This is a genomic window from Cellulomonas sp. P2_B4, assembly GCF_056404795.1.
Genome location: NZ_JBFUDI010000010.1, coordinates 113,706 through 161,073, shown reverse-complemented (window position 1 = coordinate 161,073; position 47,368 = coordinate 113,706). Strand labels below are relative to the sequence as shown.

The 47,368-nt window shown below is 73.4% G+C and carries 41 protein-coding genes (1 of these 41 running past the window's edge); 31 read left to right on the top strand and 10 right to left on the bottom strand.

What is annotated here, in order from left to right:
• The 4 genes from AC1DZC_RS16565 to AC1DZC_RS16550 all read left to right on the top strand — a co-directional run.
• Positions 1–480 (top strand): M15 family metallopeptidase (locus tag AC1DZC_RS16565; RefSeq protein ID WP_477039655.1); only part of this gene is annotated, 480 nt, incomplete at its 5' end.
• Positions 481–499: 19 nt separating this feature from the next.
• Positions 500–1,642: an AAA family ATPase gene (locus tag AC1DZC_RS16560; RefSeq protein ID WP_477039656.1), complete on the top strand. Its 1,143-nt coding sequence runs from the start codon at positions 500–502 to the stop codon at positions 1,640–1,642.
• 53 nt (positions 1,643–1,695) lie between these two features.
• Positions 1,696–2,133: an OsmC family peroxiredoxin gene (locus AC1DZC_RS16555; protein WP_477039657.1), complete on the top strand. Its 438-nt coding sequence runs from the start codon at positions 1,696–1,698 to the stop codon at positions 2,131–2,133.
• Between the two features lie 266 nt (positions 2,134–2,399).
• Positions 2,400–5,303, top strand: a complete 2,904-nt coding sequence (locus AC1DZC_RS16550; protein WP_477044026.1) for an FAD-binding and (Fe-S)-binding domain-containing protein — start codon at positions 2,400–2,402, stop codon at positions 5,301–5,303.
• On the opposite strand, the gene AC1DZC_RS16545 is transcribed toward AC1DZC_RS16550, so the two are convergent.
• Positions 5,304–5,756: a pyridoxamine 5'-phosphate oxidase family protein gene (locus AC1DZC_RS16545; protein ID WP_477044024.1), complete on the bottom strand. Its 453-nt coding sequence runs from the start codon at positions 5,754–5,756 to the stop codon at positions 5,304–5,306. It lies immediately after the preceding gene.
• 33 nt (positions 5,757–5,789) lie between these two features.
• Positions 5,790–6,224, bottom strand: a complete 435-nt coding sequence (locus AC1DZC_RS16540) for a DUF6174 domain-containing protein (protein WP_477044023.1) — start codon at positions 6,222–6,224, stop codon at positions 5,790–5,792.
• An 86-nt stretch (positions 6,225–6,310) separates the two neighbouring features.
• Between AC1DZC_RS16540 and AC1DZC_RS16535 the strand changes: the two genes are divergently transcribed.
• Together AC1DZC_RS16535 and AC1DZC_RS16530 are read left to right on the top strand one after the other, a co-directional pair.
• Complete coding sequence (locus AC1DZC_RS16535; RefSeq protein ID WP_477039660.1) at positions 6,311–6,607, top strand: MTH1187 family thiamine-binding protein; 297 nt, start codon at positions 6,311–6,313, stop codon at positions 6,605–6,607.
• A gap of 309 nt (positions 6,608–6,916) precedes the next feature.
• Positions 6,917–8,464 carry a restriction system modified-DNA reader domain-containing protein gene (locus AC1DZC_RS16530; RefSeq protein ID WP_477044022.1) on the top strand — a complete coding sequence of 516 codons (1,548 nt, stop codon included), beginning with the start codon at positions 6,917–6,919 and terminating at the stop codon, positions 8,462–8,464.
• Positions 8,465–8,521: 57 nt separating this feature from the next.
• On the opposite strand, the gene AC1DZC_RS16525 is transcribed toward AC1DZC_RS16530, so the two are convergent.
• Both AC1DZC_RS16525 and AC1DZC_RS16520 read right to left on the bottom strand, forming a co-directional pair.
• Positions 8,522–9,487: an alpha/beta hydrolase gene (locus AC1DZC_RS16525; RefSeq protein WP_477044021.1), complete on the bottom strand. Its 966-nt coding sequence runs from the start codon at positions 9,485–9,487 to the stop codon at positions 8,522–8,524.
• The gene (locus AC1DZC_RS16520; RefSeq protein ID WP_477044020.1) at positions 9,484–10,434 is read right to left on the bottom strand and encodes a zinc-binding dehydrogenase; all 951 of its coding nucleotides are present in this window, start codon (positions 10,432–10,434) and stop codon (positions 9,484–9,486) included. The genes AC1DZC_RS16525 and AC1DZC_RS16520 overlap by 4 nt, the downstream gene beginning before the upstream one ends.
• Positions 10,435–10,485: 51 nt before the next feature.
• Here AC1DZC_RS16520 and AC1DZC_RS16515 point away from each other — a divergent pair, with 51 nt between their 5' ends.
• Positions 10,486–11,175, top strand: coding sequence for a DUF5995 family protein (locus tag AC1DZC_RS16515; protein WP_477044019.1), 690 nt, complete (start codon positions 10,486–10,488; stop codon positions 11,173–11,175).
• Between the two features lie 14 nt (positions 11,176–11,189).
• On the opposite strand, the gene AC1DZC_RS16510 is transcribed toward AC1DZC_RS16515, so the two are convergent.
• From AC1DZC_RS16510 to AC1DZC_RS16500, 3 genes are all read right to left on the bottom strand, one after another.
• A complete protein-coding gene (locus tag AC1DZC_RS16510) occupies positions 11,190–11,900 on the bottom strand; it encodes a maleylpyruvate isomerase N-terminal domain-containing protein (RefSeq protein ID WP_477044018.1) in 711 nt (236 codons plus the stop codon).
• Between the two features lie 419 nt (positions 11,901–12,319).
• Entirely contained in the window at positions 12,320–13,579 is a 1,260-nt protein-coding gene (metX, locus tag AC1DZC_RS16505; protein ID WP_477044017.1) for a homoserine O-acetyltransferase MetX, read from the bottom strand.
• Between the two features lie 7 nt (positions 13,580–13,586).
• A complete protein-coding gene (locus AC1DZC_RS16500; protein WP_477039667.1) occupies positions 13,587–14,906 on the bottom strand; it encodes a bifunctional o-acetylhomoserine/o-acetylserine sulfhydrylase in 1,320 nt (439 codons plus the stop codon).
• A 393-nt stretch (positions 14,907–15,299) separates the two neighbouring features.
• Between AC1DZC_RS16500 and AC1DZC_RS16495 the strand changes: the two genes are divergently transcribed.
• From AC1DZC_RS16495 to AC1DZC_RS16460, 8 genes are all read left to right on the top strand, one after another.
• The gene (locus tag AC1DZC_RS16495; protein ID WP_477044016.1) at positions 15,300–15,719 is read left to right on the top strand and encodes a YegP family protein; all 420 of its coding nucleotides are present in this window, start codon (positions 15,300–15,302) and stop codon (positions 15,717–15,719) included.
• Positions 15,720–15,730: 11 nt separating this feature from the next.
• Positions 15,731–16,492, top strand: coding sequence for a lytic murein transglycosylase (locus AC1DZC_RS16490; protein WP_477044015.1), 762 nt, complete (start codon positions 15,731–15,733; stop codon positions 16,490–16,492).
• Complete coding sequence (locus tag AC1DZC_RS16485; RefSeq protein ID WP_477044014.1) at positions 16,489–18,048, top strand: protein kinase domain-containing protein; 1,560 nt, start codon at positions 16,489–16,491, stop codon at positions 18,046–18,048. The genes AC1DZC_RS16490 and AC1DZC_RS16485 overlap by 4 nt, the downstream gene beginning before the upstream one ends.
• Before the next feature lie 133 nt (positions 18,049–18,181).
• Positions 18,182–19,195 carry a phosphate ABC transporter permease subunit PstC gene (gene pstC / locus AC1DZC_RS16480; protein ID WP_477044013.1) on the top strand — a complete coding sequence of 338 codons (1,014 nt, stop codon included), beginning with the start codon at positions 18,182–18,184 and terminating at the stop codon, positions 19,193–19,195.
• Positions 19,195–20,301 (top strand): phosphate ABC transporter permease PstA, encoded by a 1,107-nt coding sequence (gene pstA / locus AC1DZC_RS16475; protein ID WP_477044012.1) that lies wholly within the window; start codon positions 19,195–19,197, stop codon positions 20,299–20,301. Before pstC ends, pstA begins: the two co-directional genes overlap by 1 nt.
• A gap of 16 nt (positions 20,302–20,317) precedes the next feature.
• Positions 20,318–22,018 carry a phosphate ABC transporter substrate-binding protein PstS gene (locus AC1DZC_RS16470; protein ID WP_477044011.1) on the top strand — a complete coding sequence of 567 codons (1,701 nt, stop codon included), beginning with the start codon at positions 20,318–20,320 and terminating at the stop codon, positions 22,016–22,018.
• Positions 22,015–24,672, top strand: coding sequence for a hypothetical protein (locus AC1DZC_RS16465; protein ID WP_477044010.1), 2,658 nt, complete (start codon positions 22,015–22,017; stop codon positions 24,670–24,672). Before AC1DZC_RS16470 ends, AC1DZC_RS16465 begins: the two co-directional genes overlap by 4 nt.
• Positions 24,669–25,643 (top strand): sortase, encoded by a 975-nt coding sequence (locus AC1DZC_RS16460; protein WP_477044009.1) that lies wholly within the window; start codon positions 24,669–24,671, stop codon positions 25,641–25,643. Before AC1DZC_RS16465 ends, AC1DZC_RS16460 begins: the two co-directional genes overlap by 4 nt.
• Before the next feature lie 44 nt (positions 25,644–25,687).
• Here AC1DZC_RS16460 and AC1DZC_RS16455 read toward each other — a convergent pair whose 3' ends face one another.
• Entirely contained in the window at positions 25,688–25,813 is a 126-nt protein-coding gene (locus tag AC1DZC_RS16455) for a hypothetical protein (protein WP_477044008.1), read from the bottom strand.
• On the opposite strand from AC1DZC_RS16455, the gene AC1DZC_RS16450 reads away from it, so the two are divergent.
• The 7 genes from AC1DZC_RS16450 (at position 25,812) to AC1DZC_RS16420 (ending at position 35,608) form a co-directional block, all read left to right on the top strand.
• The gene (locus tag AC1DZC_RS16450) at positions 25,812–26,816 is read left to right on the top strand and encodes a substrate-binding domain-containing protein (protein WP_477044007.1); all 1,005 of its coding nucleotides are present in this window, start codon (positions 25,812–25,814) and stop codon (positions 26,814–26,816) included. The genes AC1DZC_RS16455 and AC1DZC_RS16450 overlap by 2 nt on opposite strands.
• 109 nt (positions 26,817–26,925) lie before the next feature.
• The gene (locus AC1DZC_RS16445; RefSeq protein ID WP_477044006.1) at positions 26,926–28,656 is read left to right on the top strand and encodes an Ig-like domain-containing protein; all 1,731 of its coding nucleotides are present in this window, start codon (positions 26,926–26,928) and stop codon (positions 28,654–28,656) included.
• Between the two features lie 179 nt (positions 28,657–28,835).
• Positions 28,836–29,930 carry a COG1361 family protein gene (locus AC1DZC_RS16440; protein ID WP_477044005.1) on the top strand — a complete coding sequence of 365 codons (1,095 nt, stop codon included), beginning with the start codon at positions 28,836–28,838 and terminating at the stop codon, positions 29,928–29,930.
• A gap of 110 nt (positions 29,931–30,040) precedes the next feature.
• Complete coding sequence (locus AC1DZC_RS16435; protein ID WP_477044004.1) at positions 30,041–31,456, top strand: Ig-like domain-containing protein; 1,416 nt, start codon at positions 30,041–30,043, stop codon at positions 31,454–31,456.
• Positions 31,457–31,537: 81 nt separating this feature from the next.
• The gene (locus AC1DZC_RS16430; protein ID WP_477044003.1) at positions 31,538–33,049 is read left to right on the top strand and encodes a hypothetical protein; all 1,512 of its coding nucleotides are present in this window, start codon (positions 31,538–31,540) and stop codon (positions 33,047–33,049) included.
• Positions 33,046–33,996: a phosphate ABC transporter ATP-binding protein gene (locus AC1DZC_RS16425; protein ID WP_477044002.1), complete on the top strand. Its 951-nt coding sequence runs from the start codon at positions 33,046–33,048 to the stop codon at positions 33,994–33,996. Before AC1DZC_RS16430 ends, AC1DZC_RS16425 begins: the two co-directional genes overlap by 4 nt.
• Before the next feature lie 229 nt (positions 33,997–34,225).
• Entirely contained in the window at positions 34,226–35,608 is a 1,383-nt protein-coding gene (locus AC1DZC_RS16420; protein WP_477044001.1) for a C40 family peptidase, read from the top strand.
• A gap of 130 nt (positions 35,609–35,738) precedes the next feature.
• Here AC1DZC_RS16420 and AC1DZC_RS16415 read toward each other — a convergent pair whose 3' ends face one another.
• Both AC1DZC_RS16415 and AC1DZC_RS16410 read right to left on the bottom strand, forming a co-directional pair.
• Positions 35,739–36,698, bottom strand: a complete 960-nt coding sequence (locus tag AC1DZC_RS16415; protein ID WP_477044000.1) for a hypothetical protein — start codon at positions 36,696–36,698, stop codon at positions 35,739–35,741.
• Between the two features lie 225 nt (positions 36,699–36,923).
• Positions 36,924–37,421: an inorganic diphosphatase gene (locus AC1DZC_RS16410; RefSeq protein ID WP_477039684.1), complete on the bottom strand. Its 498-nt coding sequence runs from the start codon at positions 37,419–37,421 to the stop codon at positions 36,924–36,926.
• Between the two features lie 165 nt (positions 37,422–37,586).
• Between AC1DZC_RS16410 and AC1DZC_RS16405 the strand changes: the two genes are divergently transcribed.
• The 9 genes from AC1DZC_RS16405 to AC1DZC_RS16365 form a co-directional block, all read left to right on the top strand.
• Positions 37,587–38,999, top strand: coding sequence for a D-alanyl-D-alanine carboxypeptidase/D-alanyl-D-alanine-endopeptidase (locus tag AC1DZC_RS16405; protein WP_477043999.1), 1,413 nt, complete (start codon positions 37,587–37,589; stop codon positions 38,997–38,999).
• A 63-nt stretch (positions 39,000–39,062) separates the two neighbouring features.
• Positions 39,063–40,097, top strand: coding sequence for a zinc-dependent metalloprotease (locus AC1DZC_RS16400; RefSeq protein ID WP_477043998.1), 1,035 nt, complete (start codon positions 39,063–39,065; stop codon positions 40,095–40,097).
• The gene (gene tilS / locus AC1DZC_RS16395) at positions 40,094–41,083 is read left to right on the top strand and encodes a tRNA lysidine(34) synthetase TilS (RefSeq protein ID WP_477043997.1); all 990 of its coding nucleotides are present in this window, start codon (positions 40,094–40,096) and stop codon (positions 41,081–41,083) included. The genes AC1DZC_RS16400 and tilS overlap by 4 nt, the downstream gene beginning before the upstream one ends.
• A 23-nt stretch (positions 41,084–41,106) precedes the next feature.
• Positions 41,107–41,661 carry a hypoxanthine phosphoribosyltransferase gene (hpt, locus tag AC1DZC_RS16390; protein WP_477039688.1) on the top strand — a complete coding sequence of 185 codons (555 nt, stop codon included), beginning with the start codon at positions 41,107–41,109 and terminating at the stop codon, positions 41,659–41,661.
• A gap of 129 nt (positions 41,662–41,790) precedes the next feature.
• Positions 41,791–43,818: an ATP-dependent zinc metalloprotease FtsH gene (gene ftsH, locus AC1DZC_RS16385; protein WP_477039689.1), complete on the top strand. Its 2,028-nt coding sequence runs from the start codon at positions 41,791–41,793 to the stop codon at positions 43,816–43,818.
• Positions 43,815–44,432 carry a GTP cyclohydrolase I FolE gene (gene folE / locus AC1DZC_RS16380; protein WP_477039690.1) on the top strand — a complete coding sequence of 206 codons (618 nt, stop codon included), beginning with the start codon at positions 43,815–43,817 and terminating at the stop codon, positions 44,430–44,432. The genes ftsH and folE overlap by 4 nt, the downstream gene beginning before the upstream one ends.
• Positions 44,433–44,477: 45 nt before the next feature.
• The gene (gene folP, locus AC1DZC_RS16375) at positions 44,478–45,383 is read left to right on the top strand and encodes a dihydropteroate synthase (protein WP_477039791.1); all 906 of its coding nucleotides are present in this window, start codon (positions 44,478–44,480) and stop codon (positions 45,381–45,383) included.
• The gene (gene folK / locus AC1DZC_RS16370; RefSeq protein WP_477043996.1) at positions 45,380–46,966 is read left to right on the top strand and encodes a 2-amino-4-hydroxy-6-hydroxymethyldihydropteridine diphosphokinase; all 1,587 of its coding nucleotides are present in this window, start codon (positions 45,380–45,382) and stop codon (positions 46,964–46,966) included. Before folP ends, folK begins: the two co-directional genes overlap by 4 nt.
• Positions 46,966–47,368, top strand: the 5' portion of a protein-coding gene (locus tag AC1DZC_RS16365; RefSeq protein ID WP_477039792.1) for a DUF3180 domain-containing protein. 89 nt of this gene lie beyond the right edge of the window; 403 of the gene's 492 nt are visible here — the first part of the coding sequence; the start codon lies at positions 46,966–46,968; its stop codon lies off the right edge, out of view. The genes folK and AC1DZC_RS16365 overlap by 1 nt, the downstream gene beginning before the upstream one ends.

Genomic DNA, 47,368 nt, shown 5'->3' with positions numbered 1-47,368 from the left:
GCCCAGGCCGCCGCCGACGCCGCCGCGCAGGCTGCCGCCGACGCCGCCGCCGCCCAGCGCGCCGCGTGGAAGCAGTCCCTGCAGGGCTACGCGAACGGCAAGATCCCCGACTCGGCGCTCTGCGGCGTGAGCTTCGACGCGTCCGTGCGCCTGCGCTGCGACGCCGCCGAGCAGCTCGACGTGCTGAACACCGCGTACAAGGCGGTCTTCGGCGTCGACATGGTCGTCTCGGACTCGTACCGCTCCTACGCCGGCCAGGTCGCCTGCGTGCGCACCAAGGGCTACCTCTGCGCCACTCCCGGCACCTCGAACCACGGCAACGGCATCGCGGTCGACTTCGGCGGCGGGATCGAGACGTTCGGCACCAAGCAGCACGCCTGGATGGACGCCAACGCGGGGGACCTGCAGTGGGTCCACCCGAGCTGGGCCGACATCCGTGGCACCAAGCCTGAGGCGTGGCACTGGGAGTACTCGGGCTGACCGGTCCTACGATCGGGCCATGAGCTCCTCGCAGGGACGCACCTGGCCCCTGGTCGGGCGCGCCGCGGAGCTCGACGACCTCGACGACCTCCTGGCCACCACGGCCGGCGGTCAGGGAGTGACCGTCCTGCTCGAGGGTGAGGCCGGCGTCGGGAAGTCCAGCCTCGTCGACGCCCTGCGCGGGTCCGCCCGGCTGCTCGACGTCCAGCTCAGCACGGCGCGCGCGTCGAGCATGCGCCCCTGGCCGTACGCGCTGCTGTCCGACGCCCTGCTGCAGAGCTCGTCGCGCACCCCGCTCGAGGTCGAGCTCGCGGGCCTGCTGGACACGCTGTACGCGGCGCCGACCGTGCCCGCCGACGAGATCGTGCGCGCCGGCGCGATGTTCGCCGACCTCATGCGCACGCGAGGGGCGTCGCGTCCCTGGGCCCTGGTCCTCGAGGACGTGCACGAGTCCGACGCGGCGTCGCTCGAGGTCCTGCACGAGCTCGCGCACGAGGGGGCGCTGAACCACGCGCTCGTCATCCTGACCATGCGGCCGGTGCCGTACCGGGCCGAGCTCGCCGCCGTCGTCGCCGCCTGGACCCGGGCCGGTGCGCGGCACCTCGAGCTGCGGCCCCTGAGCGGCCGCGCCACCGTCGAGCTGGCCGAGCACCTCGTCGGCGGGTCCGTCGGACCGTCCCTGCGCGGCACGCTGGCCACCACCGGAGGCAACCCGAGGTTCGTCGCGGACGTCGTCCGGACCGCCCGCTCGGCGGGCGCGCTGGTCACGGTGGACGGCACGCACGACACCTCCGGCGTGGACTGGCTGGTCCCGCTGGACGAGGTGGTCCGACGACGCCTGGAGTACCTGGGCAACGACGTCCTGCTCCTGCTCGGCCAGGCGTCCGTGCTGGGGACGTCGTTCGTCATGACCGACCTCGCCCTGCTCGCCCAGGAGCCCGTCGCGGACTGCTGGCGGACCCTGCGGCACGGCCTCGCGGCCGGTGTCGTGCGCGCCCGCGGCGACCGGCTCGTCTTCGGCCACGACCTGGTGCGCGCCGCCTTGTACAACGGGCTGGACCCCGACGACCGGCGCGCCCTGCACGCCCGGGCGGCGGTCGCGCTGCAGGAGGCGGGCGCGCCCGCGCAGATCGTCTCAGCACATCTCGAGCGCGCGCGCTGACCCGGAGATCCTCTTAGCGTGTGAGTGTTCGGCCCACCCACCGAAGGAGAACCATGGCTACCCGTACGTCTCGCACCGCCTGGAACGGCACGCTGCAGGAGGGCGCCGGGCAGGTGGAGCTGACCAGCTCCGGCGCCGGCACGTTCGACGTCTCGTTCCCGCGCCGCACGGCCGACACCGCCGACGGCACGACGAGCCCTGAGGAGCTGATCGCCGCCGCGCACTCGGCCTGCTACTCGATGGCGCTCGCCGGCGAGATCGCCGGCGCCGGCGGCACCCCCGTCGCGCACCAGGTCACCGCCGACGTGACCCTCTCGCCCGACCCCGCGGGCGGCCTGCGCATCAGCGCGATCCACCTGACCGTCCGCGCCGAGGTCACCGGCCTGGACGCCGACGGCTTCCAGGCCGCCGCGGAGGCCGCCAAGAAGGGCTGCCCCGTCAGCAAGGCCCTCACCGGCACCACGATCACCCTGGACGCCGCGCTCGACTGAGCGCCCTCGTCTTCTCCGCTGCGTCCGAGCAGATGTCGGCCCTGACCTGCTTCTGCTCGGACGTTGACACTTCTTTGGCGTTGCGTCCGAGCAGATGTCGGCCCTGACCCGCTTCTGCTCGGACGTTGCGTGCCGTCGGGTTGGTCACGTCGCGTGGATACCTGTGCCGGGGATCACGCCTCCGGTGCGAGACTGCGCGGGTGGTGGCCGTGACCGAGACCGTGACCGTCGACAGCGCGCAGGTCGTGGCGGAGCTGCGCGCTGCGATGCGTGGGGTCGTCGACGACTCCACCCGCCGCCGCGCCGAGTACTCGACGGACGCGTCCAACTACCGCGTCGTGCCGCAGGTGGTGGCGTTCCCGCAGGACACCGACGACGTCGAGGCGGCGCTGCAGGTGTCACGGGACCTCGGTGTCCCGCTGACGGCACGCGGCGGAGGCACGAGCGTGGCGGGCAACGCGGTCGGCACGGGGATCGTGCTCGACTTCTCGCGGCACGTGAACCGGATCCTGTCGATCGACCCGGACGCGCAGACCGCCCGCGTCGAGCCCGGCGTGGTCATGGCCACGCTGCAGAAGGCCGCCGCCCCGCACGGGCTGCGGTTCGGGCCGGACCCGAGCACGCAGGCCCGCGCGACCCTCGGCGGGATGATCGGCAACAACGCCTGCGGCCCGCGCGCCGTGGCCTACGGCCGCACGGCCGACAACGTCCTCGCGCTCGACCTGGTCGACGGGACCGGCCGGCGCCTCGAGGCACGCGCGGGCGCGGGTGCCCTCGACGTGGTCCCGGGTCTCGACGAGCTGGTCCGCTCGCACCTCGAGGTCATCCGGACCGAGCTGGGCCGCTTCGGCCGGCAGGTCTCCGGGTACTCGCTCGAGCACCTGCTGCCCGAGAAGGGCACCGACCTGGCCAAGGCCCTGGTCGGCACCGAGGGGACGGTCGGCACGCTGCTCGGCGCCACCGTCCGGCTGGTCCCGATCGCCGCCGCCCCGGTGCTCGTCGTGCTCGGCTACCCCGACATGCCCGCGGCCGCCGACGCCGTGCCCGCGCTGCTCGCGCACGCGCCGCTCGCCATCGAGGGCATGGACTCGCGCCTGGTGGACGTGGTCCGACGGGTGCGCGGCGCCGCCGCGGTCCCGACCCTGCCGCCGGGCGGCGGGTGGCTGATGGTCGAGGTCGGCGGAGCGAACCTGGACGAGGCTATGGAGCGGGCGCACGCCCTCGCGGCCGACGCCGGCACCACCGCGGTCGGCCTGTTCCCGCCCGGCCCCGACGCGGCGCGCATGTGGCGCATCCGCGAGGACGGCGCCGGCCTCGGAGGCCGGACGCCCTCGGGCGAGCAGGCGTGGCCCGGGTTCGAGGACTCGGCCGTGCCGCCCGCGCAGCTCGGCGCCTACCTGCGCGAGCTCGAGGCGCTCATGGCGTCGCACCGCGTCGACGGCCTGGCGTACGGGCACTTCGGGGACGGCTGCGTGCACCTGCGGCTGGACATCCCGCTCGAGCGGTCGGGCAACCCGCTGCGCGCGTTCATGGAGAACGCCGCGGCCCTCGTGGCCTCGCACGGAGGCTCGCTGTCCGGGGAGCACGGCGACGGGCGCGCCCGCTCCGAGCTGCTCTCGGTCATGTACACGCCGAAGGCCATCGGGCTCTTCGGTGCGTTCAAGGACCTCTTCGACCCGCGCGACCTGCTCAACCCCGGCGTGCTGGTCCGGCCCCGGCCGCTGGATGCCGACCTGCGCCGGCCCTGGGCCCGTCCGCTGCTCGCCGACGGCCACGGGTTCTCGTTCGCGCACGACGCCGGCGACCTGACCACGGCCCTGCACCGCTGCGTCGGCGTGGGCAAGTGCCGCGCCGACAGCACCGCGACCGGCGGCTTCATGTGCCCCTCGTACCTCGCGACGAAGGACGAGAAGGACTCGACCCGCGGACGCGCGCGCGTCCTGCAGGAGATGGCCAACGGCACCCTCGTCTCCGGCGGCTGGTCGTCTCCCGAGGTGCACGAGTCCCTCGACCTCTGCCTGAGCTGCAAGGCGTGCTCGTCCGACTGCCCCGCCGGCGTCGACATGGCTCAGTACAAGTCGGAGATCCTGCACCGTACATATCGCCGCAAGCTGCGTCCGGCGTCGCACTACGCCCTCGGCTGGCTGCCGAGGTGGGCGCGGTTGGTCACCGGGATCCCCGGCGTCGCGGCGCTGACTAACACCGTTCTCCGCATCCGCCCGCTCGCCAAGGTGGTGCTCGCCGGCGGCGGGATGGACACGCGCCGCCAGATGATCACCTTCGCGCGCACCCCGTTCCGCGCCTGGGCCCGCAGCGAGGGTCGCGACGAGGTCACGCTGGCGACCGGCCGCGACAACAACACCGCGGACGTCCGAGCCGGCGGCCGCGCCAGCGACCTCTCGCTCGAACCCAGCGGCGCGGGTCGGCGGCCGAAGGTCGTGCTCTGGACCGACACGTTCTCCGACAACCTCTCGCCGAGCGTCGCCCACGCCGCGGTCGCGGTGCTGCGGGACGCCGGGTACGAGGTGGTCGTGCCGGAGGAGAACGCGTGCTGCGGGCTCACGTGGATCAGCACCGGCCAGCTCGACGGTGCGCGCCGGCAGCTGAACCACCTGCTCGGCGTGCTCGGGCCGTTCGCGGTCAACGGCATCCCGATCGTCGGCCTGGAGCCGTCATGCACCGCCGTGCTGCGCTCGGACCTGCGCGACCTGTTCCCCGACGACCCCCGCGCGGTCGCGGTCGCCCGCGAGACCCGCACGCTCGCCGAGCTGCTGACCGCTCCCGCGCCGATCGGCCCCGGCGACCGCTGGCAGGTGCCGGACCTGTCCGACGTCACCGCGGTGGTCCAGCCGCACTGCCACCACCACTCGGTGATGACGTGGAACCCCGACCGCGCGCTGCTCACCGAGGCGGGCGCCCAGTTCTCGGCGCTCGCCGGCTGCTGCGGGCTCGCCGGGAACTTCGGCATGGAGAAGGGCCACTACGACGTCTCGGTGGCGGTCGCGGAGAACTCCCTGCTGCCCGCGCTGCGCGATGCGGCGCCCGGCGACGTCTTCCTCGCTGACGGCTTCTCGTGCCGCACGCAGGCCGACCAGCTCGCGGGCGTCGAGGGCCTCCACCTGGCCGAGCTGCTCGCCGCGCACCTGCCGTCGCGCGAACCGACCGCCTGACTACGTCCGCTTCAGCTCCGTGAGTCCTCGGCCCGGGTGCCAGGAGCGGACGACCAGGTAGGTCGCGGTCTCGTCGACCCGGGTGTGCACCACCTCCGTGACGTCGAGCGCGAAGGACGACGACCCCGGCGGCTCCTTCTCCGACGGCGGGATGGGCACCAGCCGACCCGCGAGCTTGGCCTCACCGACCCATGCCGACGGGTCCTTGGGCGGCTCCAGCGTGGGGGAGTGGATGGCGACGCGGGGGTCGCGCAGGACGTCGTGGAGCTTGCGGCTGTCCGGCATCATCCCGAGCGTGACCTCGTCGTCGATCTCGAGCTCGGTGCCGGAGATCCGCGGGGACCCGTCGGCCCGCAGCGTGGCCATGGTCTTGTTGGTGCCGGAACGGAACAGCGCCTCGACCTCGTCGGCGAACGCGGGCTCCTGCGCCCGGATGTCGGCCCATCGCGTCATGCCACCAGTTCTACCCGCAGCGACCGACACGGGTCACGGGGCCGGCGTGTAGTCGCTGATCACGTAGCACTCCTCGTCGTCGACGCCCTGAGGGACGGGGTCGAACACGACCTTGGTGAGCATCCCGGTGTCGGGGTCGTACGACGCCTCGGCGGGGTCGTCCGAGGCGGCCCGGGCGGTCAGGGTCTCGATCGTGGGAAAGGTCTCCAGCGGAAGGCCGGCCGCCTCGCGGATGCCGACGGTGTCGAGCCCCTCCACGGCCGCCACCGCGCCCTCGTCGACCGTCAGGGAGAAGGTGCCGTACATCGCGCGCTCGCCGCACGACGACGCGAGCGTGTAGCTGTAGCTCGGAGCCAGCGTGGGCGCTGCCGGGGCTGTGACGGTCGGGGACGGGTCCGCGCTGCAGGCGGTCAGCGTCGACGCGCCGACGAGTGTGGCGACGGCGAGCAGGCGGGCGGATCGGCTCACGGGACTCCCGGGTCGGTGACGGGGCCTCGACGGTAGCGGCGCGGGACGGGTTGGACACCCGCCGCCCGGGGGACCAGGGTGGACGCATGCTCGTTGCCTTCTCCGTCGCCCCGCTCGGTGCGGGCGAGTCCGTGACCGCCGCCGTCGCCGATGCCGTGCGCATCGTGCGCGAGTCGGGTCTGCCCAACCAGACCGACTCGATGTTCACCACCCTCGAGGGTGAGTGGGACGAGGTGATGGACGTGGTCAAGCGGGCCACCGAAGCCGTCGGACGGCACGGCCACCGGGTCAGCCTCGTGCTCAAGGCGGACATCCGCCCGGGCCACACGGGCGAGCTCACGGGCAAGGTCGCACGCGTCGAGGCGGCGCTCGCACAGGACTGAGGGCACCCCCCGACGAACCTCGTCGGCACCCGTCCACGGACCGTCGTGGACCGCCCTCCGAACGCTGTGCCGGGCCTTCGTCGGCGGATCGTCGGGGACGTCGCCGGTGTGCGATGCGCCACGATCGGGGGGCCGAGATCCACGCAACCGGGTGATCGCGCCCAACTGTTACCGACCGGTTCGCCCGAGCGGCTGACGAGCCCAGTTCGCTGTGGGACAGTGTGGTCGCACGCGTGGGCCGAAGGGCTCCGCGGGTGGCAAAGACGACGGTGCCGCGGGCCGCGGCGTGCCCCAGGAAGGCCGGGACGGATGCCCATCTTCGAGCTCGACGAGGGCCGACCGCGCCTAGTCCAGCCGATGCAGCCCCTGGCCGGTTCTTTCGCGCAGGAGGCCGCCGCACTCCTCACGCACCACCTCGCCGCGATCGCCGGCGAACCGCTGTTCGCGGTCCGCTCGAAGACCGCCTCGCCGGACCACGCGGACCTGCCGACGCTGCTGGCGCTCGACGCCACGGGACGCTCGGTCGTGATCGACGTGGGGCAGGTTCTCGACGACGACGCGATCATCTCGGCCCTGCGGCACGCGGGTGCGGCGTCGCGGATGACGACCACGGACCTGGCCCGGGCCTACCACCCGGACCCGTCGCGGTTCGCGATCGACTTCGCCGCGTTCCGCGAGCAGGCCGCGTTCGGCGCGCAGACCACGCGTCGCGAGGGCGTCCGGCTGATCCTGCTCTGCTCCGAGGTCGCCGCTGAGGCGGGCCACACCCTGTCGTTCCTGCGCGGCCCGGGTCGACACGTGGACGTGCTGCAGGTCGGCGTCGTGCGCGGCGAGGACGAGCGCCGGCTGCTCGACGTCTCGCCGCTGGCCACACACGAGGGCGCGCGCCGGTCCGTCGAGCCGACCGCGCTGCGTCTCGTGCGGGCCAGCGAGGGCTTCGCCGGCCCCACGACGACGTTCGAGCCGCCGCGCAAGCCGTCGTCGGGCGAGCTGCGCGCGGTCACCCCGCCCGCGCCCGCACCGTCCGGGATCACGGAGCCGACGCCCATCGTGCGGCGCCCGGCCCCGGCGGAGGAGGCGGCGACCGGTGACGAGGCGGCCCCCGCGCGGACGCCTGCGCCCGTCGGCAAGTACGAGCCGGAGCGGTTCGAACCGGCCGCCCCGACCCCCGTCTCGCACGCGACGCACGAGGCCCCCACCACCCTGACGCCCGTCGTCGGCCTGCGCGCTGCGCAGGACCAGACGCCGCCCCGCGACCACGCGCCGGCGCACCACCTGGCGACCCCCGACGACTCGTCGAACGACATCGACGGCCCGCGCCCGTTCGTCCCGGCGCCCAGCAACACGCACGCCGAGGCGCCCAGCAACGACCAGGTGTCGGCCCCCGAGGAGAGCGACGACGAGGCCGCGGAACCCGCCGAGCCGACGGAGGACTCGAGCCCCGAGGTCGAGACCGTCTGGGCCGAGCTCGCGCGGGCGGCGCACCCGACCCAGCCGCTACGTCCGTCGCGCCCGGTCACGCGCCAGGCGCCCCTGCCGGTCGAGCACTACGGCGGCCCCGAGCGGACTCTCGGCGACGGCATCCCGCTCGCCCTGCCCGAGCTGGCGACGCTGGCCAAGAGCCGTCGCGCCGTCACCACGCTGGTCTGGGTGCGCGCGCGGCGCGGGCAGCGGATCGTCGCGATGCTGCGCTCCGACGGCCTGATCGAGCTGCCGACCGGCGAGGTGTACGCCGACCCGGACACCGCCGCCTCGGTGTCGGTCGCGTCGGAGAACCCGGTCGACGGCTGGCGCGCCTGGCGCCTGGGCGAGGGCGGCCCGACGCTGGCCGAGGCGACGGGCGTCATCCGTCCCTGACGTAGCGCTCGTCGTCGACGACCCGGCGGTCGGTGACGTCGGCCGAGCCCCGGGGGCCTACCCCCAGCCGTAGGCGACGACCCAGCGGTCGATCTCGGCGTAGAAGCGGTCGCGTACCGGCCGCGGCGACAGGGACAGGTCGTGCAGGCCGTCCTTCACGCGGATCACCGTCACGTTCGAGCCGAGCTGCACGGCCCGGCGGGCCAGCAGCTCCACGTCGAGCACGACGTCGGCGGCGCGCATGTCCTCGGTCCACCGCGGGCTGATGATCGTGCGGCTCGAGCAGAGCATGACGATCGGGACGTCGATCGACAGGCCGCGGGCGATGCGCGCGTGCCCGATCGTGATGGCCCGCAGCCAGCCGGCCCGCACGGGGTAGGACGGGGTCGGGCGCCAGGTGGCGTTGTACGTCCACTCGCCGCCGGACGCGACGTCGAGGGTGCGCGCGTAGTAGCCCGGGTCGATGTTCGGCAGGGGGGCCTTGGGCTGGAACCGGGCGAGGCGCGCGACGGCCGGGCCGGACAGGTGCCGCAGCACCGACGACCCCTGCAGCTCGAGCCAGGGGCTGTTCAGCACGAGCCCGCTGACCGCTCCCGGGTGCCGCTGCGCCCACAGGGACGCGATCAGGCCCCCGGTCGAGTGGCCCATGATCATGAGCCGCGCGTGCACCCCGAGCTCGGCGCGGATGACGTCGAGCGACGCCTCCAGCTCCTCGTCGTACGCGTCGAGGTCGTCGATGTAGCCGGGCGTCTGGTGCGGGCGCAGGCTCCGGCCGTACTTGCGCAGGTCGAGGGCGTAGAACGCGGCCCCGCGCGCGTGCCAGTACTCCGCGAGGCCCGTCTGGAAGAAGTAGTCCGACCAGCCGTGCACGTAGAGGATCACGCGCGACCGCCGCAGCGGCTCGGTGGTCGGCGGCGCGTACCTGACCAGCGTCGCCACCACCTCGCCCTCGTCGTCGGGGCGCAGCGGGAGCGTGCGGGCCACGTAGTCGTCGCCGAGGATGTCCGGTTCCCAGCCGGTCACGCGGCGATCTCCAGCACGACCTTGCCGGTCTGGGCGCCCTGCCAGAGGCGTGCGAGCGCGTCCCGGGCGTCGGTCAGCGCGAACGTCGAGTCGACGAGCGGCCGCACCCCCGTCCGGTCCAGGAACGCGATCAGGTCGGCCAGGTCCTCGCGCGACCCCATCGTCGTGCCGGCCACGGTGATCTCCTGGAAGAAGATCCGCGTCAGCTCGGCCGGGCTCGCGTCACCGCTCGTCGCGCCCGCGACCACGATGATCCCGCCGGGCTTCACCGACCGCACCGAGTGCGACCAGGTCGCCCTGCCGACGGACTCCAGCACCACGTCCACCCGCGGCACGCGCGTCCCGGGCTCCACCGCCGCGGCGGCTCCGAGGGACAGGGCGTGGGCCCGTCGTCCCTCGTCGCGACCCGTCACGATGATCTCGATGCCCGCCGCCGCCCCGAGCAGGATCGCCGCGGTGGCCAGCCCGCCGCCGGCCCCCTGCACGAGCACGCGCTGCCCGTGGGTGGCGCCGCCCTTCACGAAGAGCATGCGGTAGGCGGTCAGCCAGGCGGTCGGCAGGCACGCGGCCTCGACGAACGACAGGGACGCGGGCTTGTCGACGAGGTTCTGCGTGGGCACCGCGACCTGCTCGGCCAGCGTGCCGTCGTACTTCTCGGACAGCAGCGAGCGTGGTTCGTCGCCGGGCAGCCCGCCGATGACGCCGTGGACCACGACCTCCCGCCCGTCCGCGGTGATCCCGGCCGCGTCGGTGCCGAGGATCATGGGCAGCTGCTCCGCTCGGAGGCCGACGCCCCGCAACGACCAGAGATCGTGGTGGTTGAGGGACGCCGCTCGCACGTCGACGACGGTCCACCCCTCCCGAGGCTCCGGGGCGGGTCGTTCGCCCACCGCCAGCCCGTTCAGCGGCTCGTCCGGGTCGAAGCTGGCGGCGTAGGCGGCGATCACGGCCCCAACGTAATCCTTCCCGCGGCGCGCGCGACCTGTGATCCTGTGCCCATGACCAGCGGCTCTGTGAAGATCGGGCGCGTCGTCGCCGAGATGGACAAGGTGCGGTCCGGGCTCCCGCACGCCGACGGGCTCGGGGTGTTCCTCGACGTCTACCGACGCGTCACGGCGCTCGTCGCGCTGCGCGTCGTGGACGGCACGTTCCACGACCCGGCGTTCACCGAGGACCTCGACGTGCGGTTCGCCGACATCTTCCTGGACGTCCCCCAGGACCTGGCCGCCAAGCGGGCGGTGTCGAAGGCGTGGAAGCCGTTGATCGAGCGGCGCGCGGTGCCGGGCATCCTGCCGATCCAGTACGCGCTCGCCGGCATGAACGCCCACATCAACCACGACCTGGCGCTCGCGGTCGTCGCGACGTGCGAGGCCCGCGGCGTCGAGCCCGACGACGGGTCCATCCGCGACGACTTCGAGAAGGTCAATGCGGTCCTCGCCGAGGTGGTCCGCCCGATCCGGGACTCGTTCCTCGACGAGGCGATCGTCAAGCACGGCGCCGGCGTCGCGCCGCTGGCCGACCTGATGAGCAACTTCTCGATCGACAAGGCCCGCGACGCCGCGTGGATCTCCGCCCTGACGCTCTGGCACCTGCGCGACATCGCGTTCCTCGAGCGTGCCTTCCGCGACACCCTCGCCCGCAGCGTGGGCATGGTCGGCCGCCAGCTGCTCGTCGTCGTCGACCTCTAGACGCTCTGGACGCTCTAGAGCAGGGGCAGCATCCGGCCCAGGTCCGGGACCGCGTCGCTGGTGTAGCGCGGGTGCAGGGCGATCGCGAGCTCGTCGACGTCGTACGGCTGACGGCCCGCGGCGAGGCGGACCCAGCGGCGGGCGTCGCTGACCTCGAGGTCCCAGCCGCCGCGAGCGACGACGATCCGCAGCAGCGCGTCGGCGACGAGCCGCAGAGCCCCGGGCTCGACGGGGTCGACGCCGCGGGGGACGGAGCGGGCCAGGTCGTCGGCGTGCACGACGAGCTCCAGCACCCGCGAGACCGTCATCGTGCTCAGCAGCACCGGGCCGCGCCGGGCCTGCACGACACGGTCCTCCGGGCCCAGCTCGTCGAGCCGGTCGAACGCCGCCTGCGCGCGCTGGTCCACACCGCCCAGCGGGTCGCCGGCGATCTCGACCGCGAGCTCTCGCGTGACCTGCGCGATCCCCTCCTTGCGCTCGGCGTACGTCCTCACGTACTCGCCGAGCGTCAGCGGGACCGTGCCGTCGGGCAGCGGGACGCAGACGGCGAGGGCCTCCATCGCGCGGCCGAGGTGCGCGACGAGCTCGGCGACCGTCCAGCCGTCCAGCACCGACGGATCGTCGGCGACCTGGTCGTCCACGACGTCGCCCACCCACCGCCGCAGGCGGATCCACTGGTCGTGCAGGGCGGCGGTTGCGTCGGCGAGCTCACCGGAGGGGGACATGGCGCCATCCTTGCGGTCGCGCGCCCGACCCGTCGACCTCGATACGCGTGACGGATCCAGCCGCACCTGGGACTGGTGGGGCTGGTGAGGCGCCGGAGACGTCCAGGGAGTGCACTCGTGTCCCAGGTGCGGCTAGGTCCGCACAGGTGCGGGTCGACCGAGCGCCACGTGGGACGCGTGGGACGGGTGGGGCCGGCGAGGTGCCCCAGGCGTCCCGGGCGATCACCTGCGTCCCAGGTGGCGCCAGGTTCGCGCGGGACGAGCGGCTGGGGCCAGAGGAGAACGGCACCAGCCCCTCGATCTTCAGGCGACGACCGGGCTCGCTCCGGCGCCTCGTCCGGCCGGGGGCCAGAGCGTGAGGCCACCCGGGCTCGCCACCCCCAGACGAGGACGGAGCCCGCCGGCATCGTCGCGCCGCCTCAGCGCCTGGCCGACTCCAGGAACTCGTTGACCAGCGAGCCGACAAGCTGCTCCTCGATGAGGAAGCCGTCGTGGCCGTAGTCGGAGTGCACGGTGCGCAGGACCGCCCCGGGGATGCCGTCGGCGATCCGCTGCGATTGCGCGGGCGGGAAGAGCCGGTCGCTGTCGACGGCGATCACCAGGGAGCGGGCGGTGATCGCGGAGAGCGCCGCCGCGACGCCGCCGCGGTCGCGGCCCAGGTCGTGGGTGATCATCGTGCGCGTGAGGATCATGTAGGTGTTGGCGTCGAAGCGCCGCGCGAGCTTGTCGCCGTGGTGGTCCAGGTAGGACTGCACCGCGAACCGGCCGCCCTCCAGCGGGTCCTCGGCGCCCTGCGGGATGCGCCCGAACCGCTGGTCCAGCTCGACGGCGGACCGGTACGTCTGGTGGGCGATCTGCCGGGCCAGACCGAGGCCGACGTGCGGGCCCTCGCCGTCGGCGGCGTCGTAGTAGTCACCGTCGCGGTAGGCGGGGTCGGCGCGGATGGCGGCGATCTGGGTGTGGAACCCGGCGATCTGGTCGCCGGAGGTCTGCGCCGCCGTGGCGATCGCGGCGATGGCGTCGACCCGCTCGGGCGCGCTCGCGGCCCACTCCAGGACGCGCAGGCCGCCGAGCGAGGCACCGATCACCAGGGCCCACGAGTCGATGCCGAGCAGGTCGGCGAGGCGGATCTCGGCGGCGACCTGGTCGCGGACGGTCAGCAGCGGGAAGCGACCGCCCCACGGGCGGCCGTCGGGCGCGAGCGAGGCGGGGCCCGTCGAGCCCTGGCAGCCACCGAGGACGTTGGGCGCGACGACGAACCAGCGGTCGGTGTCGATGGGGGCGCCGGGCCCGATCATCGACTGCCACCAGCCGGCCGTCGGGTGCCCGTCGCCGGCGGGGCCCGTGACGTGCGAGTCGCCGGTCAGCGCGTGCAGGACGAGGACCGCGTTGCTGCCGTCCTCGTTCAGCTCGCCCCACGTCTCGTAGGCCAGCCGCACCGCAGGCAGCCGGCCGCCCGACTCCAGCGCGAACGGGCCGAGGTCGGCGAACTGTCGACGACCCACGGGGTCCCCGTCGCGCCATGCGCTGCTCGCCCGGATCGCGGGCTTGTCCGACGGCGACGGCCGGGAGGCCAGCGTGGACGGGCGCGCGCGGGGCGTGGTGAAGAGCGGGCGCGCGGCCGAGCCGCCCGAGTCGGTCGTGATCTCGGGCGGCGTCGGCTGCGTACCAGAACTCATGAAGAAGTCAGGCTCCCTTGGCGGCGCGGAAGCCCGCGTCCAGGTCAGCAAGGATGTCATCGATGTGCTCGATCCCCACAGCCAGGCGGACCAGGCCGGGGGTGACGCCGGACAGCGCCTGCTCCTCGGGGGTCAGCTGGCTGTGCGTCGTCGAGGCCGGGTGGATGACCAGCGAGCGCACGTCGCCGATGTTGGCGACGTTCGAGTGCAGCTCCAGGGCCGACACGAACGCCTGACCGGCCTCGGTGCCGCCCTCGATCTCGAACGCGAGGACCGCGCCCGCGCCACGGGGTGCGTACTTGAGCTGCGCGGCGTGCCACGGGCTCGACTCCAGGCCGGCGTAGTGCACCGTGCCGACGTCCTCGCGGGCCTCGAGCCAGGCGGCGACCTTCTCGGCGTTCTCGACGTGGCGCTCGACGCGCAGGGACAGCGTCTCGACGCCCTGCGCGATGAGGAACGCGTTGAACGGCGAGATCGCCGAGCCGAGGTCGCGCAGCAGCTGCACGCGCGCCTTGAGGATGAAGGAGAGGTTGATCCCGAACAGGCCGCCGACGCCCAGGTCCCGCCCGAAGACGAGGCCGTTGTAGGACGGGTCGGGGGTGTTGTAGTTGGGGAACCGCTCGGGGTACTGCGCGTAGTCGAACGAGCCGCCGTCGACGATCACGCCGCCGATCGCCGAGCCGTGACCGCCCAGGTACTTCGTCGCGGAGTGCACGACCACGTCGGCGCCCCACTTGAGCGGGTTGATCAGGTAGGGCGTCGCGACGGTGTTGTCGACGACCAGTGGCACGCCGTACTCGTGCGCGACGCCGGCGACGAGCTCGATGTCGAGGATGTCGGACTTCGGGTTCGGGATGGTCTCCGCGAAGAACAGCTTGGTGTTCGGGCGGATCGCGTCCTTCCACGCCTGCGCGTCGTGCGGGTCCGTGACGAACGTCGTCTCGATGCCGAGCTTGGGCAGCGTGTAGTGCAGGAGGTTGTACGTGCCGCCGTACAGCGACGGGCTGGCGACGATGTGGTCACCGGCCTCGGCGATGTTCAGGATCGCGAACGTCTCGGCGGCCTGGCCGGAGGAGACGAGCAGCGCGCCGACGCCGCCCTCGAGGGACGCGATGCGGTCCTCGACGACCTGCTGCGTCGGGTTGCCGATGCGCGTGTAGATGGGGCCGAGGTCCTGCAGCGCGAACCGCGCGGCCGCGACCTTCGCGTCGGGGAAGACGAACGACGTCGTCTGGTAGATCGGCAGCGCCCGGGCACCGGTGGCCGGGTCCGGCGTCTGGCCGGCGTGGATCTGACGGGTCTCGAAGTTCCAGCTCTCGTTGCTCACGGTCTGTGCTCCTGGGTCTGGGTGGGTCTGGTGGATCCGCAGGAGGGCAGCCGACATCCGTCCCGCGAAGGTTGGGGGAGGGCGCACGGGTCGAGCCATGGCTCGGGCGGGTCTCAGGGCCGTCCGTGTGAGGACGACAACCTGCCCGCGGGCACAGCCGAGCGTGCGCTGGTCAGCGACACATTCGGCGGGACATGACGCGACTGTAGGCCGGTATGTCCGCGGGGCGGAACCGAAGTCTCATTCTTCGAGACGCATTCACCCGGCTGTGCGAGACGTCGCCGGATCGTCGACCGGGCGCCCCCCGCCGTTCGTCCTGCGGACCCGCACAGGCCGCTCACAGGTGCGAGTCGTGCGTTCCACTTCATCGGACGCGCCGAGGACTCGGTCTCGGTGCCGCGACGAAAGGACGGGATGCGGACGGTGGCGCCCGTGTTCCAGCTCTACCGCTTCTCCGACGACGACGTCGTCTGGTGGCGACTGGTGAGCCCGAACGGTCGTGGGCTCGCCCGCAGCACGCTGGCCCTGCCGAGCGTGGCGGCGGCCCACGCCTCCGTCGAGGCCGTCCGCACCGCTGTCGCGACCCTCGTCCCGGTCCTCCGGCTCACCAACACCTACCGCTGGCAGTGGCTGCTGACCCAGGACGACGTGCCGGTGGTCCAGGGGATCGGCGACCAGGACCGCCGCGTCCGGTGCGCCCACGCCTGCCGCAGCTTCGTCGAGCTCGCACCCGTCGCTGCGCTCGACCCGGCCGTCGCGACGTTCCGCCGGTCCTCCGCACCGCCCGTGAGCGCCCGGCGTTCCGCGACGTGAGAGGTGTGTGGGTGCTCGTCGGCGGGGTCCTCGCCGCGAACGTCGTCGTCCTGACGGCGCTGGCGGTCGCCGACGGCGGCCCGACGCCGACCGGGTGGTCGGTGGCCGCGGACGTGGTGCCGACACCCGCGACCGAGGTCCCGGCGACGGCCCCGATCGGTCCCGCCGAGCCGATCGCCGAGCCGGTCCCCGACCCCGGGCCGGCGCCGCTGCGCGCGTCCCCCGAGTGGGTCGCCCAGGTGTCCGCCGCGACGGGCATCGGGCCGGTCGCGATCCGGGCCTACGGCGCCGCGGCCCTGACCCTCGCGCGCGACCGTCCGGGCTGCCGGCTCGGCTGGCCGACGCTCGCCGGGATCGGCGCGGTCGAGTCGGGCCACGGCACCCACGGCGCTGCCGTGCTGCTCGACGACGGCCGCCCGAGCGTGCAGGTCCTGGGACCGGCGCTGGACGGGACCCGCGGAACGGCGGCCATCGGGGCCAGGCCCGACGACACGGCGTGGACGGGCGACCCGGTGTGGGCGCACGCCGTCGGGCCCATGCAGTTCCTGCCGTCGACGTGGCGGCGCTGGGAGTCCGACGGGGACGGTGACGGTGCGCGCGACCCCAACGACCTCGACGACGCGGCGCTGGCGGCCGGCCGGTACCTGTGCGCGTCGGGCGCGGACCTGACCACGGGTGACGGCTGGTGGGCCGCGGTCCGCTCCTACAACCATGACGACGCGTACGTGGCCCAGGTGCTCGCGACGGCCGACGCGTACGCCGCACGGACGTGACGCTCGTCGCCGCTCGCTACCGGCTGGGGCGGCTGGTCGGGCGGGGCGGGTCGGCTGACGTGCACGCCGCGGTCGACGAGGTTCTCGACCGGCCGGTCGCGGTGAAGATCGTCCGCGAACCAGGGGTCGACGCCAGCCCGCGGGCGGCCGCCCGGCTGCGGCACCCGAACATCGTCGCGGTCCTCGACGCGGGTCGTCTGCCCGACGGTCGGGCGTTCGTCGTGCTCGAGCTCGTCGACGGGATCACGCTCGACGAGCTGCTGGCGGCGGGACCCGCGACCACGCACGACGCGCTCACGATCGTGGGAGGGGTCCTCGACGCTCTGGCGCACGCCCACGAGCACGGGGTCCTGCACCTGGACCTGTCGCCCGCGAACGTGATGGTCGCGGTCGCGGACGGCGCGCCGCGGCCGGCGGAGGTGTTCGTGCTCGACCTCGGCGGGGGCGGCGCGCCGACGCCCGGCTTCGTGACGGTCAGCCCCGGGTACGCGGCACCCGAGATCGCGACCGCGACGGCCGCCGACGAGCGCTCCGACGTCTACTCGACCGGTGCCCTCCTGTACCTGCTGCTGACGGGGCGTCCGCCGTTCGAGCGGCCGGACCCGGCCGACGTGCTGCGCGCGCAGGTGGCCGAGGACGCGCCCCGACCGTCGGACCGTGCGCCCGCGGTCCCCGCCGCCGTCGACCGGGTCGTCGCCCGCGCGCTGGCCAAGGACCCGGCGGCGAGGTTCGGGTCCGCGCGCGAGATGCGGGACGCCGTCGTCGCCGCCTCGGTCCCCTCGCGACAGCCGGCGGGCCGGAACGCGTCGGCTCCCCGAGGTCCGGGCGTTGCTCCGACGACGACCCGGCGCCTGCCGGTCGTGGCGCCCCGGACGTCGGCACCGGGCCGCAGACGTCGGCGCAGCCCGCTGCCGGTGGTCGCCGCGGTCCTGGTCGGGAGCGCGGTCGTCGGCGGCCTCGCGCTGCTGCGGCCCTCGGCCGACGCGCAGGGCGCACCGCCCGCTCCCGTCGTCGCGACGACGACCGCACCGGCTCCCGCGCCGACCCCGTCCAGGGCCGCGGTGACGAGGCCGACCGAGACGCCCGACGACCTCACCCTCCCGGAGCTGGCCGGGCTCGACGTCGGCGCGGCACAGCAGGCGCTCGCGGCCCTGGGGCTGCTGCTGGAGGTCGCCGCCGAGGCCGACTCACCGGCGGCCCGGGGCACCGTGCTGACCGTCGACCCGGTCGCGGGATCGCCGGTCGACCCGGGCGCCACCGTGCACGTGACGGTCGCGTCCGGGCTCACCGCGGTCCCCGAGGTGCTCGGCCAGGTGCCGGACGCGGTCGACGGCTCGCTCGTGGGCGCAGGGCTCGTGCGGGACCCGACGGTGCTCTCGGAGGCCGGGGACCTCGTGGGCACGGTCCTGCGCGCGGTGCCGCCGGCTGGCACCCGGTTGCCCGTCGGAACGCCGGTCCGGCTCGTCGTCGCGACCCCACGAGCGACGACGCCGACCCCCACGCCGACGCCGACCCCCACGCCGACGCCGACGCCGACGACCGAGCCGCAGCCGTGATCGTCGGCGTGCCGTCCCGCGTTCACCCGTCGTCAGTCCCTACGTCGCCGACGGGGGCTCTACTGACGTCGCGTCGCGACCGGCGACCGCCGACCCGGTACGTCCGGCCGCTGCGCGAGAGGAGAACGACCAGGTGAGCACTGAGGTGCGCGAGGTCACGCCCCAGGCTGAGCCTGCGCGACCCCGTCCGCTCTCCACGAAGGCGACGGGCTCCGACGCGGTCTTCGTCAAGGGCACGCGGACGGTCGCGGCGACGGTGCTGGTCATCACCGGCGGCATCGGGGTGTTCCTGGCGAGCMAGGCGGTCCCGACGCTGCGCCACTACGGGTTCCGGTTCTTCACGGAGACCCAGTGGTCGCCCGAGACCGACACGGTGGGCATCGCGGCGGTCCTCGTCGGGACCGTGACCGTGGCCTTGGTCGCGATGAGCGTGGCGTTCCCGCTCTCGCTGGCCACGGCCCTGTACATCAGCGAGTTCGCGCCGCCGCGGCTGCGCAGCACGCTGGTCTCGATGGTCGACCTCATGGCCGCCGTGCCGAGCATCATCTACGGCCTGTGGGGGTTCTTCCTGCTGCAGCCGCACGCCAGCGCGGTCGCCCGGTTCCTGCACGCCAACCTCGGGTGGATCCCGATCTTCGCCGTGGACGCCGACCCGGACGCCGCGCAGTGGGAGCAGACGAGGTACACGGCCTCGGCGTTCATCGCGGGACTGGCCGTCGCGATGATGGTCATGCCGATGGCGTCGTCGGTCATGCGCGAGGTGTTCTCGTCGGCACCGCTGGGGGAGCGGGAGGGTGCGCTCGCCCTCGGGTCGACGCGCTGGGGCGTGATCCGGTCGGTTGTCCTTCCGTTCGGTCGCGGCGGGATCATCGGCGGCACGATGCTCGGCCTGGGCCGCGCGCTCGGCGAGACCATCGCGGTGCTCATCATCGTGTCGCCCGCGTTCGACCTGAAGTTCCGGCCGCTGGAGATCGGCACCAACACCGTCTCCGCCCTGATCGCCGGCCGGTTCGGCGAGGCGTCGACCGCCCAGCTCTCGGCGCTGCTCACGGCGGGCTTCGTGCTGTTCTGCCTGACGCTCGTCATCAACACGCTCGCGGCGGTCGTCGTGTCGCGGTCGCGCTCCGGCGCGGGGACGGACATCTGATGGCCACCGAGGTCGAGCAGCGCAGCGAGCCTCGCACCCATGTCGTCCCGCAGCGGAGCCCGCAGAGGACCCCGCGGCGCCGCATCGCCGGCACCACGCCTGCGGACCGCCTGGCGTCGACCGCGTGCATTGTCTCGGCGCTCGCCCTGGCCTGGCTGGTCTGCTTCCGCCTGCTTCCGTGGGGCACGCCGCTGGCTTTCGCCCTGACGTCGTTCGTCTGCTACCTCGTTGTCGTGACGGCGGTGACGCACATCCTCACGCCCGGGCCCGCCGTCGCGGACCGGCTCGCCACGTCCGTCATCACCGGCGGCGCGATCGTCGTCGGGATCGCGCTGGTCAGCACGGTGGTGTTCACGTTCGTGCGCGGCTTCCCGGCGCTGATCCACCCCAACATGTGGTTCGACGACATGGCCGGGGTCGGTCCGCGCGACCCTCTGAGCATGGGCGGTGTCGCGCACGCGATCGTCGGCTCGATCATCGAGATCTCCATCGCCGTCGTGATCACGGTGCCGCTCGCGCTGGGCACTGCGGTCTACATGGTCGAGGTCGGGGGTCGGTTCGCGCGGGTGGTCCGGACGGTCGTCGAGGCGATGACGGCGCTCCCGTCGATCATCGCCGGCCTGTTCATCTACACGGTGCTCATCCTCGTGCTCGGCTTCCCGCGCTCCGGCTTCGCGGCCGCTCTCGCGCTGTCGGTGATGATGCTGCCGATCATCGCGCGGGCCGCCGACGTCGTGCTCCGCGTCGTGTCCTCGGGGCTGCGCGAGGCCGGGCTCGCCCTCGGCGCGTCCCGATGGCGCACCGTCTGGCACGTGGTCCTGCCGACCGCCCGCCCCGGCCTGGCGACCGCCCTGATCCTCGGGGTCTCGCGCGCCGTCGGCGAGACGTCGCCCGTGCTGCTGACCTCCGGCGCGGCGAGCTTCTTCGTCTTCAACCCCTTCGACGGGGTCATGAACTCGCTGCCGCTTTTCGTCTTCAGCACCGTGCGCACGGGCGAGGAGCTCTACGTCCAGCGCGGGTTCGCCGGCGCCTCGATCCTGCTGATCCTCGTCCTGATCCTGTTCATCGTCACCCGCCTGCTCGCGCGCCAGCGGCGCGGGCGCTGATCCGCTCGGAGCCCCCATGCCGCAGCCCCCCGGCACGTCCCGCCAGCGATGGCAGCGTGCAGCGTCCGCCGCCCTCGCCGCCGCCCTCGTCGCGGTGCTGGGGCTGCTCGCCGCGTCCCCCGCGTCCGCGTCCTACGGCCAGATCGAGGGGACCGGGTCCACCTGGAGCCAGGTGATCGTCGACCAGTGGATCGCCGACGTCGCGGCCAACGGCATGCAGATCGTCTACACGGGCGGCGGGTCGTCGAAGGGGCGCAAGGACTTCTCGCAGGTCTCGACGGACTTCGCCATCTCCGAGATCCCGTACCAGGGCCAGGACGAGCAGGGGAACGCGGACTCCTCGAACGGGCGGGCGTTCGCGTACCTGCCGATCGTCGCCGGCGGGACGTCGTTCACGTACCACCTGGAGGCCGGCGGCAAGCTGGTCCGCGACATCCGCCTCTCGGGCGAGACGATCGCGAAGATCTTCACCGGCGCCATCACCCGCTGGAACGACCCGCAGATCTCCGCCGACAACAACGGGCGCACGTTCCCCGACGTCGCGATCATCCCCGTGGTCCGCTCGGACGGCTCGGGCACCACCGCCCAGTTCACCACCTGGCTGGACAAGCAGTACTCGAGCCTGTGGCGCACGATCTTCCCCAAGGGCGGCCTGACGTCGTACTACCCGCGTCCCGACGACAAGCTCAAGTCGGCGATCGGCGCGTCCAGCTCCGACCAGGTGATGAACACGATCGCGGCACCGTCGGGCAACGGGACCATCGGCTACGTCGAGTACTCCTACCCGACGAACAAGGGCTACCCGGTGGTCAAGGTGCTCAACGCCGGCGGGTTCTACGTCGAGCCCACCCAGTACAACGTGGCCGTCGCGCTCACGACGGCGAAGATCAACACCGACGCGTCGTCGCAGAACTACCTGACGCAGATCCTCGACGAGGTCTACACGAACCCGGACCCGCGGGCGTACCCGCTGTCGTCGTACTCCTACATGCTCATCCCCACCGGGGCGACGGACGCGCGGATGAACACCAACAAGCGCCAGACGCTGGTCGACTTCCTCTTCTACTCGCTGTGCGAGGGCCAGGGGAAGGCCGGCGCTTACGGCTACTCGCCGCTGCCCCTGAACCTGGTCCAGGCCGGGTTCGACCAGGTCGGCAAGCTCGGCACCGCCGACCCCGCGGTCGACGTCGCCGGTCGTGACGCGACGAAGTGCAACAACCCGACCTTCGTGCCCGGCGACCTGAGCCGGAACAAGCTCGCCGAGGTCGCCCCCCAGCCCGCCTCCTGCGACAAGTCGGGTGCCGGACCGTGCCTCGGTGCCGGGCAGTCCCAGACCGCGGGCGGGGCACCCGCGGGTGCCGCCGCGGGCGGTGCGGCGGGCGGGACCAAGGGCGGCGCCGCGGGCGGCGGCTCGGCGACCGGGGACGCCGCTGCCACCGGCGACGCGGCCGCCGCCGGCTCGGCCGGGGAGGTGGACCCCGACACCGGCCTGCCGGTCTCGTCGGGGGACGGCACGGTGAACGCGGCGAGCGCGTCGGTGTCGACCGTCCTGCCGCCGCGGCCCGTCGGCGGCAGCCTGCTCTTCGGGCTGCTGGCCGCCATCGAGCTGCTGGCCCTCGTGCTGCTGCCCGCGCTGCTGATCGTCCTGTGGCGCCGCAACCGGGCCAAGGCGGCAGCTCCGCCGGAGGATCCGTGGCTCGACGGGGGTGCGGCATGACCGGCCGCCACCGCCGGGCCGCGCTGCGCCGCTCGGTCCTGGTCCGGGCCGTCGCGCTCGCCGCGGTCCCCTCGGTCGCCCTGTCGGTGCTGCTCGCCGGCCTGACCAGCACCCCGGTCCAGGCGGCCGACGCGGACCCGGTGGTCAAGGCCGAGTACGCCCGCACGCAGACGTTGACGCGCGCCCACCTGGAGACCGACCGGACCCAGAGCGTGGTCGACCGGCGCACGGTCACCGTGACGGTCGACCACACCACCAACCTGCGGGGCCGCCAGCGGATCGGCGTGAACTGGACCGGTGCGCACCCCTCGGCGTCCCGGACGTTCAGTCCGTACGGTCAGGACGCCGTCGACCAGGAGTTCCCCGTGGTGATCCTCCAGTGCCGCGGCGTGGACGACCCGACCCTGCCGGTCGCCCAACAGCTGAGCCCGCAGACCTGCTGGACGTCGAGCTACGTCCAGCGGACCAATACCTCCCCGGCCTCGTCCAGCTCCGACCCGCAGAACCGCGCGTGGGTGCACGACCGCTACGCGCCCGCGTCGGACCGCGAGGCCCAGCAGCTCCTCCCGACCTGGCCGGCCGACTGCCCGGCCGACCCGGTCGGGGCCGTCCAGCACGCGGTGCCCTTCGTCGACGCGAAGGGGAAGACCTTTCCGGGCTGCTCGTTGAGCACGATGCCGCCGGAGGCCGGTGGCATCGAGCAGGGCGCCCTGCCCGCCGCCGACGTCGCCGCCTACACCTCGCCGGACGGCACGGGAACGTGGCAGTTCGAGGTGCGCTCGGCGCAGGAGAACGAGTCGTTGGGCTGCTCGTCGACCGTCGCCTGCTCCCTGGTGGTCATCCCGATCATGGGGATCAGCTGCGACGGCACGAACGCCGGCTGCCGGGCGTCCGGCCAGTCGGAGCCGGGCTCGGTCAACACCGGCCACATCGACCCGGCGGTCCAGGGTGCGCTCTGGTGGTCGGCGTCGAACTGGAAGGGCAGGTTCTCGGTCCCGCTGACGTTCGGCCTCACCGCCGACGCGTGCGACGTCCTCGACTCGCGTCCCCCGGTGGACTTCTACGGCTCGGAGCTGCTCGCCCAGGCGTCGTTGCAGTGGGCGCCCGCCTACTGCCTGCGTCCGGACCGGTTCAAGTTCCGGGCCAACGCGAAGTCCGAGTCGAGCTCCTTCGCGCTGGTGGACTCCGGCCAGGCGGTCGGCGCGTTCGTCTCCTACCCGTCGCAGTCGGCGGTCAAACCCCTCGCCTACGCGCCGGTCGCGGTCACGGGCTTCGGCATCTCGTTCATCGTCGACCAGCCGAACAACACCGGCGAGCGGCTCCAGCTCAAGCTGACGCCGCGGCTGCTGGCGAAGCTGCTCAGCCAGTCCTACACGGTAGGCCCCAGCGCCAAGGCTCATCCCGGGATGTCGGGGAACCCCGGCGTCCTGAACACCGATCCGGAGTTCACCGAGCTCAACCCCGGTCTCGACGACCAGGTGCGCGACGCCGGTGCCGTCCTGCTCGCGCTGTCCGAGAGCTCGGACACGATGCGCGCGCTCACCACGTACATCGCGACGGATCCCGACGCCATGGCCTTCCTCGAGGGAACGCCGGACCCGTGGGGCATGGTCGTCAACCCGGACTTCAAGTCGTTCGTCGGCACCGACGGCCGGCCGCACGGCGTCCAGCTGCCGCTCGACGACTGGCCGCTGCTCGACAGCTGGGTGCGCGAGACGAAGAACCCCTGCTGGAACGAGAACATCACGACGCCGTACCTCTCGCTCGTGGCGGCGCCGGTGAACAGCCTGCGCAAGATCGCCACCGCGCTGATCGACGCCTGGCCGAACTCCCAGACGGTGTGCGAGGAGACGCCGACGAGTCCTCTCAAGACCGGTCGAGGGGCCCGGCAGGGCTACGGGACACGGTTCATGCTCGGGGTGGTCTCGCTCGGAGACGCCGAGCGGTACGGGCTGCACGTGGCGGCCCTGCGGACCGCGGGCACCGGGCCCGGGGCGACGTTCGTCGCACCCAGCACCGCGAGCATGGCGGCCGCGGTCGCGACGGCGACCAGCACGGGGACGGCGCAGGCCTTCACGCTCGACCCGGCCACGCTTCCCGACGACGCGTACCCCGGCACGATGATCGTCTCGGCCGCGGTCCCGACGACCGGGTTGTCGAGCGCCGACGCGAGCCACGTCGCGCAGTTCATCACCACGGCGACCACGGAGGGCCAGGTCCCGGGCCCGGGGAACGGTCAGCTGCCCGAGGGCTTCCTGCCGATCACCCCGGCGGGGGCGACCGCGACGCTGTACGCGTCGGCGCAGGCCGCCGCCGTCATCATCGCCAAGCAGCAGGGTCTTCCGGCCTCGACCACGACGACGACCACGACGAGCGGCACGGGAACGTCGGGGGTCTCCGGAGGTGACGCGGCCGCCACGGGCTCGGTGACGGGCGACTCCGCCGGCGCGGCCGGCGACGGGACGGTCACCGTCGACGGGGAGGCCGCGCCGAGCACGCCGCCCTCGAGCTCGACGACGGCGTCCGGCGTGACCCCGACGACGACGGTGTCGGCGGCCCGCCTCGCGGTCCCGGTCGCCGCCGGGATCGGCCTGTGCGGTGCGCTCGCGATCCCGTTCGCGTTCGGCCTCGGGGCTCGGAGGCCCGGACCGTGACCGCGACCCTGGCGAACCCGTACGCGCCGCCGAGCGACGAGCTCGTCCAGCCGGGGCAGCCCGGGCCGCCGCCGGGCTGGAAGCCGCCGAAGGGAGTGCGTCCGCGGGAGCCGCGCGGCGCGCGCCCGCCGTTCACGGACGGTGCCCGTGCCCTCCAGGTCGCCCTGGTGACCGCGCTGGCGATCATCGTCGGGCTGTTCGCCTACCTCGCCGTGCTGACGCCCCTGCAGGAGGCGCGGGCCCAGCGCGAGCTCGGTTCGCAGCTGCGCGAGCAGCTTGCGGCACAGACCGCACCGCTGGGTGGCGTCATCGACCCGGGGACCCCCGTGGCGCTCCTCGAGATCCCGACGCTCGGCCTGCGGCAGGTCGTCGTCGAGGGCACGGCCGCCCAGGACCTGATGTCGGGGCCGGGGCACCGCCGCGACACCGTGCTGCCGGGGCAGCAGGGCGTGTCCCTCGTCTACGGTCGGGCGGGGGCCTACGGAGGGCCGTTCAAGGCCGTCCCCACCCTCAAGAAGGGGGACGGGATCATCGTCACCATCGGTCAGGGCGAGTTCACGTACCGGGTCGACGGGGTCCGCTACGCCGGCGACCCGTTCCCGGCACCGCCGGCCGTCGGGGGCTCCCGCCTGACGCTCGTCACGGGTGAGGGCCCCGGCGGCTCGGCCGGGACGTTCCTGCCGGTGCGGATCGCCTACGTCGACGCGACCCTCGTCGGCGACCCGGCGGTCCCGCCGCCCGGTCGAGCCGGCGGGGTACCCGAGTCCGAGAAGGCGATGCAGGTGGACACCGCGGTGTGGCCGAGCGTCGTGCTCGCGTTGCAGCTGCTGCTCCTCGTCGTGCTGGCGACCGCGTTCCTGGCCCGCAGGCTGCCAGGTCGCGCCGTCTGGGTGCTGGCCGTCCCGGTCGTCGCCGCCGCCGCCTGGCTGGTCGCGGACATCTCGTCACGCCTGCTGCCGAACCTGCTCTGAGAGCGCGCGCGTCGTCCCTCGGTGACGAGCCGGCAGTCCCCCGTTCACAGAAGCGGCACAGCGAGTTCGCCCGCTATCAGGAGGTTTGACCCCGGGCCGGCGTCGCCGGTCCGGACAGTCGATCTCACGAAGGGTGCTTCTCCAGTGAAGCGTTCGACGATCTCGGCCATGGTGGCCACCGTTCTCCTCGGAGCGCTGGGCGTGGCCTCCGCCACCTCCGCTTCTGCAGACTCCACCGCGCAGACGCGCGACATCGTCGGTGTCGGGTCCGACACGACCCAGTACGCCGTGAACTACCTGGCCGACGGCACGCTCGTCGGTGCCGCCGCGCGTGCCGGGTTCAACTCCGCCTCGAACTCCCGCATCGTCTCCTACGACGCGCTGCCCGACGGGGTGCCCGCCGGCACCGTCACGCAGATCTCGCTCAAGACCGGTACGCCGCTCGTCAACCGCCCCAACGGCTCCGGCGCCGGCAAGGCGCTCCTGTTCGGCGCGGGCAACAACGTCAACGTGAACTTCGCGCGGTCCTCGAGCACGCTCAGCTCGGCCGAGATCACCGGCAACCTGCGTCAGGTCGCGTTCGCCGTCGACGGGATCAAGCTGGCCGTGCGCGCCGCAGGCACCAACGCCCCGACGATCATCACGGGCGCCGACATGGTCAACATCTACAAGGGCACCTACACCAACTGGAACCAGGTTCCGGCGGGCATCGCCCAGGGCAAGAGCGGCGTCATCGTCCCGATGCTCCCGCAGACCGGATCGGGCACGCTCACCACGTTCCTCGGCCAGCTGCAGACCCTCAACGGTGGCGTGGCCGTCGTGCTGGCGCCCTCCGTCGTGACCGTGCAGGAGCACGACGCGGCCCCGATCGCCGCGGACCCCAACGCGATCGCGCCGTTCTCGACCGGCCGTGCATCGACCGAGCCCACCGTCGCGCTGGTCAACGGCGCGGGCTCCTACAGCTTCCAGCGGGCGCTGTACAACGTCGTCCGTCAGGCCGACCTCGGCACGACCTGGTTCTCGAACATCTTCGGCCCGGACGGGTTCGTCTGCTCGCCCGGTGGCAAGGCGCTCATCGCCAAGGCCGGCTTCCAGCAGCTCGCCGGTGAGCTCGACGGTGGCATGTGCGGCGTCGCCGGCACCGCCGCGGTGACGAACTTCACGCTCTCCTGATCGACCGGGTGCTGCCGGCGTGCCTGGATGCGCGCCGGCAGCACGAGCACGGCAGCTCCAGCGGAAAGACCACTCCAGCTCTTCCCTGTCCCGAAAGGACACCTTTGCCATGCGTATCAAGAAGATAGTGGCCGGCGCGCTCGCCGCCACGCTCATCGGTGGCGCCGGCGCCATCGCTCTGGCCAGCTCGGCCTCCGCGGTCGACTTCGGCCCGGCCATCCCCGGCAGCATCTACTGGTTCAGCACGCCGTCGACCGGCCTCGGTGACCCGGCCCTCGCCGGCGCCCAGGTCAACGGCTCCACGCAGCCGGACGCGACCGCTCGCCCGTGGCAGACGCTCGCCGTCTCGGCGAACTGCCCGGCCGGCACCCTGCAGATCCAGCCGTTCGTGCACATCCCCGCGCCCGGTCCGTCGGTGGACTGGGACGCCGTGATCATGGCCGCCTCCGACAGCACCGTGGACGCGTCGGGCCGCTTCTACATCTCGGGCGCGACCGTCGCCGCCCGGGTCAACGCCCCGCAGATCCGCGCGTACGCCACGGCGCAGGGCGGCACCGCCACCCTCCCGTTCGTCGTCGCGTGCCAGGGCACCGGTGGCGTGAACCTCGGCTACTTCACCACGCCGCTGACCGTGGCCATCACGGCGGCGTCGCCCACCACCGCGATGACGTACTCCATCCCGATGGCCGCTCTGCCGAAGGCCGCCAGCTCCACGACGGTCGCGGCGACGCCCACCACGGTCGAGTCCGGTTCTCCCGTCGCCCTGACCGCCACCGTGACGCCCGCCGCGGCCACCGGCTCGGTCGAGTTCTTCGCCGGCGCCACCTCGCTCGGCACCGCGACCATCGGCGCCGGTGGCGTCGCGACCCTGTCGTCGTCGGCCGTCCCGGTCGGTCCGACCAACGCGATCACCGCCGTCTACGCGGGCAACGCCGCGTACGACGCCTCCACGTCGGCCCCGGTGAACGTGGCGGTCACGCCCGTCGCCGCACGCGACACCGTCACCACGCTGGCCGTCTCGCCCACGTCGGGCGCGGCCTACTCGCCCGTCACCTTCAGCACGACGGTCACGGCCGCCACCGGTCTGCCGAACGGCACCGTGTCGTTCTACAACGGTGCGGCGTTCCTGGGCTCGGTGCCCTGCGTCGGCGGTGTCGTCGCCGACTTCACGACGAACGCCCTCGGGGCCGGCGCCGCGTCGCTGACCGCCGCGTTCGTCGGCACGGCGCCGTACAACAGCTCGACGTCCGCTCCCGTGGCGGCGACCTACGAGCTGCAGGGTGCTGTCGACCCGCAGTCGGTCGACGTCGTGATCCCGGTCGGCGCGATCACCATCACCACGCCGTACCACCCGCTCATCCCGGCCACGCCGACCACGCCGGAGATCCCGGCCACCACGCTCCACCTCGGCCAGGCCACGCTCGACACCACCGACTCGACGTTCTCGGCGTCGGCGCCGTTCGAGTCGATCGTCATCACGGACACCCGCGCCGCGACCACCGGCTTCACCGCCAAGGTCATCTCGGGTCCGTTCACCAACGGGGTCAGCTCGTTCGGTGGCCAGTACGCCGGTCTGTGGAACGTCGCCGCGCACCAGGTGCTCGGCAACGCGCTGCAGGCCGCTGACGTGGTCGTCGCGCAGAACCCGGCGCCCAGCGTCCCGACCGTGCTCCCCACGGACGGCCTCGGCGTGGCGAAGACCTTCGCCACGTACACGGGCGGCGTCGGCGGCCCGAAGAACGGCTCGGTCACCCTCGACGGGACGTTCGGTGTCGACGAGGTGCCCTCGTCGGTCCAGCAGGGCACGTACACGGCGACGGTGACCTTCACGGCCATCTGATCCTCCGCTCGGGGAGGGGCGGGGTGCTCAGGCACCCCGCCCCTTCATGCGTCGTCCTGCGGCGGTCCCCGGTTCACCACGCGTTCGTCCCTCGTGCGCGCCAGTGCGCCAGGGTTCCCGCGGGCGCCGGTTCCGTGCGTGCCCCGGACCAGCCGGATCGAACCTCAGGAATCCCACTCATGCTGCACTCCGCCCACCGGATGCTGACCGGCGCGCTCGCCGCGGCCGTCCTGCTCACCACGCTCGCACTGCCCGCGGCGGCGGCCGACGAGCCGCCCCCCGACCAGCTGGTGACGTTCGGCGTCGCACCGGCGGGGCCCGAGAAGCCGGACCAGCGGCCGTACCTGGCCTACACCGTCGCGCCGGGGTCCGTGATCCGGGACAACATCGCGGTGCTCAACCAGGCGGACCACGCGCTCGAGCTGGACGTCTACCCCAGCGACGTCGTCCCGGGCGCGGAGGGTGGCCTCGAGGTGCCGGCCCGTGCCGACGCGCCGACGAGGGCCGGCGCGTGGGTCACCTCGGACGTCGCGCACGTCCAGGCGCCGCCGCAGACGGCGGAGGCGGGCCTCGGCTTCGTCATCGTGCCGTTCACCGTGACGATCCCGACCAACGCCGAGCCGGGCGACCACGTCGCGGCCGTCGTCGCCGCTCTGACCGCGCAGGGGGAGGCCGGAGTCGGGAGTCCCGCACTCGACCTCGAGCAGCGCGTGGCCGCCCGGCTCTACATCACGGTCGACGGAGCGCTGGCGCCTGGCCTCGTGATCAAGGACCTGGGGACGACCTTCGAGTCCGGCGGGCTCGTGCGGGCCGGTGCCGTGAACGTCGCGTACGCGCTGGAGAACACGGGCAACGTGCGGATGAAGGTGTCGCCGACCGTCCGGGTCACCGGTCCGTTCGGCCTCCTCCCGCGCAGCGCGGACGGCCCCGTGGTCGACGAGCTCCTGCCCGGCGGCTCGGTCGACCAGACCGTCGCCGTCCCGGACGTCTGGCCCCTCGTGCGGCTGACGACGACGGTCACCGCGGTCGCGGAGGCAGCGACCGGCGGCGCCGACCCCGGCCTCGACCCCGTCAGCTCGAGCACGTCGACGTGGGCGTGGCCCTGGTTGCTCGTCGCCGTCCTCGTGCTGCTGGTCCTGCTGATCGCCTGGCGGGTCGTGCGGCGTCGTCGGCGTCGCCGCCTCCCGCCCCCGAGCGAGGGTTCGCGCCGCGCACGCCGTGGGGGAACCCCGGTCCCTGTCGCGCCCGTTCTCGACACCGCATCAGCGCGCTGAGCGGCGGTCGTCCCTCGGACGTCTTGCGGGGGCCGACCGTTCACCTGCGCCGAGCACGCTCGGCCCGAGACCGTGCGCGACCGCGCCGGCCCTGAGACGAAGGATCCTCGATGAAGCTCACGAAGGTGCTGGCGGCAGGCGTCGCCGGCGCACTCCTGGCCGGGATCGGCGGTGTCGCCCTGGCGACGTCGGCGTCCGCCGTCGACTTCGGTCCGGCGATCCCCGGCAACATCCTGTGGTTCAACGCCGAGTCGACCGGTCTGCTCGACCCGAGCCTGACCGCGGCCAACCAGGTCGACGGGACGGCCCAGCCGGACGCGGTCGCCCGCCCGTGGCAGACGCTCGCGGTCTCCGCCGCCTGCCCGGCCGGCGCCACCCAGATCCAGCCGTTCGTGCACATCCCCGCCCCGGGTCCCTCGGTGGACTGGGACGCGGTGATCATGGCCGGTGGCGACAGCGTCGCCGACGCCCAGGGCCGCTTCTCCATCTCGGGCGCCAACGTGGCCACCCGCATGAACGCCCCGCAGATCCGCGCGTACGCGACGGCACAGGGCGGCACCGCGACGCTGCCCTACATCGTCGCCTGCAAGGACGCCGCCGGCGTGAACCTCGGCTACTTCACCACGCCGCTGACCGTGCACGTCACGGCCGCCTCGCCCACCACGGCCATGACCTACTCCATCGGCAAGGCCGCCCTCCCGACCCGACCCGGCGGCTGGGACGGTGGCGGCTCGCAGGTGACGGCGACGACCACCGACCTGACCGCGGCCGCCGTCGGCGCCAACCTCGTCCTCACGGCCGCCGTGGCCCCGTCGACCGCGGCCGGTGTGGTGACGTTCAAGGAGGGCGCCACCACGCTCGGCACCGGCACCGTGTCCTCCGGAGCGGCGACCTTCACCGTCGCGTCGCCGACCACGGGCGACCACACCTACACGGCGTCGTTCGCGCCCACCGACCCGGCCGCGTTCGGCCCGTCGTCCGGCTCGAAGACCTACACGGTCGTCGTCGGCCCCAACGGCCAGCTCACGGTCACCCTCACGGTGCCTGCGGCCCCGGTCGCGGACGGCGCGCTCACCTTCGCGGTCCCGACCGCGCCCGTCGCCCTGTCGGGTCAGCGGGACACGGGCAACACCCGCATCACCGCCACGGCCCAGCTCGGCGGCATCACGGTGACCGACACCCGGAGGGACGGTCTGCTTGCCGGCTGGAAGGTCAGCGTGCAGGCGTCCGACTTCACCGGGGCCAACGGCACGCTCAACGCCAAGTACCTGGGCTGGACCCCGACGGCGCCGAGCATCACCAAGGACCCGACCGGTCCGCTCGTCGTCCAGGCGGGTGCGGGGGTGACCTCGGCGCTCGACGACGCGACCAGCACCGGGCTCGGCGCGAGCAAGACGCTCGCGCAGACCACCGCGAACGGTCGTGGGGCGACCGCCCTGGCGGCGGCGCTCAACCTGGCGATCCCCGCGTCGACCACCGAGGGCTCCTACACCTCGACGATCACCGTGACGCTCGTCAGCAACTGACCCGGGCGGGTGGTGGGGCGCGACGGTTCGCGTCCCACCACCTTCCGCCGTCCCACCCGCCCGCGCTCCGAGGAGTCGTTCATGTTCCTGGCCACCCGACCTGGCACGCGTGCCGTGGTCCCGCTGCTCGTCGCGCTCGTCGCGCTCGTGTTCGGGCCCCTCGCGGGGACGGCCTCGGCGGAGGACGGCACGGCCGCCTGGTCGGTGACGCCGACCACCGCGGACGGTGCGGCGGACAGCCGGACCCGCGTCGACCTGCAGCTCGACCCCGGCGGTACCGTGCACGACCAGGTGCTCGTGGCCAACGCCTCCACGGCCGAGCAGACGTTCACCGTCTACGCGGCCGACGCCTTCAACACGGCCGACGGCGGGTACGACGTCCTGACGGCCGCGACCCCGTCGACCGACGTCGGGACCTGGGTGACCATGGCCGCCCCGACGGTGACCGTCCCGGCCCTCGGCACCGCGATCGTCGGGTTCGACGTCACCGCGCCGACCGACGCCAGCCCGGGTGACCACTCCGGCGGGATCGTCGTCTCGCTCGCGAGCCCGTCCGCCGGGAACGACGGCGTGATCATCGACTCGCGGGTGGCCGTGCGGCTGTCCGTCCGGGTCTCCGGCGAGCTGACGCCCGCGCTGGAGGTCCGCAACGTGTCCGCCTCGTCCGGGGGGAGCCTGGTGCCGTTCGGAGCGAGCGTCGCGACGGTGACGTACGACCTCGTCAACACCGGCAACGTGAAGATCGTCGGCACCCCGCGCGTGCGTGTCACCGGGCCGTTCGGCACGGCGCGGACCGAGGTGACGCCCGGGAACACCGCCGAGGTGCTGCCCGGGCAGTCGTTCGTCGTCGAGACCGAGGTCCCGGGGGTCCCGCCCCTCGTCGTGATGACGGCGACCGTGGACGTCGAGATGGTCGCCGCACCCGGCCCGCAGACCGAGATCCCGCTGACCAGCAGCACCGCGCGCGGTGTGTTCCCGGCTGTGCCGTGGACGGGTCTGCTGGTGCTGCTGCTCGTCGCCGGCGCCGTCGTGCTCGTCGTGTGGCGTCGGCGGAAGCGCCGGAAGGAGGGGGAGCGGCTCTGGGCGCAGATGGTGGCCGAGTCCGGACGCCAGGGGGTGCCCGTCGGGACCCCGCCGGCGCGCGCGCTCGCGCTCCTCGTCGCGCTCGTGCTGGCGGGTCCGGCCCTCGGGTTCGGGTTCGGGCTGCACTCCGAGGACAAGAACGGTGGATCCGTGACGTTGCAGGTGCCTCCCGCCGGGGTCGCCGGTTCGACCGGGTCCCTGTCCGGGTCGTCGGGCGGCGCCTTCCGCGGCGGCAACGCGGGCGGGCAGACCGACCCCGTCGACACCGCTGATCCAGCCGCGCTGGCGGCGACGGACGACGCCGAGGATGCTCCCTCGAGCGCGCCGACCGCGCAGGCGTCCGCTCCGGACACGGTGTGGCGCAAGCCCCGAGGCTGGACGCCGGTGCAGTGGGGGCTCGTGATCGCCGCCGGGATCGGGGCCGCCGTCGCKGGCGGGCTCGCCCTGCGCGCGCGCTCGGTCCGGACCGCCGCCACCTCCACCGCGGCCGCCGCCGGCGGCGTCGCGTGATGCGGCCCGCCGGCGAGACGCCGACCCACCAGTCCACCCAGACCGTCGTCCTGGCCCCCGTCGACGAGGGCGCCTGGGCGGCACCCGCACCGGTGGCGCCCGCCGCGGTCGAGGCCGGTCGTCGCGGGTCGCGCCGGGCGCCTGCCCTTCCCGCGGCCATCGCGCCCCGCGGGCTCGCCGACCTGCGGGGGCAGGAGATCTCCGCCTGGTTCGGTGACCACCTCGTGCTCGACTCGGTGTCCCTGACCATGCCCGCGGGCGCGGTGACCGCGCTGATCGGTCCGTCCGGCTGCGGCAAGTCGACCTTCCTGCGCATCCTCAACCGGATGCACGAGCTGGTGCCGAGCGCCGCGATGGCCGGCCGGGTGCTGCTCGACGGCGAGGACATCTACGACCCCCAGCGACGGCTCGTCGATGCTCGTCGGCAGATCGGCATGGTCTTCCAGAAGCCCAACCCGTTCCCGGCGATGTCGATCTACGACAACGTCGTCGCCGGCCTCAAGCTGACCGGGGTCAAGGCCTCCCGCAGCGAGAAGGACTACCTCGTCGAGAGCAGCCTGACCAAGGCGGGACTGTGGTCGGAGGTGCGCAACCGGCTCTCGGCTCCGGGCGGGGGGCTGTCGGGCGGCCAGCAGCAGCGGCTGTGCATCGCGAGGTCGCTCGCCGTGCAGCCGCGTGTCCTGCTCATGGACGAGCCGTGCTCCGCCCTCGACCCGACGTCCACGAGGGTCATCGAGGAGACCATGCTGTCGCTCCAGCAGGAGGTGACGATCGTCATCGTCACGCACAACATGCAGCAGGCCGCGCGGGTCTCGCAGAAGTGCGCGTTCTTCCTCGCCTCGCAGGGGACGCCGGGCGTGATCGTCGAGCACGGGGACACGCGCGCGATCTTCGAGTCGCCGCAGGACGAGCGCACCGAGGCGTACGTGAACGGCCACTTCGGCTGACGGTTCCTCGCGCCGTCCGCTCGTGCTCGGGCCTCGACGTGCCGATACACAGGCATTCGGGTGATGTGACCGTTCTTGTGTCGGGTTCGTCCCCAAGTACACGCGTGTGACTCGTGGGACTGATGTGACAGGTGTTCACTTCTGAGGTTTCGGCAGGTAGCGTCCCCCAGGGGCGACCGGCCGGTCGCGCCTTCCCGACGACCACCGTCGGCCGACCAGCTGGAGGATCGTGAGCCCGAGCGCCGCATCGAGGACCCTTCGGGGCCTGGCGACGTTCGCGTGCGTCGGCACCCTCGTGCTGGGCGGCGCGTCGCACGTCGTCGCTGCACCACCGGCACCGAGCCCGCCGTCTGCCCAGGACGTGCAGGACGCCAAGGGCGCGGTCGCGTCCGCGTCCCGGTCCGTCGCGGGCATGGAGGTCCGGCTCGCGCAGCTGAGCGCCGCCACCGACGCGGCCGAGCTCAAGGTCCAGCAGCTCGGGGACGCGTACACGCAGGCCCTCGCGGACGCCGACACCGCGCAGCAGGCCTCCCGCGACGCGAAGGCGGCGTCCGCGGCGGCCGACACCGACGCCGAGACGGCCCGCCGCCAGCTCGTCGCGATCGCCCGCGAGGCCGCCCGGTCCGGTGGCTCGACGGACCTGCTGCAGGCCGTGCTGTCGGCCGACGGGTTCCAGGACGTCGCCAACCGCAGCGCGTCGCTCGAGCGGATCAGCGGCAAGACCGACGAGGCCGTGCAGAAGTACCGCGCCTCCCAGCTCATCTCGGGGATGCTGGCCAAGCGCGCCCAGACGGCCGCCGACAAGGCGACCGCCGCCAAGGCCGCAGCCGCCGACGCCCTGACCGCCGCCGAGCAGGCCCAGAGCGACGCCGTCGCCGAGCAGGCGTCCGCCGCCGCCGAGCGCGACACCCTCATCGCCCAGCTCGCTGCGGCCCGCCAGACGAGCGCCGAGGTCGAGCGCGCCCGCCAGGACTTCCTCGACCAGCAGCGCCGCGACCGCGAGGACGCCGCCGCGAAGGCCGCCGCCTACCGCCCGCCGCCGGCCGCGGTCGCGCCGCCCGCGGCCGTCACCCCGCCGGCGACCACGCCGCCGCCGGCGACCACCACCCCGCCGGCTACGACCACCCCGCCGGCGACCACCACCCCGCCGGCCACCACCACTCCTCCCGTCACGACGCCGCCCCCGGTGACCACCCCGCCCGCCGTCAAGTACGGCCTCGGCACGGGCACGTCGCGCAGCTCCGCGGGCACCGCCGCCGCCGCGCTGGCGTGGGCGCAGACGAAGATCGGCCTGCCCTACGGCTGGGGCGACGCCGGCCCGAGCTCCTACGACTGCTCCGGCCTGACGATGCGCGCCTACCAGTCGGTCGGCATCAACCTGAACCGCACCACCCGGGACCAGTACAAGCAGATCCTCAAGATCAGCTACGACGACATGCGCCCCGGCGACCTCATCTTCTGGTCCACCGACCCCAACAACGTCGAGGCGATCTACCACGTGGCCATCTGGGCCGGGAACGGCCAGATCATGGAGGCCCCGCAGCCGCTGGCCCCGCTCCGCATGATCAAGATGCGCTGGGCAAGCACGATGCCGTACGCGGGCCGCCCGTAACCCCCTGCGCTTCCCCGCAACGTCCGCGCTCGTGTGGCCTATAGCGCCGACAAGTGCGGACGTTGCGCAACCCATCTCAGCAACGTCCGCGCTCGTGGGGGCTATGGCGACCACGAGCGCGGACGTCCGGTCAGGGTCGCCAGCCTGCTCGGCGGAGGGCTCGCTCCACGGCGTCCAGGTGCCGGTCCGGGTGCAGACGAAGACCGAGGCTCGGGATCCGGAGCACGACGTCACCGCTCAAGGCGATCTCGTTGTGACGCAGGCTGTCCTCGACCCACCGGTCGGCGTCGAGGTGCCCGACGCCGTCGATCTCGACGACCACGCGCCATCGGCTCCATCGGACATCCAGGTACGCCCGTCCTCCTCGAGCCTCGACCACGACCTGCCGATCGGGCTCGGGGAGCCCGCGCCGACGGCAGTGAGCGGCGAAGTCGAGCTCGTTGAGGCTCGCGACGCCGTGGTCGATCTCCCGCAACAGGCCCCGCAGCAGGGTGCGACGCCTGTCCCGACGCACGAGATCGAGCGCCCCGGCCACGGCTGACACCGTGGTCAGGCGCTGTTGGATCGGACTGATCAGGAGCAGGGCGGCCTCGCGATCGGTCCTCGCCCAGAGCGCAGCCTGGACGGTCGCGGTCGCGGGCAGCATGCGGACGACTCCCTCGGTGGTCACGTCGTCGTCCCGCCAGCGCCTCGTCTCGTGGACCCGGACGCCGCTGGGCGCCGGCACCGGGTGCGACGACTTCGGCGCCGCGACGTGAATGTGTCCGTCGTCGGTGATCCCCTGGAGCCCGCACGCGAGCAGGGCCGTGATGCCCGCCAGTGCGGCCCGGGGCGTGCTCCCGACGATCGAGCGCGGCGCGCACTCCAGCACCGCGAGCCACCAAGCGACGAGCGAGCCATGCGGGGAGGGGAGGACCGCGAGAGTCTGCCGGCCCAGCGGTCGCCACCGCTCGCCACGGATCTCCGCGCGCACCTGAGCAGCCGTGAGTCCCAGCGAGCTCAGCTGTGACCTGGTCAGCAGCCCGGCCTGCTGACGCGCGTGCGACCGCGCGAGCTCGCGGCGCGCTCGACGCTCCGTCTCGTTCGTCATGGGGAGACGGTCCTCGTCGCGTACCGCCCGGACAGCCGTCAGCCAGGACCTGTGGATGACCCCGCCGCCGAACGACCCTGTGGACGGCTCACCAACGTCCGCACTTGTGTTGCCTATGACCACCACGAGTGCGGACGCCACCGGTGAGAAATGCGCAACGTCCGCACTCGTGCGCCGTATAGCGAACACGAGTGCGGACGTTGCGGGAAAGCGAACAGCCCAGCGTCAGTGGCTGTAGTAGTTCGTGTCGATGGCGCGCTGGCGGCTGAGCTCGATCTCGGCCTCGGCCTCGGCGCGACCCGTCCAGTGGGCGCCCTCGACGGACTTGCCGGGCTCCAGGTCCTTGTACACCTCGAAGAAGTGCTGGATCTCGAGCCGGTGGAAGTCGGAGACGTCGTCGATGTCCTGCCGCCACGCGGCGCGCTGGTCGCCGGTGGGGACGCACAGGACCTTGTCGTCGCCGCCGGCCTCGTCGCGCATGCGGAACATGCCGAGAGCACGGCAGCGGATGAGGCAGCCCGGGAACGTGGGCTCCTCGAGCAGCACCAGGGCGTCCAACGGGTCGCCGTCCTCACCGAGGGTGCCCTCGATGAAGCCGTAGTCGTCGGGATAACGGGTCGAGGTGAACAGCATCCGGTCGAGCCGGATACGCCCCGTTGCGTGGTCCACCTCGTACTTGTTGCGCTGACCCTTAGGGATCTCGATCGTGACGTCGAACTCCACAGCTCTCCTCCGCCCGTGCGTCCGCGCCCGGGGGTTTCCGGGCCGGCGGTCGCAGCGACACTCGTCGTGCGGCGCGCCGGGTGTCAGGGGCGCCTTCGTCTCGGACAGTAGTCTGACGCACCGAACGGCCGGGAACGAGTGGGGACAGGGCGGGGTGGGGTGACGATGACCACAGCGGGACGGGTGGTGGGCACGGGCCTGCTCGTCGTGGTGCTCGCCGCGGGCGCGTACGCCACCGCCGACGCCTACGACAAGGTCCCCGGCCTGGTCACGCTGGCCGCCGAGCCCGCGCCGCCGAACCCGTTCCCGACGGCTCCGGGTGCGGTCGAGCCGGCGGCGCTGGTTCCCGCCCTGACCGATCTCGACCCGCAGGTCCCGCTGCCGGGAAGCCCGACGTTGCAGGCCATGGTCGACGGGCTCGTCGCCGACCCGCGCATGGGCACCAGCGTCGGCGTCCTGATCCAGGACCAGCTCACGGGGGAGACCTTGGCCAGCCATCTTCCCGACGAGGGCCGCACGCCCGCGTCGACGGCGAAGCTGGTCACCGCGATCGCAGCGCTGAGCACGCTGAGCCCGGACATGACGCTGCCGACGACGGTGGTGCGCGGCGACGGCAACCGGATCGTGCTGGTCGGGGGCGGGGACATGATGCTGGCCGCGGGCGCCGGCGMCCCGGCCGCGACCGAGGGGCACGCTGGCCTGGCCGAGCTCGCCGCGCAGACCGCCAAGACCCTGCAGCTCGAGGGTGCGACGACGGTCGAGCTCGGAGTCGACGACGGCCTGTTCACCGGCCCGCGGCTGAGCCCGGCCTGGAACCCGGCGGACATCGCCGCGGGGTTCGTCGCACCCGTGACCGCGCTCGCCGTGGACACGGCCAAGATCAAGCCCGGTGAGTACCCGCCGCGCTACGCGGACCCGTCGCTCGCGGCGGCGCGGACGTTCGCGGTGCGGCTCGCCGAGAACGGCATCACGGTCACCGGCTCGCCGTTCCGGGCGGACAAGCCGGCGAACGGCCGCGAGATCGGGCGGGTCGAGTCGGCCACGCTGGACAAGATCGTGCACCACTTCCTCGACACGTCGGACAACACCATCACCGAGGTGGTCTCGCGGCTGGTGGCCATCGACGAGGGGCTGCCGGCGACGTTCGACGGCGGCTCGGCGGCGGTGCTGCACGCGGTGGACGTCGCGGGCGTCGACACCACGGGGTCCCACCTGGTCGACGCGTCCGGCCTGGGCGCGGGGTCGATCCTGCCGCCCAGCCTGCTCACCGGTCTGGTCCGGCTCTCCACCGACCCGGCCAACCCCGACCTGCGCGACGTCGCGACGGGCATGCCGATCGGTGGCCTGACCGGGACGCTCTCCGACCGCTACACGCAGTCGCAGGCGCGCGGGATGGTGCGCGCGAAGACCGGAAGCCTCCCGCACGTCACCGCCCTGTCCGGCACCGTCCTCGACGCCGACTCGCGCCAGCTCGTCTTCGCCGTCCTGGCCGACGCCACCCCCGACGGCGGCCAGTGGGGCCCGCGGGCAGCGATCGACGAGTTCGTCACCAGGCTCGCGGCCTGCGGCTGCCGCTGACGGCTCTTGCGCCGACGGCTGAACGCACGCGGCGTGCGTGACGGCGCCGGTTACCGTGACGGTGTGGAGCCCTCCGGGAACGAACAGAGCCTCGTCGACTGGCAGAAGGCCGCGGCGATCGCGGGGCGCCTGGCGATGCCCGGCCCGACCGCCGAGCGAGGTCAGCTGGAGAGCCTCGTCGACGAGCTGCGCGACGCGGCCGGCCGCGCGGCGGGGCACGTGGCGCGGATCGCGCAGCTCGAGGCCGCGGACGGCACCGACCCGAAGGACGTCTCGAACGTGCTGGTGGTCGACCGCCCGCGCTGGGCGCAGGCCAACGCGGAGATGTTCGGCGTGATGACGGGCGGCGTCCAGGCGCCCGCGGGCCCCGGCACGCGCGCCGCGGGTGCGCTCCAGGTGGGCGGCGTGCTCGCGCTGCTGTCCACCAAGGTGCTCGGCCAGTTCGACCCGTTCACGCCGCAGGCGGGCTACCACGGGCGCCTGCTCCTCGTCGCGCCCAACGTGCTGCACCACGAGCGCAAGCTCAAGGTCGACGGCTCCGACTTCCGCCTCTGGGTGGCCCTGCACGAGCAGACCCACGCGATGCAGTTCGCGGCCGCGCCGTGGCTCGCGGAACACGTGCGGTCGCGTGCGGCGGAGCTGCTCGCGGACCTGACGGGCGAGGGCGCCCGGGCCGACCTCATGGGATCCGTGACGAAGGCGTTCGGTGACGGCGGGATCCTCGACGCGCTCTCGCCGGAGCAGCGGACGGTGTTCGAGGAGGTCGGCGCCGTCATGGCCCTGCTCGAGGGCCACGCCGACGTGACGATGGACGAGGTCGGTCCGTCGGTCGTGCCGACCGTCAAGAACATCCGCCGGGCGTTCGACGCCCGCCGCGACAGCGCGTCCCAGGGCAAGGGGCTCGACCAGGTGCTGCGTCGGCTGCTGGGCCTGGACGCCAAGCTGGCGCAGTACCGCGACGGGGCGAAGTTCGTTCGGGAGGTGCGCAAGAAGGTCGGGACCTCGGGGTTCAACGCGGTCTTCGCGTCCGCGGACAACCTGCCGCAGCCCCGGGAGATCGCCGATCCCCGCGCCTGGGTGCGACGGGTGCACGGGTGACCGGTCCCGCTCCTGCGGTCGCCGCGGTCCGGTCGGCGGTCGCCGCGGCCCTCGAGGACGTCGGCCCGGGCGAGCTGGTGCTCGTCGCCTGCTCGGGCGGGGCCGACTCGCTCGCGCTCGCGGCGGGCGCGGCCTTCGTGGGCAGGAGGGCGGGCTGGCGGGTCGGGGCGGTCGTCGTCGACCACGGTCTGCAGGAGGGTTCCGACGACGTCGCGCAGGCCGCCGCGGCCGCGTGCGAGGGGCTCGGGCTCGACCCGGTGCAGGTGGTGCACGTCGACGTGACGGGTGCGGGCGGCCCCGAGGCGGCGGCCCGCGCGGCCCGCTACGAGGCCTTGGACGGGACGCAGGCGACCGCCGTGCTGCTCGGCCACACCCTCGACGACCAGGCGGAGACGGTCCTGCTCGGCCTCGCGCGCGGCTCGGGCGCGCGGGCGCTCGCGGGCATGCCGGCGGTCCGGGGCCGGTTCCGGCGCCCCCTGCTCGGGCTGCGTCGTGCGGACACCGAGGCGGCGTGCGCGGCCCAGGGGCTCACGCCCTGGCAGGACCCGACGAACGACGGCTCGCACTCGGACGCGCCCCTGCGCAGCCGGGTCCGTGCCGAGGTGATGCCCACGCTCGAACGCGTCCTCGGCCCCGGGGTCGCGCAGGCGCTGGCCCGGACCGCCGCCCAGCTGCGCGAGGACGCGGACGTGCTGGACGGCCTCGCCGACGCGCTCGTGCAGGAGCTGGGGGCGAACCCCGACGGGCTGGACGTCGAGGTCCTGGCGAACGCCCCGGACGCCGTCCGCCGACGCGCCCTGCGCACCGCGATGATCGCTGCGGGCAGCCCGGCGGGCGCGCTGAGCAGGGACCACGTCCTGGCCGTCGACGCACTGGTCACCCACTGGCACGGGCAGGGTTCGGTCGCACTTCCCGGCGGGGTGGCCGCACGCCGGGCGTATGGCAGGCTTGCACTCGGCCAGGCGGACCTCAGCGCCCAGCCGTAGCACGACAACAAGGAGCGACTTCGGTGGACCCGGCGGACATGGGAGACGACCTCGAGCGGGTGCTCCTCTCTGAAGAGCAGCTGCACGGTCGTCTCGACGAGATCGCGGCGCAGGTCGACGCCGACTACGCTGGCAAGGACCTCCTCCTGGTGGGCGTGCTCAAGGGTGCCGTGATGGTCATGGCCGACCTCGCGCGGCGCCTGCACTCGCCGGTCCAGATGGACTGGATGGCGGTGTCCTCCTACGGGTCGGGCACCAAGTCGTCCGGCGTCGTCCGCATCCTCAAGGACCTCGACGCGGACCTCACCGGGCGCCACGTCCTGATCGTCGAGGACATCATCGACTCGGGCCTGACCCTGTCCTGGCTGCTGTCCAACCTGCGCTCCCGCGGCCCCGCGACCGTCGAGGTCGCGACCATGCTGCGCAAGCCCGAGGCGGCCAAGGTCGAGGTCGACGTGCGCTACGTCGGGTTCGACATCCCCAACGAGTTCGTCGTCGGATACGGCCTCGACTACGCGGAGAAGTACCGCAACCTGCCGTTCGTCGGCACGCTCGCGCCCAAGGTCTACGGGGCCTGAGCAGCGCCGGGACGCGCTCGCGCTCGTGTGCGCCCTCGGTGAACACGGTCGGGAGAGGCCAGGTTCATCGGGTAACTTCGAGCAACCAGACCCGCGAGCGGAGGATGAGGGGCTCGGCCCCGATCACCCATGAACGTCAAGCGCCTTTCTCGTAGCCTCCTGCTGTGGATCTCCCTCGCGGTGGTCCTGGCGGTGTTCGGGTTCAGCTCGATCAACCAGCCCAAGGTCAGCAGCATCGACACCTCCGACGGCATGTCCCTGATCGCGGACGGCAAGGTCGAGCAGGCCAAGATCACCGAGGGCGTCCAGCGCGTCAACCTCACGCTCGCCGAGGACTTCGTCAAGGACGACAAGAACTTCGGCAAGCTGGTCCAGTTCAACTACGTCGTCCCGCAGGGCGAGTCCGTGGTGAACGCGATCGCCGAGGCCAACCCCAAGGACGGCTACACGTCCGACGTCCCGCAGAGCCCGTGGTGGCTCAGCGTCCTGACGTTCCTGATCCCGCTGATCATCATCATCGGCCTGTTCTTCTTCCTGAGCTCGCAGATGCAGGGCGGCGGCTCGCGGGTGATGAGCTTCGGCAAGTCGCGCGCCAAGCTCGTCAACAAGGAGTCCCCGCAGGTCACGTTCGCGGACGTCGCGGGTGTCGACGAGGCCGTCGAGGAGCTGCAGGAGATCAAGGACTTCCTGGCCGAGCCCGCCAAGTTCCAGGCGGTCGGGGCCAAGATCCCCAAGGGCGTGCTGCTGTACGGCCAGCCCGGAACCGGCAAGACCCTGCTCGCGCGGGCGGTCGCCGGTGAGGCCGGGGTGCCGTTCTACTCGATCTCCGGCTCGGACTTCGTCGAGATGTTCGTCGGCGTCGGCGCCAGCCGTGTGCGCGACCTGTTCGACCAGGCCAAGCAGAACGCCCCGGCGATCATCTTCATCGACGAGATCGACGCGGTCGGTCGGCACCGTGGCGCCGGCATGGGCGGCGGGCACGACGAGCGCGAGCAGACGCTCAACCAGATGCTCGTCGAGATGGACGGCTTCGACGCCAACGCGAACGTCATCCTCATCGCGGCGACCAACCGCCCCGACATCCTCGACCCCGCGCTGCTGCGCCCGGGCCGCTTCGACCGCCAGGTCGCCGTGGACGCCCCCGACCTGAAGGGCCGCGAGCGGATCCTCCAGGTGCACTCGCAGGGCAAGCCGATGGCGCCGCACGTCGACCTCAACGTCGTCGCGCGCCGCACGCCCGGGTTCACGGGCGCGGACCTGGCCAACGTGCTCAACGAGGCGGCACTGCTCACCGCGCGCACGGGCCAGCAGATCATCACCGACGTGACGCTGGACGAGGCGATCGACCGGGTCATTGCCGGCCCGCAGAAGCGCACCCGGGTGATGAACCCCAAGGAGATCAAGATCACCGCGTACCACGAGGGTGGGCACGCCCTGGTGGCGACCGCGCTGCGGTACACCGACCCTGTCACCAAGGTGACGATCCTGCCGCGAGGCCGCGCGCTCGGGTACACGATGGTCATGCCGACCGAGGACAAGTACTCGACCACCCGCAACGAGCTGCTGGACACGCTGGCCTACGCCATGGGTGGCCGCGTCGCCGAGGAGCTCGTGTTCCACGACCCGACGACGGGCGCCAGCAACGACATCGAGAAGGCGTCGGCCACGGCCCGCAAGATGGTCACGCAGTTCGGCATGAGCGCCCGCCTCGGCGCGATCCAGCTGGGTCAGGCGTCCGGCGAGGTGTTCATGGGCCGCGACATGGGCCACCAGCGTGACTACTCCGAGGACGTCGCCGCGTCGATCGACCTCGAGGTGCGCGCCCTGATCGAGCGGGCGCACGACGAGGCCTGGGAGATCCTGGTCGAGTACCGCGACGTCCTGGACGCGCTCGTGCTCGAGCTGCTCGACAAGGAGACGCTCAACCAGGAGCAGCTCGCCAGGATCTTCGAGCCGATCACCAAGCGCCCGCCGCGCCAGGTGTGGCTGTCCAGCGACCAGCGCGCCGTCTCGGACCGCCCGCCGGTGATGACGCCCGCCGAGCTCGCAGCGCGCAACGGCAAGCCGATCATCCCCGAGGACGAGGCCGCCGAGGCGTTCGGGTTCCCCGGTGAGCAGATCGTGCAGCTCCCGCCCGGCCAGACCCCGGACGCGTGACCGTGGGCGACATCGGTCCCGCCACCGCGCACAAGGGCTCCGCGATCGGCGAGTACGACCAGGACCGCGTCGAGGCCGCCATCCGCGAGCTGCTCATCGCCGTCGGCGAGGACCCCGACCGCGAGGGTCTGCGCGAGACGCCGGCCCGTGTGGCCCGCTCCTACAAGGAGATCTTCGCCGGTCTCTTCCAGGAGCCGGCGGACGTCCTGACGACGACCTTCGACCTCGGCCACGACGAGATGGTCCTGGTCAAGGACATCGAGGTCTACTCCACCTGCGAGCACCACCTGGTCCCGTTCCACGGGGTCGCGCACGTGGGCTACATCCCGGGCGTCGACGGCCGCATCACCGGGCTGAGCAAGCTCGCCCGGCTGGTCGACGTGTTCGCGCGCCGCCCGCAGGTGCAGGAGCGCCTCACCGCGCAGATCGCCGACGCCCTCGTCGCCGAGCTCCAGCCGCGCGGCGTGCTCGTCGTCGTGGAGTGCGAGCACCTGTGCATGTCGATGCGCGGCGTCCGCAAGCCCGGCTCCCGCACCGTGACGTCCGCGGTCCGTGGGCAGATGCGTGACGTCGCGACGCGGGCCGAGGCCATGAGCCTCGTGCTCGGCCGCTGACGCACCTCGAGCGCCATGACGGGCACCCCTAGGCTCGGCAGGGTGATGGGTCTCCCGGACGTCGGTCGGACCCTCGTGATGGGCGTCGTCAACGTCACGCCCGACTCGTTCTCCGACGGCGGCCGCTGGTTCACCCCGTCCGCGGCCGTCGCGCACGGGCTCGAGCTCCTCGCGCAGGGCGCCGACCTGCTGGACGTCGGCGGCGAGTCCACCCGCCCCGGCGCACGTCGCGTACCGGTGCAGGACGAGCTCGACCGCGTCCTGCCGGTCATCGACGGGCTCGTCGCGCGCGGCGCAGTCGTGAGCGTCGACACCACCCGCGCGGTCGTGGCACGCGAGGCCGTGGCGCGGGGCGCGCGCCTGGTCAACGACGTCTCGGGCGGTCTGGCCGACGACGACATGTACGGGGTGGTCGCCGAGACCGGGACCGCGTACGTCGCCATGCACTGGCGCGGGCACGCGGACGTCATGGACGACCTCGACGACTACGACGACGTGGTCAGCGACGTCCGGCGCGAGCTGGCCGCCCGGGTGGCGGGCCTGCGCGCGGCCGGGGTGCGCGACGAGCAGGTGGTGCTCGACCCGGGCCTCGGGTTCGCCAAGGCGGGCGCGAGCAACTGGCCGCTGCTGGCGCGGCTGCCCGAGCTCGTCGCCGACGGCTTCCCCGTGCTGGTCGGCGCGAGCCGCAAGCGCTTCCTCGGACACCTGCTGGCGGGGGCCGACGGGGAGCCGGCGCCGCCCCTGGCGCGCGATCGCGCGACCGCCGCGGTCTCCGCCCTGGCCGCGGTCGCGGGGGCTTGGTGCGTCCGGGTGCACGAGGTGGCAGGCTCGGCCGATGCGGTACGGGTGGCCGCCGCCTGGCAGTCCGGGCGTGCCGTGGCCCCCACGGACCTGCCCGACGACGAGCTCGCAGTGGACGAGGACGCACGAACCGGAGGGAGCACGCGGTGACCACCGACGAGCAGTGGGAAGGCGGCGTCCTGGACGGCGGGGGCCGGCTGCTGGACCAGATCCGGCTCACGGGCATCACGGCCACCGGCTATCACGGCGTGTTCGAGTTCGAGCGCCGCGAGGGTCAGACCTTCGTCGCGGACGTCGTCGTGCACATGGACACCCGGCGCGCCGCTGCCCGCGACGACCTGGCGCACACGCTCCACTACGGCGTGCTCGCCGAACAGGTCTCCGCGGTCCTGTCGGGCGAGCCCGTCGACCTCGTCGAGACCGTCGCCGAGCGCATCGCCGCCACCGTCCTGTCGCACGCGATCGTCCAGGCCGTCGACGTCAGCGTGCACAAGCCGCAGGCGCCCATCGAGGTGCCGTTCGGGGACGTCGTCGTGCGGATCCGTCGCGACCGCGCCAAGCTCCCCGCCGCCGAGCCGTACCTGCCGCGCGCGCAGTCCGAGGCGCAGGCTCCCGTCCGGCACACGCCCACGCCGACGGCGACGTTCCCGGTGACCCCGGCGCCGGGCGCCCCGCTGGTCGCAGGGGTCGCGGCAGCGGCAGCGGTGCCTCCCGTTCCTCCGCCGCCCGCACCCCCCGCTCCGCCCGTCGTCGCGCCGCCGGTGCCGGTCGCCGCTGCCGGGGCCGTGGTCCCGCCGACCATCCCGTGGTCGGACATCGTGCAGCCGATCGGTGCCGACCTGCCTGGCGCCCCCGGCGGGCTGTCGAGCGAGGGTCCGGACGGTGCGGTCGCCGCCGTCGTGCCGACGACCTTCGAGCCGACGGGGCTCACACCGACGCCGCTCACGCCGCCGCCTGCACCGGCGCCGCTCACGCCTCCCGAGCCCGTCGCAGACGTCGACGACGAGCCGTCGCCGTCCGACGCCCCGACCGGCGACGTCCCGCTCGTCGCCGCGGCTGCGGGTGCGCAGGACGTCGGGACCGGCGGCACCCAGCTCGTCGAGACGAGCAGCGACGCGGTCGTCGGCGAGATCGTGACCGACGCGCTGGACCTCGCGCCCGCCTCCGTCGCGGACGTGGTGCTGGCCCTCGGCGCGAACCTCGGGGCGGCGCAGGACACGCTGCGCGCCGCGGTCGACGCGCTCTCGCACACGCCGGGCCTCGAGGTGGTCCAGGTGTCGCCGCTCGCGCGGACGGCGGCGGTCGGTGGGCCCGAGCAGCCCGACTACCTGAACGCGGTGGTGCTGGCGCGCACGCTGCTCTCGCCGCGCGAGCTCCTGCGGGTGACCCAGGCGATCGAGCAGAACCACGGCCGGGTCCGCGAGGAGCACTGGGGGCCGCGCACGCTCGACATCGACATCGTCGTCTACGGCTCCGTGCTGGCCGTGACGGACGACCTCGAGCTGCCGCACCCGCGGGCGCACGAGCGTGCGTTCGTGCTGGAGCCGTGGGCGCAGGTGGACCCGCACGCGATCCTGCCCGGGCTCGGCGGGGGACCCGTGGCGGCGCTGGCCGCCACGGCGCCGGACCGCGAGGGCATCCGCTGGCTCGCGCTCGACTGGCTGACGGCCGCGCAGTCGACGGCGACGACCGACGACGATGCGACCGACGACGGTGAGGCACCGCCGTCGTGATGCACAGCACCCGCTGGCAGACCCTCCTGCTCACCGCGGCGGTGGTCGCGGTCGGCACCTGGATCGTCCTGCGTTCGATGGCCTCACGCGGCGCGCTGCCCCCGAACGTGCCGTGGCTCGTGGTCGTCGTCGAGCTCGGCATCGCGGCCGTCGTCTTCGTGCTCGGGTGGCAGGTGCGCCAGTACCTGCAGGGCAAGCGGCCCAACCTCGACGCGCTGCGCGCGGCCCGCACGGTCGTGCTCGCCAAAGCCTCCTGCTACACGGGCGCCCTGCTGACCGGCTGGTACGGCGGGCAGGTGCTCGCGCTGCTCACGGGCACCGACGAGCCCGGCAACGGTGGGCGGACGCTGTCGGCGGCGATCGCGATGCTCGGCGGCGTCGTGCTCGCGGTGGTCGGTCTGG

What these genes read in the sequence shown, in the direction of transcription:
- AC1DZC_RS16440 (WP_477044005.1), top strand. Translation starts at nt 28,836, where the DNA reads ATGCTGCACTCCGCCCACCGGATGCTGACCGGCGCGCTCGCCGCGGCC.
- AC1DZC_RS16510 (WP_477044018.1), bottom strand. Translation starts at nt 11,900, where the DNA reads ATGTCCCCCTCCGGTGAGCTCGCCGACGCAACCGCCGCCCTGCACGAC.
- AC1DZC_RS16415 (WP_477044000.1), bottom strand. Translation starts at nt 36,698, where the DNA reads ATGACGAACGAGACGGAGCGTCGAGCGCGCCGCGAGCTCGCGCGGTCG.
- AC1DZC_RS16445 (WP_477044006.1), top strand. Translation starts at nt 26,926, where the DNA reads ATGCGTATCAAGAAGATAGTGGCCGGCGCGCTCGCCGCCACGCTCATC.
- metX (WP_477044017.1), bottom strand. Translation starts at nt 13,579, where the DNA reads ATGAGTTCTGGTACGCAGCCGACGCCGCCCGAGATCACGACCGACTCG.
- AC1DZC_RS16435 (WP_477044004.1), top strand. Translation starts at nt 30,041, where the DNA reads ATGAAGCTCACGAAGGTGCTGGCGGCAGGCGTCGCCGGCGCACTCCTG.
- AC1DZC_RS16450 (WP_477044007.1), top strand. Translation starts at nt 25,812, where the DNA reads ATGGTGGCCACCGTTCTCCTCGGAGCGCTGGGCGTGGCCTCCGCCACC.
- AC1DZC_RS16555 (WP_477039657.1), top strand. Translation starts at nt 1,696, where the DNA reads ATGGCTACCCGTACGTCTCGCACCGCCTGGAACGGCACGCTGCAGGAG.
- folP (WP_477039791.1), top strand. Translation starts at nt 44,478, where the DNA reads ATGGGTCTCCCGGACGTCGGTCGGACCCTCGTGATGGGCGTCGTCAAC.
- AC1DZC_RS16535 (WP_477039660.1), top strand. Translation starts at nt 6,311, where the DNA reads ATGCTCGTTGCCTTCTCCGTCGCCCCGCTCGGTGCGGGCGAGTCCGTG.
- AC1DZC_RS16550 (WP_477044026.1), top strand. Translation starts at nt 2,400, where the DNA reads ATGCGTGGGGTCGTCGACGACTCCACCCGCCGCCGCGCCGAGTACTCG.
- AC1DZC_RS16530 (WP_477044022.1), top strand. Translation starts at nt 6,917, where the DNA reads ATGCCCATCTTCGAGCTCGACGAGGGCCGACCGCGCCTAGTCCAGCCG.
- AC1DZC_RS16465 (WP_477044010.1), top strand. Translation starts at nt 22,015, where the DNA reads ATGACCGGCCGCCACCGCCGGGCCGCGCTGCGCCGCTCGGTCCTGGTC.
- AC1DZC_RS16470 (WP_477044011.1), top strand. Translation starts at nt 20,318, where the DNA reads ATGCCGCAGCCCCCCGGCACGTCCCGCCAGCGATGGCAGCGTGCAGCG.
- AC1DZC_RS16515 (WP_477044019.1), top strand. Translation starts at nt 10,486, where the DNA reads ATGACCAGCGGCTCTGTGAAGATCGGGCGCGTCGTCGCCGAGATGGAC.
- AC1DZC_RS16455 (WP_477044008.1), bottom strand. Translation starts at nt 25,813, where the DNA reads ATGGCCGAGATCGTCGAACGCTTCACTGGAGAAGCACCCTTCGTGAGA.
- AC1DZC_RS16560 (WP_477039656.1), top strand. Translation starts at nt 500, where the DNA reads ATGAGCTCCTCGCAGGGACGCACCTGGCCCCTGGTCGGGCGCGCCGCG.
- ftsH (WP_477039689.1), top strand. Translation starts at nt 41,791, where the DNA reads ATGAACGTCAAGCGCCTTTCTCGTAGCCTCCTGCTGTGGATCTCCCTC.
- AC1DZC_RS16545 (WP_477044024.1), bottom strand. Translation starts at nt 5,756, where the DNA reads ATGACGCGATGGGCCGACATCCGGGCGCAGGAGCCCGCGTTCGCCGAC.
- pstA (WP_477044012.1), top strand. Translation starts at nt 19,195, where the DNA reads ATGGCCACCGAGGTCGAGCAGCGCAGCGAGCCTCGCACCCATGTCGTC.